The organism is Streptomyces sp. NPDC053673 (genome assembly GCF_055585225.1).
In genome coordinates this window covers 1-55,831 of sequence record NZ_JBVJKN010000041.1, presented here as the reverse complement: position 1 = coordinate 55,831, position 55,831 = coordinate 1, and the positions used below count along the sequence as shown (strand labels likewise).

At 71.5% G+C, this 55,831-nt stretch carries 44 protein-coding genes and 4 pseudogenes; 35 read left to right on the top strand and 13 right to left on the bottom strand.

Annotated features, from left to right (window positions below; genetic code table 11):
- Positions 1-421: 421 nt before the first annotated feature.
- From ACZ6ZQ_RS34215 to ACZ6ZQ_RS34205, 3 genes are all read left to right on the top strand, one after another.
- Complete coding sequence (locus tag ACZ6ZQ_RS34215; protein ID WP_469772405.1) at positions 422-1,927, top strand: serine/threonine-protein kinase; 1,506 nt, start codon at positions 422-424, stop codon at positions 1,925-1,927.
- 109 nt (positions 1,928-2,036) lie between these two features.
- The gene (locus ACZ6ZQ_RS34210; RefSeq protein ID WP_469772404.1) at positions 2,037-3,350 is read left to right on the top strand and encodes an AAA family ATPase; all 1,314 of its coding nucleotides are present in this window, start codon (positions 2,037-2,039) and stop codon (positions 3,348-3,350) included.
- 137 nt (positions 3,351-3,487) lie between these two features.
- Positions 3,488-4,732: a vWA domain-containing protein gene (locus ACZ6ZQ_RS34205; protein WP_469772411.1), complete on the top strand. Its 1,245-nt coding sequence runs from the start codon at positions 3,488-3,490 to the stop codon at positions 4,730-4,732.
- A gap of 581 nt (positions 4,733-5,313) precedes the next feature.
- On the opposite strand, the gene aceB is transcribed toward ACZ6ZQ_RS34205, so the two are convergent.
- Complete coding sequence (gene aceB, locus ACZ6ZQ_RS34200; protein WP_469772403.1) at positions 5,314-6,945, bottom strand: malate synthase A; 1,632 nt, start codon at positions 6,943-6,945, stop codon at positions 5,314-5,316.
- A 235-nt stretch (positions 6,946-7,180) separates the two neighbouring features.
- A complete protein-coding gene (locus ACZ6ZQ_RS34195) occupies positions 7,181-7,792 on the bottom strand; it encodes a nucleotidyltransferase family protein (RefSeq protein WP_469772402.1) in 612 nt (203 codons plus the stop codon).
- A gap of 103 nt (positions 7,793-7,895) precedes the next feature.
- Here ACZ6ZQ_RS34195 and ACZ6ZQ_RS34190 point away from each other — a divergent pair, with 103 nt between their 5' ends.
- From ACZ6ZQ_RS34190 to ACZ6ZQ_RS34180, 3 genes are all read left to right on the top strand, one after another.
- A complete protein-coding gene (locus tag ACZ6ZQ_RS34190; RefSeq protein ID WP_469772401.1) occupies positions 7,896-9,719 on the top strand; it encodes a serine/threonine-protein kinase in 1,824 nt (607 codons plus the stop codon).
- Positions 9,720-10,039: 320 nt separating this feature from the next.
- Positions 10,040-10,378, top strand: coding sequence for a DUF5955 family protein (locus ACZ6ZQ_RS34185; protein WP_469772400.1), 339 nt, complete (start codon positions 10,040-10,042; stop codon positions 10,376-10,378).
- 56 nt (positions 10,379-10,434) lie between these two features.
- A complete protein-coding gene (locus ACZ6ZQ_RS34180; RefSeq protein WP_469772399.1) occupies positions 10,435-11,148 on the top strand; it encodes a class I SAM-dependent DNA methyltransferase in 714 nt (237 codons plus the stop codon).
- Positions 11,149-11,325: 177 nt separating this feature from the next.
- Here ACZ6ZQ_RS34180 and ACZ6ZQ_RS34175 read toward each other — a convergent pair whose 3' ends face one another.
- Together ACZ6ZQ_RS34175 and ACZ6ZQ_RS34170 are read right to left on the bottom strand one after the other, a co-directional pair.
- Entirely contained in the window at positions 11,326-11,952 is a 627-nt protein-coding gene (locus ACZ6ZQ_RS34175; protein WP_469772398.1) for a response regulator, read from the bottom strand.
- A complete protein-coding gene (locus ACZ6ZQ_RS34170; RefSeq protein ID WP_469772397.1) occupies positions 11,949-13,232 on the bottom strand; it encodes a sensor histidine kinase in 1,284 nt (427 codons plus the stop codon). Before ACZ6ZQ_RS34170 ends, ACZ6ZQ_RS34175 begins: the two co-directional genes overlap by 4 nt.
- Positions 13,233-13,753: 521 nt before the next feature.
- On the opposite strand from ACZ6ZQ_RS34170, the gene ACZ6ZQ_RS34165 reads away from it, so the two are divergent.
- From ACZ6ZQ_RS34165 to ACZ6ZQ_RS34155, 3 genes are all read left to right on the top strand, one after another.
- Complete coding sequence (locus tag ACZ6ZQ_RS34165) at positions 13,754-15,985, top strand: beta-N-acetylglucosaminidase domain-containing protein (RefSeq protein WP_469772396.1); 2,232 nt, start codon at positions 13,754-13,756, stop codon at positions 15,983-15,985.
- Positions 15,986-16,075: 90 nt separating this feature from the next.
- Positions 16,076-17,155, top strand: coding sequence for an ABC transporter permease (locus ACZ6ZQ_RS34160; RefSeq protein ID WP_469772395.1), 1,080 nt, complete (start codon positions 16,076-16,078; stop codon positions 17,153-17,155).
- Positions 17,152-17,838, top strand: a complete 687-nt coding sequence (locus ACZ6ZQ_RS34155) for an ABC transporter ATP-binding protein (protein ID WP_469772394.1) — start codon at positions 17,152-17,154, stop codon at positions 17,836-17,838. Before ACZ6ZQ_RS34160 ends, ACZ6ZQ_RS34155 begins: the two co-directional genes overlap by 4 nt.
- Before the next feature lie 130 nt (positions 17,839-17,968).
- Here ACZ6ZQ_RS34155 and ACZ6ZQ_RS34150 read toward each other — a convergent pair whose 3' ends face one another.
- Positions 17,969-18,775, bottom strand: a complete 807-nt coding sequence (locus tag ACZ6ZQ_RS34150) for an IclR family transcriptional regulator (RefSeq protein WP_469772393.1) — start codon at positions 18,773-18,775, stop codon at positions 17,969-17,971.
- A 306-nt stretch (positions 18,776-19,081) separates the two neighbouring features.
- Between ACZ6ZQ_RS34150 and allB the strand changes: the two genes are divergently transcribed.
- The 4 genes and pseudogenes from allB to ACZ6ZQ_RS34130 form a co-directional block, all read left to right on the top strand.
- On the top strand, positions 19,082-20,425 hold the full coding sequence (allB, locus tag ACZ6ZQ_RS34145; RefSeq protein WP_469772392.1) for an allantoinase AllB: 1,344 nt from the start codon (positions 19,082-19,084) through the stop codon (positions 20,423-20,425).
- A gap of 4 nt (positions 20,426-20,429) precedes the next feature.
- Positions 20,430-21,560 carry an allantoicase gene (alc, locus tag ACZ6ZQ_RS34140; protein WP_469772391.1) on the top strand — a complete coding sequence of 377 codons (1,131 nt, stop codon included), beginning with the start codon at positions 20,430-20,432 and terminating at the stop codon, positions 21,558-21,560.
- A gap of 112 nt (positions 21,561-21,672) precedes the next feature.
- A pseudogene (locus tag ACZ6ZQ_RS34135) lies at positions 21,673-21,858 on the top strand (EamA family transporter); the annotation flags it as partial.
- Positions 21,834-22,286 (top strand): annotated as a pseudogene (locus ACZ6ZQ_RS34130) (transposase); the annotation flags it as partial. The pseudogenes ACZ6ZQ_RS34135 and ACZ6ZQ_RS34130, both read left to right, overlap by 25 nt.
- A 160-nt stretch (positions 22,287-22,446) precedes the next feature.
- On the opposite strand, the gene ACZ6ZQ_RS34125 reads toward ACZ6ZQ_RS34130, so the two are convergent.
- Together ACZ6ZQ_RS34125 and ACZ6ZQ_RS34120 are read right to left on the bottom strand one after the other, a co-directional pair.
- Positions 22,447-24,000 (bottom strand): glycerol-3-phosphate dehydrogenase/oxidase, encoded by a 1,554-nt coding sequence (locus ACZ6ZQ_RS34125; protein ID WP_469772390.1) that lies wholly within the window; start codon positions 23,998-24,000, stop codon positions 22,447-22,449.
- Entirely contained in the window at positions 23,997-24,596 is a 600-nt protein-coding gene (locus tag ACZ6ZQ_RS34120; protein WP_469772389.1) for a TetR/AcrR family transcriptional regulator, read from the bottom strand. Before ACZ6ZQ_RS34120 ends, ACZ6ZQ_RS34125 begins: the two co-directional genes overlap by 4 nt.
- A gap of 72 nt (positions 24,597-24,668) precedes the next feature.
- On the opposite strand from ACZ6ZQ_RS34120, the gene ACZ6ZQ_RS34115 reads away from it, so the two are divergent.
- Both ACZ6ZQ_RS34115 and ACZ6ZQ_RS34110 read left to right on the top strand, forming a co-directional pair.
- The gene (locus ACZ6ZQ_RS34115; RefSeq protein ID WP_469772388.1) at positions 24,669-26,264 is read left to right on the top strand and encodes an FAD-binding oxidoreductase; all 1,596 of its coding nucleotides are present in this window, start codon (positions 24,669-24,671) and stop codon (positions 26,262-26,264) included.
- Positions 26,265-26,295: 31 nt separating this feature from the next.
- The gene (locus ACZ6ZQ_RS34110; RefSeq protein ID WP_469772387.1) at positions 26,296-27,177 is read left to right on the top strand and encodes a diacylglycerol/lipid kinase family protein; all 882 of its coding nucleotides are present in this window, start codon (positions 26,296-26,298) and stop codon (positions 27,175-27,177) included.
- A gap of 136 nt (positions 27,178-27,313) precedes the next feature.
- Here ACZ6ZQ_RS34110 and ACZ6ZQ_RS34105 read toward each other — a convergent pair whose 3' ends face one another.
- On the bottom strand, positions 27,314-28,552 hold the full coding sequence (locus ACZ6ZQ_RS34105; protein ID WP_469772386.1) for a saccharopine dehydrogenase family protein: 1,239 nt from the start codon (positions 28,550-28,552) through the stop codon (positions 27,314-27,316).
- 152 nt (positions 28,553-28,704) lie between these two features.
- Here ACZ6ZQ_RS34105 and ACZ6ZQ_RS34100 point away from each other — a divergent pair.
- Positions 28,705-29,400 (top strand): annotated as a pseudogene (locus tag ACZ6ZQ_RS34100) (TetR/AcrR family transcriptional regulator); the annotation flags it as partial.
- Between the two features lie 173 nt (positions 29,401-29,573).
- On the opposite strand, the gene ACZ6ZQ_RS34095 reads toward ACZ6ZQ_RS34100, so the two are convergent.
- On the bottom strand, positions 29,574-29,807 hold the full coding sequence (locus ACZ6ZQ_RS34095) for a hypothetical protein (protein ID WP_469772385.1): 234 nt from the start codon (positions 29,805-29,807) through the stop codon (positions 29,574-29,576).
- 145 nt (positions 29,808-29,952) lie between these two features.
- On the opposite strand from ACZ6ZQ_RS34095, the pseudogene ACZ6ZQ_RS34090 reads away from it, so the two are divergent.
- Positions 29,953-31,131, top strand: a pseudogene (locus ACZ6ZQ_RS34090) (sensor histidine kinase); the annotation flags it as partial.
- Between the two features lie 87 nt (positions 31,132-31,218).
- On the opposite strand, the gene ACZ6ZQ_RS34085 reads toward ACZ6ZQ_RS34090, so the two are convergent.
- Positions 31,219-32,223, bottom strand: coding sequence for a Gfo/Idh/MocA family protein (locus ACZ6ZQ_RS34085; protein WP_469772384.1), 1,005 nt, complete (start codon positions 32,221-32,223; stop codon positions 31,219-31,221).
- 155 nt (positions 32,224-32,378) lie between these two features.
- Between ACZ6ZQ_RS34085 and ACZ6ZQ_RS34080 the strand changes: the two genes are divergently transcribed.
- The 5 genes from ACZ6ZQ_RS34080 to ACZ6ZQ_RS34060 all read left to right on the top strand — a co-directional run bounded on the left by ACZ6ZQ_RS34080 (position 32,379) and on the right by ACZ6ZQ_RS34060 (position 37,330).
- Positions 32,379-33,098, top strand: a complete 720-nt coding sequence (locus ACZ6ZQ_RS34080; protein ID WP_453659362.1) for a GntR family transcriptional regulator — start codon at positions 32,379-32,381, stop codon at positions 33,096-33,098.
- A 206-nt stretch (positions 33,099-33,304) separates the two neighbouring features.
- Complete coding sequence (locus ACZ6ZQ_RS34075) at positions 33,305-34,297, top strand: sugar ABC transporter substrate-binding protein (RefSeq protein ID WP_469772383.1); 993 nt, start codon at positions 33,305-33,307, stop codon at positions 34,295-34,297.
- 131 nt (positions 34,298-34,428) lie between these two features.
- A complete protein-coding gene (locus ACZ6ZQ_RS34070) occupies positions 34,429-35,442 on the top strand; it encodes a sugar ABC transporter substrate-binding protein (protein ID WP_469772382.1) in 1,014 nt (337 codons plus the stop codon).
- Positions 35,439-36,497, top strand: a complete 1,059-nt coding sequence (locus ACZ6ZQ_RS34065; RefSeq protein ID WP_469772381.1) for an ABC transporter permease — start codon at positions 35,439-35,441, stop codon at positions 36,495-36,497. The genes ACZ6ZQ_RS34070 and ACZ6ZQ_RS34065 overlap by 4 nt, the downstream gene beginning before the upstream one ends.
- Positions 36,498-36,517: 20 nt before the next feature.
- Entirely contained in the window at positions 36,518-37,330 is an 813-nt protein-coding gene (locus ACZ6ZQ_RS34060) for an ATP-binding cassette domain-containing protein (RefSeq protein WP_469772410.1), read from the top strand.
- Between the two features lie 123 nt (positions 37,331-37,453).
- Here ACZ6ZQ_RS34060 and ACZ6ZQ_RS34055 read toward each other — a convergent pair whose 3' ends face one another.
- Positions 37,454-38,398: a YhjD/YihY/BrkB family envelope integrity protein gene (locus ACZ6ZQ_RS34055; protein ID WP_469772380.1), complete on the bottom strand. Its 945-nt coding sequence runs from the start codon at positions 38,396-38,398 to the stop codon at positions 37,454-37,456.
- 160 nt (positions 38,399-38,558) lie between these two features.
- Between ACZ6ZQ_RS34055 and ACZ6ZQ_RS34050 the strand changes: the two genes are divergently transcribed.
- The 10 genes from ACZ6ZQ_RS34050 (at position 38,559) to ACZ6ZQ_RS34005 (ending at position 49,669) form a co-directional block, all read left to right on the top strand.
- Positions 38,559-39,248, top strand: a complete 690-nt coding sequence (locus ACZ6ZQ_RS34050; RefSeq protein WP_469772379.1) for a GAP family protein — start codon at positions 38,559-38,561, stop codon at positions 39,246-39,248.
- A gap of 178 nt (positions 39,249-39,426) precedes the next feature.
- A complete protein-coding gene (locus ACZ6ZQ_RS34045) occupies positions 39,427-39,885 on the top strand; it encodes a DUF6325 family protein (RefSeq protein ID WP_469772378.1) in 459 nt (152 codons plus the stop codon).
- Between the two features lie 32 nt (positions 39,886-39,917).
- Complete coding sequence (locus ACZ6ZQ_RS34040; RefSeq protein ID WP_469772377.1) at positions 39,918-40,211, top strand: SHOCT domain-containing protein; 294 nt, start codon at positions 39,918-39,920, stop codon at positions 40,209-40,211.
- 13 nt (positions 40,212-40,224) lie between these two features.
- On the top strand, positions 40,225-41,640 hold the full coding sequence (locus ACZ6ZQ_RS34035; protein WP_469772376.1) for a chloride channel protein: 1,416 nt from the start codon (positions 40,225-40,227) through the stop codon (positions 41,638-41,640).
- A gap of 8 nt (positions 41,641-41,648) precedes the next feature.
- Positions 41,649-42,563, top strand: a complete 915-nt coding sequence (locus ACZ6ZQ_RS34030) for a cyclase family protein (RefSeq protein ID WP_469772409.1) — start codon at positions 41,649-41,651, stop codon at positions 42,561-42,563.
- A 147-nt stretch (positions 42,564-42,710) separates the two neighbouring features.
- Entirely contained in the window at positions 42,711-44,306 is a 1,596-nt protein-coding gene (locus ACZ6ZQ_RS34025; protein WP_469772375.1) for a GMC oxidoreductase, read from the top strand.
- 186 nt (positions 44,307-44,492) lie between these two features.
- A complete protein-coding gene (locus tag ACZ6ZQ_RS34020; protein WP_469772408.1) occupies positions 44,493-45,287 on the top strand; it encodes an SDR family oxidoreductase in 795 nt (264 codons plus the stop codon).
- Positions 45,288-45,327: 40 nt separating this feature from the next.
- Positions 45,328-46,830: a cytochrome ubiquinol oxidase subunit I gene (locus ACZ6ZQ_RS34015; protein ID WP_469772374.1), complete on the top strand. Its 1,503-nt coding sequence runs from the start codon at positions 45,328-45,330 to the stop codon at positions 46,828-46,830.
- Positions 46,827-47,879, top strand: coding sequence for a cytochrome d ubiquinol oxidase subunit II (locus ACZ6ZQ_RS34010; protein ID WP_469772373.1), 1,053 nt, complete (start codon positions 46,827-46,829; stop codon positions 47,877-47,879). The genes ACZ6ZQ_RS34015 and ACZ6ZQ_RS34010 overlap by 4 nt, the downstream gene beginning before the upstream one ends.
- Before the next feature lie 14 nt (positions 47,880-47,893).
- Positions 47,894-49,669, top strand: coding sequence for a cation:proton antiporter (locus tag ACZ6ZQ_RS34005; protein WP_469772407.1), 1,776 nt, complete (start codon positions 47,894-47,896; stop codon positions 49,667-49,669).
- 25 nt (positions 49,670-49,694) lie between these two features.
- On the opposite strand, the gene ACZ6ZQ_RS34000 is transcribed toward ACZ6ZQ_RS34005, so the two are convergent.
- A complete protein-coding gene (locus ACZ6ZQ_RS34000; RefSeq protein WP_469772372.1) occupies positions 49,695-51,581 on the bottom strand; it encodes a glycoside hydrolase family 15 protein in 1,887 nt (628 codons plus the stop codon).
- 205 nt (positions 51,582-51,786) lie between these two features.
- Here ACZ6ZQ_RS34000 and ACZ6ZQ_RS33995 point away from each other — a divergent pair, with 205 nt between their 5' ends.
- The 3 genes from ACZ6ZQ_RS33995 to ACZ6ZQ_RS33985 all read left to right on the top strand — a co-directional run bounded on the left by ACZ6ZQ_RS33995 (position 51,787) and on the right by ACZ6ZQ_RS33985 (position 54,916).
- Entirely contained in the window at positions 51,787-53,034 is a 1,248-nt protein-coding gene (locus ACZ6ZQ_RS33995; protein ID WP_469772371.1) for a DUF2254 domain-containing protein, read from the top strand.
- Positions 53,035-53,165: 131 nt separating this feature from the next.
- Entirely contained in the window at positions 53,166-54,344 is a 1,179-nt protein-coding gene (locus tag ACZ6ZQ_RS33990) for an ROK family glucokinase (RefSeq protein ID WP_469772370.1), read from the top strand.
- Positions 54,345-54,406: 62 nt separating this feature from the next.
- A complete protein-coding gene (locus ACZ6ZQ_RS33985) occupies positions 54,407-54,916 on the top strand; it encodes a hypothetical protein (protein WP_469772406.1) in 510 nt (169 codons plus the stop codon).
- A gap of 483 nt (positions 54,917-55,399) precedes the next feature.
- Here the strand turns inward: ACZ6ZQ_RS33985 and ACZ6ZQ_RS33980 are convergent.
- A partial coding sequence (locus ACZ6ZQ_RS33980; protein WP_469772369.1) for an ABC transporter permease occupies positions 55,400-55,831 on the bottom strand: 432 nt, incomplete at its 5' end.

Sequence of the window (55,831 nt, the reverse complement as noted above, 5' to 3'; positions counted from 1 at the left end):
CCCCACGCTGCGTTGTCGGAGTCATCCACGTACGTCCAGTACGAGGATGATCTCCCCCAGAGCTGCGCCTGGGAGGTGCCCCCACCGCCTTGCGATCGCACGCACCGGACGCCGCGAGCCCCGCCCTACGGGCGGACGGCGCTAGTTCTAAAACACGGCCTAGACGGTTTCGTTCGCGGCCGGCGGGGTCGTCACTGCTTCATGCATCCGGCGATTCCTGACGCCGGAGCTGCGCCGCGCCATCGGATGCCGCGGCGATCGCGCACAGCCACCGCCACAGGGGATTCCGCCTGCGCAACCCTCACTCTGGGGCAGCCCTGAAAGAGAATGACAGATCGTCATCGGGGTGGGCTACGATGCTGGAGATGAAGAACTTCTCCTCGTACGGATTGGGGGAATCGTTCGCACAGGGTGAGTGCTGATGGCACATCACTTCGCGAACGAGATTCCGACCCGCTTGTTCATGTGGCAGCGCGTGCGCGAGTATGCCGTGCCACCGTCCATGATCGAGACCGCGACCGCACGCCGTGCGGTCGGTGACTGGGCGGGGGCCTGCGCCGCCGCTCGGATCGACGTCGAACTCGATCTGCGCGCCGTGCGCGACCGCCACGGCACCGACCTCGGCACTCGCCTCCGTGCAGATCTGCGCCGGCTGGCGCCGGATCTGCTCCGCTATCACATGCCACGGATCGCCCCTGACGGGTGGCTCCGGCCCGGCCTCACCCTCTCTCTGGCCCATTACCGGGCTTCCGGCGCCACGCCACTGCAGCTGGTGGTGCGGACACCGCCGGCCTGGGCGGACGCCGGCCAGCGGATGTCCCTGGCCCTGTGGGAAGGGCCGGGGGACGGCGCCCCCGGGCACCACCCGCACCCGCATCCCGACCGGCGTTTCCGGCTCGACCTGCACCGGCATCTCTGGGACTCCGGGCAGAGCGGCGAACTGGCGGTGCGGTGCGGTGCGGGCGGGGCACCGTCCATGGCGGCGCCCGGCCGACCCCACGCACACAGCCGGCCAGTCCTGCCAATCCTGCCGGATCGGCCCGATCAGCCCACCGTCCACGATTCCCCGTGGGCGGAGACACGGTGGGCCGCCGAGGCCGAGCTGCTGCTGCGGGCCGAGGGGCGTCCACGCGGGGCCTTCACCGTGCGGCTCGGTACACGGCGTCGCGCCGTGCTCGAACTCGTCGCCCCCGACGACAGCCACGCCCCGACGTTCCGGCCGCTGCGGGAGGCGCTGCCGCCGCAGGAGGTTGCGGCGCTTCCGGTGCTACCGGAGGCGGCGGCCCGGGTCCTTCCCGATCTGGAGTTGCTGCGGGCCGGGCTGGTCACGGCCGACCGGCTGCATCCGCTCGTCGCCGCAGCACTGGCGGCGGCGTCCGGCTCGGCACCGGTGGCCGGCCCCGCCCCCGAGCCCGGCGATCCCCACCGGGTGGAGTGCCGGGGCGAGGTCCACCGGATCGCGCTGCGGGACGGGGCGCTGACAGCGATCGATCACGACCCGGCCCAACTGCGCCGGGAGGAGCTGCTGGTGGCGCTCGGCGGGCCGGCGCTGCCCTGCCTGCGGGCGATCGACGCGGTGCACCGCAACCCGGAGGCACTGCCTGCGGTCCGGGAGAGGCTCGGCCACGGAGACGTCGCCGGGGCACTGGCCGTGGTCGTGGGGCTGCTCGGTCCCGGCGCGGTCCTGCGCGACGGGCCGCTCCGGGAGGAACTGGAGTCGGCCGCGGCCCGCAGCATCGACCACGGGCTCTTCCGCTCGGGGCTGGTCGCCGTACACCCCGGCGCCGGTGCGGCAGGGGGCGGGAACGCCTCGGGCGTGGGGCACGCGGAAGCGGGCCACCGTCCCCGGCTCGACCGCCGTACGCCTCACGACATGCGCCTCAAGCGCAGCAGCCGGGTCCGGCCCCGCACCGGCCTGGCCTGCTGACCCGCTGCCTCGCCGAAGTCCCTTTCCTGCGCTGCGCATTCCGCGCCGCGCGCCCCACGACATCCGGGACGGGCCGACCCGTTCCCCTATCCAACCCCAGGTGATGCCCATGACCTCCCGCACCCTCCTGCCCGCCCCCGCCCCCGCCCCGGCCTCCGGCACGCCCGCACCCATCGAGGCCGGCGCATCCGGAACCGGCACCCACCTCGCCCTGGCCGACGACCTCCTGACCCTCCTGCGGACGACCACCACCGAGCCGCGCCCCGACGAGCAACTCGAAGCGCTCACCCTGGCCGTCGCGGCCGACCTGCCCGTACTGCTCTGGGGCGAGCCGGGCATCGGCAAGACCGCGGCCCTGACACAGCTCGCCACCTCCCTGGACCTGCCGCTGACGACCGTGATCGCCAGCGTCCACGAGCCGTCCGACTTCTCCGGGCTGCCCATCGTGGGCGACGACCCGGCGGTGCAGGGGGTGCCGATGGCACCGCCGCAATGGGCCGTGGAGCTCGTACGTCGCGGGCGAGGGCTGCTCTTTCTGGACGAGCTCTCCACCGCCACCCCGGCCGTCCAGGCCGCACTGCTCCGGGTCGTCCTGGAACGGCGGGTCGGCACGCTGCGACTCCCGCCGGGGGTAAGGATCGTGGCCGCTGCCAATCCGCGCGCGTCGGCGGCGGACGGGTGGGAGCTGAGCCCGCCGCTGGCCAACCGGTTCGTGCACCTGTACTGGGTGCACGACCGGGAGGTGGTGGTGCGCGGGCTGGGCGGGGTCTGGCCCCGGGCCGAGCTGCCCCGGCTGGTGCCGGAGCGGCTGCCGGAAGCGGTGGCTTTCGCCCGGCGCGCGGTCTGCGGCTTCCTGGAAGCCCGGCCGACGCTGATCCACCGGCTGCCGAGCACCGAGACGCGGCGCGGCGGTGCCTGGCCCTCGCCCCGGAGCTGGGAGGCCGCATTGACCCTGCTGGCCTTCGGCACGGCGGCCGGCGTCTCCCCGGAGGTGCTGGCGCTGCTGGTACGGGGCGCGGTGGGGGACGGGCCGGGGCTCGAACTCCTTGCCCATCTGGACCGGATGGACCTGCCGGACCCCGAGTCGCTGCTGGCCGATCCGCCCTGCGCCGAACTGCCCGTGCGGGGCGATCTGCGGCAGGCGGCGCTTGAGGCGGTCGTGGCCGCCGTCGGGGCGCGGCCGGAGCGACAGCGGTGGGAGGCGGCCTGGGCGGTGCTGGTCCGGGCCCTGGAGACCGGCGCCGCGGATCTGCTGGTCGCCCCGGCGACGACGCTGGCCGCGCTGCGGCGCGACGACTGGGAGGTTCCGGAGGCGATGGAGCGGCTGGCCGCGGTGGTCGGGCTCGCCCGGCGGGCTGACCGGTCCGTGGGGCGGGTCGCGGCAGCGGCCGGCGCAGGGCGTGCGAAGCGGGCGAGCCGATGACGGGGGCCGCGAAGCGCCCGGGGCCGCGCCCGGGGCCGCGGCCGTTGCCGCGCCCGATGTCGCCACTCGCGGCGCCGCGCCCGGTGGGAGCCACCGTGCCGAGGTCGCCGGTCGGCCCGCCCGGACTCCCGCTGGACATGGAGAAGTTGCTGGCCGCCCGGCTGCACGCGGTGAAGGTACGCCCCTACCTGGCCGCCGCGCTCTTCGCGCTGCACGTGGTGGAGGACCGGTCGGTGCCGACGATGGCGGTGGACGCGCACTGGCGCTGCTACGTCTCCCCCGGCTTCGTGGCGCGCACTCCGGTGGAGGAGCTGGCGGGCGTCTGGGTGCACGAGGTCTCCCACCTGCTCCGGGACCACCACGGGCGGGGCGAGCGGTATGCGCGGGAGCACGAGGAGCACGGGCCGGGCGAGCGAAGCGACATGGGGGTCCCCCCGGGCGAAGGCAGGGGGAGGCTGCGGCGGAACATCGCCGCCGACTTCGAGATCAACGACGACATCTACGGTGACGGTCTGCCCCTGCCTGCCGGGGCGGTGCTGCCGTCGCTGCTGCAGCTGCCCGGCGGGCTGCTGATGGAGGAGTATCTGCGGACGGCGTCGATGTCCGGGCTCACCGCGGAACTGGCCTGGCTGGACTGCGGCAGTGGTGCCGACGGGCAGGACCGGCCGTGGGAGCTGGGGCCCGAGGGAGCTCACGGGCTGAGCAGGCAGCAACGGGACGCGGTCCGCTTCAGGGTCGCGGAGGGGATCAAGGGCCGACCGGGCGACGCGCCGGAGGGGTGGCGCCGCTGGGCGGACGAGGCGTTCCATCCGCCGCATCCGTGGCGGCAGTTGCTGGGGGCGGCGGTCCGCTCGGCGGCAAGTGCGCCGGGGGTGGGCGAGGACCATAGCTACCGGCGCCCGTCCCGGCGCTCGGCCGGTGTCCCCGGGGTGCTGCTGCCGAGCCTGCGCCGTACGCCGCCCCGGGTCTGTGTCGTGATCGACACCTCCGGGTCGGTGAGCGACGCCGAGCTGGGCAGCGCGCTGCTGGAGGTGGCGGCGATCTCGCGGGCGGTGGGCGGGCGGCGCGACCTGGTCTCGGTGATCTCCTGCGACGCGGCGGCCGGGGTCGCCGTCCCGCTCTGCCGCGCCGAGAACATCGAACTGATAGGCGGTGGGGGAACGGATCTGCGCTCCGGTTTCGCCCGGGCGCTCCGCTCCCGGCCACGCCCGGACGTGATCGTCGCCCTGACGGACGGTCAGACACCGTGGCCCTCCGCGCAGCCGCCCTGCCGCACCGTCGTCGGTCTCTTCCCCCGTCCCGCCCGCGCCGTGAGCGAGGAGAACCCCGACTACGCCCCGGACACCCCGCCGCCCTGGGCGCGTGTCGTCACCATCAGCTGAGACAGCACGGTGACGCGGCAGCCGCAACGCCCGCCGTACCTCCGTCCACGCCGTGACTGCACCGAGTCGTGCGGGAACCAGGAAGAGCACGCTCCCGACCGACCGGTGGCGGGCCGGCCCACCGCCGGCCCGCCCGCATCCGCGACGCCGGCCGGCGTCAGATGCCCATCGAGGCCATCTCGATGGGGACCGGTAGTTCGCCGCGGCCGTGACGACACAGGCGCGGTACGTACGGTTCTTCTTCACCGCGAGGAAGTAGTCACGGACCTGCTTCCAGTACTGGCGCAGATAGCCGGGACCCGGGAAGAAGGCAGGCGGGCGGGGGACCAGGGCGAAAGCCTTCGAGCATGCGAGGATCTCGCCCGTCGCCCGGGACAGTACGGCCTCGGCGTCGCTGTTCATGTTGGCGGCGCACTGGCAAGGGCATCCGCGACTGCCTGGAGGCAGGCATCGCGGAGCTCTACCGGCAGCAGAGGCTGGAAAGCGGTCCGGGCCCAGTGAGCGCGGTGCGCCGAGTCTGCACGCCGCCCCCTGGTGCTGTGCCGTACCAGGGGGCGGCGGCAGTGCAACGGAACGACGGGTCAGCCGACCAGTTGTTCGTACGCCGGAAGCGTCAGGAAGTCGGCGTAGTCCGCGTCCAGGGAGACGTGCAGCAGCAGGTCGTGGGCCTGCTGCCACTTGCCCGCCGTGAAGGCCTCGTCGCCCAGTTCGGCGCGGATCGCGGCCAGCTCCTGCGCCGCGATCTCGCGGGCCAGCTCCGGGGTCGCGGTCACGGTCTTTCCGTCGTGCTCGAACTCCACGCCCGCGTTGATCCACTGCCAGATCTGGGAGCGGGAGATCTCGGCGGTGGCGGCGTCCTCCATCAGGTTGAAGATGGCGACGGCGCCGAGGCCGCGGAGCCAGGCCTCGATGTAGCGGATGCCGACCTGGACGGCGTTGCGCAGGCCCTCGTAGGTGGGCCTGGCGTCCAGGGAGTCGATCGCGATGAGGTCGCCCGGTGCGACGGAGACGTCCTCGCGGAGGCGGTCCTTCTGGTTGGGCTTGTCGCCGAGGACGGCGTCGAAGGAGGCCAGGGCGATCGGGACCAGGTCGGGGTGGGCGACCCAGGAGCCGTCGAAGCCGTCGGCCGCCTCGCGGTCCTTGTCCGCCTTGACCTTTTCGAAGGCCACGCGATTGACCTCGGGGTCCTTGCGCGAGGGGATGAAGGCCGCCATGCCGCCGATCGCGTGGGCGCCCCGCTTGTGGCAGGTACGGACGAGGAGCTCGGTGTACGCGCGCATGAAGGGCGCGGTCATCGTCACCGCGTTGCGGTCCGGGAGGACGAACTTGGCGCCGCCGTCGCGGAAGTTCTTGACGATGGAGAACAGGTAGTCCCAGCGGCCGGCGTTCAGCCCGGCGGCGTGGTCGCGGAGCTCGTAGAGGATCTCCTCCATCTCGTACGCGGCCGTGATCGTCTCGATCAGGACGGTGGCGCGGACGGTGCCCTGGGGGATGCCGACGTAGTCCTGGGCGAAGACGAAGACGTCGTTCCAGAGGCGCGCCTCCAGATGCGACTCCGTCTTCGGGAGGTAGAAGTACGGGCCCTTGCCGAGGTCGATCAGGCGCTTCGCGTTGTGGAAGAAGTACAGACCGAAGTCGACCAGCGCACCCGGGACCGGGCGGCCCTCGAAGCGCAGGTGGCGCTCCTCCAGGTGCCAGCCGCGGGGGCGCATCACGACGGTGGCGAGTTCCCCGGCCGGCCGCAGGGCGTACGACTTGCCCGAGCGGGCATCGGTGAAGTCGATGCGGCGCTCGTAGGCGTCGATCAGGTTGAGCTGGCCGAGGACGACGTTCTCCCAGGTGGGTGCGGAGGCATCCTCGAAGTCGGCGAGCCAGACCTTCGCGCCCGAGTTCAGGGCGTTGATGGTCATCTTGCGGTCGGTCGGGCCGGTGATCTCGACGCGGCGGTCGCCCAGCGCGGCCGGGGCCGGGGCGACCTTCCAGCTTTCGTCCTCGCGGATCTGTGCGGTCTCCGGGAGGAAGTCGAGGCTGCTGGTGCGGGCGATCTCGGCACGGCGCTCGGCGCGGCGGGCGAGGAGCTCGTCACGCCGGGGCGTGAACCGCCGGTGCAGCTCGGCCACGAAGGCGAGGGCCGCGTCGGTGAGGACCTCCTCCTGCCGGGGCAGCGGCTCGGCTTCGACGATGGCCAGCGGCGACGGCGCTGGTGCGGACATGAGCTGTCACTTCCTTCAGCGAGCTTCACGGGCAGTGCCTGGCGGCCGCGGGGTCATGAATGTGGCACTCAGTGCCAGAGCTCCGGGATACGGTCGTCGGCGCCGTCCGGGGTGTTGGGCGCTTCTGATCTGTGGATAGTAGTTATCGCATAGTGGAACTTCAATGGTTTGTTGATGTCGAGATTCTCTGGGTCGACACATCGTGGCGCTCGGTGCCACACCGCTCACTGGGTGCTCAATCAAGGTGCGCCAGATCTTCCGGTGTGTCGATGTCGTACGGCTCCGCCACGTCACCGCACTCGACCAGTGTGATCTCCTTCTCGTGCTCCGTGAGGTAGTCCCGGGCCCCGCGGTCGCCCGACGCACGCGCCGCGACCGCCTCCCACCGGCTGACGCCGAACAGGACCGGATGACCGCGCCTGCCGTCGTACGCGGCCGAGACGAGCGCCGAGGGGGAGTCGCAGGCGGCCACCACCCGGGCGACGGCCGCCGCGCCGATCCCGGGCTGGTCCACCAGTGAGACGAGCACCGCTTCCCGGTCCCCGCCCGCGGTGATCAGGGACGCGAGACCGGTACGGAGCGAGGAGCCCATGCCCTCCTCCCAGTCCGGGTTGACGGACACGACGCAGCCCGCCAGCTCGGCCCGCCGCAGCACCTCGTCCGCCGCCGCACCCAGCACGACGTGCACGGACCGGCAGCCGCCCGCCCGCAGAACGCGCACCGCGTTCTCCACCAGGGGCCGGCCGCGGTGCTCCAGCAACGCCTTGGGGCGGCCGCCGAGCCGACGGCCCCCGCCCGCTGCCAGAACCAGCCCTGCGACCTGCGGATTGTCTGAAGTGTGAGCCATGCACCTTGCATACCTCATCGGGCGGCGGGATGGCGGGAGGGCGCCGCGACTTGGATAAGGTGCCGTTCCGATACCGCAGTTCACCAACGGGGGCCCTGAAAACATGAGCAGTCGTCAGCCGGAACGGGACAGCGTCTTCCAGCCGTTGGAGAACGACGATCCGCGAACCGTCGCGGGGTACCGGCTCGCCGCCCGGCTCGGCGCCGGCGGCATGGGCAAGGTGTATCTGTCGTACACGCCGGGCGGGCGGCCCGTCGCCATCAAGGTGATCCGGCCCGACTTCAGCCAGGACCCCGAGTTCCGGCGGCGGTTCGCGCAGGAGGTGCAGTCCGCGCAGCGCGTGCAGGGGCTGTACACCGCACCGGTCATCGACGCCGACACGGACGGCGCGCAGCCATGGCTCGCAACCGCGTACGTGCCCGGTCCGTCGGTCGCCGACGCCGTGCTCGCCCACGGGGCACTGCCGGTGGAGGCGGTGCTCCTGCTCGTCGCCGGTATCGCCGAGGCCCTGCACGTGATCCATGGCGCGGGCATCGTCCACCGCGACCTCAAGCCGTCGAACGTGCTGCTCGCCGCCGACGGCCCGCGCGTCATCGACTTCGGCATCGCGCGCGCCGCCGACGCCACCTCGCTCACGGGCAGCGGCGTGACCATCGGTACGCCGTCGTTCATGGCCCCGGAACAGGCCGCGGGACGGCAGATCACCCCGGCGACCGACATCTTCGCCCTCGGCCAGGTCGCGGCGTACGCGGCGACGGGGACGCCGGCGTTCGGCGAGGGCACGTCGCACGGCGTGCTCTACCGCATCGTGCACGAGGAACCCGACCTCAGCGGCGTACCGGAGCGGCTGCGGGAACTGGTGACGCGCTGCCTCGCCAAGGATCCCGAGGCCAGGCCGTCGATCGCCGAGATCATCACCATCTGCCAGGCGGCGAACGGGGAGACCGTGCTGCGGCGCCCGGAGGACTGGCTGCCGGGCGCAGTGGCGGCGGACATCACCGTACGGGCCGCCGCACCGGCTCCCGCGTCGGTGACGGGAGGCGCTCCTCCGGCCCCCGCAGCCCCTCCGGCCACTCCGGCCACTCCGGCCCCTCCGGCCGGGTACTCGCCCACGACACCGGTCGCCCCGGCCACGCCGCCCCCCGGCTTCGGGCCCGCCCCGGCGCCGGCGACGCACCGGACTCCGCCACCCGGCCGCCCGGCTGCGGCGCCCGGGTATCAGGCTCCCGCCCCGGCGTACCAGGCTCCGGCAGCGTACGCACCGACACAGCCCGGCTACGGCCCCCTACCGCCGCCGCCGTACGGCCGGGGCCCCTACCCCGGTCCGCAGGGTCCCGCGCCCGCGGGCCGCACCGGCAGGCGCGTCGCTCTCGCCGTCGCCGGCGGGCTGGTCCTCGCGGTCGCGGCCGGGTGCGCGGCGTACATCGCGGCGTCTGGCGGCGGCAGCAAGGGCAATCAGTCGCAGGGGGAGCGGGGGGACAGCACCGCCAAGGGTGGGGCCACGCGGTCGGCCGAGCCGTCGGGCGGTGCGCGAACGCCCAAGGCCGACCCGCCCGTCGAGTACAACGGCATCGACCTGACCGGCGGATACGAGCTGTCCCTGGCGGACGACCCCGTCACGCCGCGCGAGTCCGACGGCGACGTGGAGTACGCCAGCGTCGGCCTGTCGTCGGACAACGGCGCGCAGATGGTCCTGCTCCAGGGCGGGCAGCAGGGCTCGCTGGAGACCTGCAGGACCGAGACGCGCTTCACCACCTACATCCAGCGGCAGCAGATCTCCTCGGGCGCCCAGATCTGCGTGCGGACGACCTCGGGCAACCTCGGGCTCCTCACCGTGAAGGGCTTCAGCCCCGAATCGGACCCCAGCACCTACATCAAGCTCGACCTGACGATCTGGCGCAAGGCGCTGGAAGTCGACACGTCCTGATGGTCCGCAGCCGGTCGGTGCGCAACAGGTTGCTCCGCGGCCGGTTGCTCCGCGGCCGGTCGACCGGTCCGGCAATCGCCCGGTCCGCGCAGGCTGGTCCTGCAGCCGGTCCGGTCGGCTGCTCGGTCGGCCGTTCGGCCGACAGTTCGACTCGCGAGCCGGTGCAAGGAGCCGACAGGCGACACGTCGAGCTGAATTTCGTACCGCGGAGTGGCGAAGCGCCTACGGAATGGCGTTAACTTGCCCGCGACCCCAGGCGTTTGACCATCGTCCGGCGGTTCTTGCACCGGGCAGCACAACGATGTGCCAGGGGGAGAGATTTGTTGCGGAGCGTGGGGCAGACGCGGGTGACAGGGAGCGACGAGGACCCTAGAGTCACGGAGCTGCGCGCTGCCGTCTCCCGGCTGCGACGCGAACTGGCCGGCCATCCGGCCGACTTCGCCGACCGCGGGATCGCCGAGGAGGAACTGGCGGCGATCGACGCGATGGCGGTCAGTGGGGTGCCGGAGATCCGGCGGCTGCGCCGCTCGCTCCTGCTGATCGCCGGGTCGATCGGGTCGGTGAGCGCGCTCGCCGGCGGACTGACGAACGTGCGGAACGCGGTGGAGCTGTTCGGCGAGGCGAAGGGGCCCGACGCACGGATCCGACCACCTGGCTGAGCAGGCTCATCGGCATTCTGCTCGGCGCCGTCGGTGACTGACTACCCTGGGAGGTGATGTTCACCTCCCAGGGCCCCACGTTCCGCGAGCTCGCCGTACAGGCGCTGTCGTCGGTCGAGCACGGTTACGACCTGCTCGCGCCGAAGTTCGACCAGACCCCGTTCCGGACGCCGGAGCGGATTCTCGACGAGGTCGTGGGCGCGCTCCGGCCGCTCGGGCCGTTCCGTACCGGGCTCGACATCTGCTGCGGCACGGGCGCGGGCACCGGCGTCCTGAGGCGGCTGTGCGGGGAACGGGTCGTCGGAGTCGACTTCAGCGCGGGCATGCTCGGCGTGGCCAGGTCCGCCGAGCCCGCCGCCGACTGGGTACGGGCCGACGTCCGTGCCCTGCCGTTCCGGCCGGCCTTCGACCTGGCCGTGAGCTTCGGGGCGTTCGGTCACTTCCTGCCGAAGGAGCGGCCCACGCTGTTCGCACAGGTGCACTCGGCGCTGCGACCGGGCGGCCTGTTCGCCTTTCCGGTGGGTGCGCCGCCCCGCTTCGGCTCGCCGGCGTACTGGGCGATGCTCGGCTTCGACACGTCGATGCGCGTGCGCAATGTGCTGTGGCGGCCCCGCTTCGTCATGTACTACCGCACCTTTCCGCTCCCCGACGTCCTCGTCGAGCTGCAACGGGCCGGATTCGAGGTGGAGTTGGTGGCACTGGACGGACTGGGGAAGAGGCGGGACGGCAGCCCGCGCTGCGGGATGGTGCTGGCGCGCCGCCGCGCCTGACCCGCGGCGCCCGGTCCGACGTGTGGCCCGGGCCTGACCCGCGGCGCCCGGTGCGACGTACGGCCTTGGGCCTGACCCGCGGCGCCCGGTGCGACGTGTGGCCCGGGCCTGACCCGCGGCGCGGCTGCGACGTGTGGCGCGGCTTCGACGCGTCGTGCCGGGGGGCGACGCGTGCGGTCAGCGGCGGATCAGCCGGCGGGCCGTCGCCGCGGCCACCGCGGCCGTACGGGAGTCGACGCCCAACTTGGCGTAGACGTGGACCAGATGGGACTTGACCGTCGCCTGGCTGAGGAACAGCCGCTTGCTGATCTGCTGGTTGGACAGGCCCTCGCTCACCAGCTGCAGCACCTCCAGCTCGCGCTTCGTCAGCGCCTGTGCGGGCGTACGCATCCGGTCCATCAGACGGTGCGCGACTGCCGGGGCCAGCGCCGACCGGCCGGCCGCCGCCGTCCGTACGGCCGCGGCCAGCTCCTCCGGCGGGGCGTCTTTCAGCAGATAGCCGCTCGCCCCGGCCTCGACCGCCGCGAGGATGTCGACGTCCGAGTCGTACGTGGTGAGGACGAGGACGCGGGGTCCGCCCTGCCGCGCCGTGATCGCGGCGGTGGCCTGCGAACCGTGCATCCCGGTGCCGAACTGAAGGTCCATCAGGACGACGTCGATGTCGCCGGCGGCGGCCCTCTCGGCGGCCTGCTCGGCCGTGGCGGCCTCCGCGACGACGGTGAAGCCGGGCTCGGTGTCCAGGACGGCCCTGAGCCCGGCCCGTACCACGGGATGGTCGTCGGCGAGCAGCAGGCGGATCGTCATGAGGGAACTCCGGGCGAGAGCGGCAGAGTGACGGCGACGGCGGTGCCCTGGCCCGGCGCGGACTCGACGGTGAACGTGCCGTTCAGTGACTCCGCGCGCGAGCGCATCGCGGGCAGCCCGAAGCCGCCCTCGGACGGTTCCGACGACTCGGACGGCTCGGACGGGCCCGACGGCTCGGACGGCGTGGGCGACCCGGATGACTGCGACGACCTCGACGGCCTCGACGACTTCGACGACTTCGACGACCGGGGCGACGTGGGGTCGAACCCCCGCCCGTCGTCCACGACATCCAGCGTGACCGACGATTCCATGAAGGTCAGGGTGATCTCGGCGCGCTCGGCCGCCGCGTGGCGGACCGTGTTCGCGAGGGCCGACTGGGCGATCCGCAGCAGGGCCACCTCGTACGGGGTGGGTAGCGGGGCGGGAGTGCCACTGACCGAGAACCGGACACGCGGACCCGGTCCGGGCCGGGTGAGCCGGTCCAGCGCGGCGGCCAGCGTGCCGTGCTCCAGGTCCGGCGGCGTCAGGGCCCGGACGAAACGACGGGCCTCGGCGAGGTTGTCCTGGGCGGCCTGGCGCGCCTGCCCGATGTGCTCCGCCGCGGGGGAGTCCGCGGGCAGTGCCCGCTCGGCCGCCCGCAGCAGCAACTGGATGGAGGACAGCCCCTGCGCGAGCGTGTCGTGGATCTCGCGAGCGAGCCGCTCCCGCTCGGCAAGCGTGCCCGTGTGCCGCTCGGCCGCCGCCAGCTCGGCGCGGGTCGAGACCAGCTCCTCGATGAGCCGGCGCCTGCGCTCGCTCTCCCGGTACAGCGCCCGGTAGCCGAGTACGGTCGCCACGGCGACGGCCGCACCCAGAAGCGGTCCGATGAACGCACCCGGACTGAGCGGTTCGCCGTGCCGCACGTACGACAGGATCGCCGCGCCCGCCGTCGCGGCGACAGCCGGCAGGGACCAGCGCACGGGCAGCAGATGAAGCTGGAGGAAGTACAACGGGAACGCCGTCCACAGGCCGTCCGGCGTGAACCCGAGCAGTGCCAGCCAGGCCGTGCACAGGGCGGCCAGCCAGAGCGCCGCCGCGGTACGTGATTCGCGCACGCCGCGAAGGGCGGAGCCCGCCGCGTACACCACCGCGGTCACCGCCGCCGCCGTGACGACGGCCGCGGCGTCGGATTTGTGGTCGGCGACGGCCCGTACCGCGGCGAGCGTCAGCAGCCCCGCCATCAGCAGATGCAGACAGAGACGGAGGGCGCGCAGGGCGGGGGTGAGCGGGCGGGGATCCATGGCCGCTCCAGAGTAGGCCGGGCGTTCCGCGCTCCGACGGCCCGGTCCCACGTTCGCGCAGGCGCGGCACTCGGAGGGGACCCGGGCGGTGGGTCACCGAGGACGGCCGAGTTCGAGCCGCCGAAGGCGCGAAGGGTCGGCGATGCCCTCGTACGCTGCCTTCTCACCCTCGCCCTCGCCCTCGCCCTCGACCGACGGTGACGGTGAGAGTGAGAGCAAGAAGCAGCCGGCGGGCATCCGGGCATCCGGATGTCCCAGGTATCCCGGGCATCCGGGCGTCCGGTAGGCGACGGCTCGCAGATGGCTGCGTCTGCCGCTCGGGGCCGCGCCCGGCCGGGCCCCGGCAGGCCGCGCCTGGCCCCGCCCGAAGTGCGCCCGCCGCTGCCCTTTTGGTGACCGGATGTGCAGGATCCGAGGGAATGCCGGCACGGCCATTGACAACGATGTCTGGTGCATGGTCCAGTCCTCTGGCATCCCAGTACTCGCACTGCCGTCGGGCGGCGGGAGGAGGCCTTGCGGCGATGACGTTCGCCTCGATCTCCCTGTACGCGAAACCCACTTGGCGCATGCGCGCGGCCCACGCGGTCGCGCTGGCCCTGGCAATGCTGGTGCCCGCGGGGACGGGACGGGCCGTCGCCGCGGAAAGCGACGCGGAATGCCCCGCGGACGCCGGCGCGGAGCCCGCCGCGGTATCCGCCGGAGCCCCGGACCCGGCGCGGCCCGCGCCTGCGCCCGCGCCCACGCCGCGGTCCGTGAAGAGGCTCCCGGGGACCGTACGCATTCCCGCCGCCGTCACCCTGGTCGCCGGGGCCGCGACCGACGGGCCCGCGCTCACCGTCGTGCGGGATGTGCTCCGGAGCGCGGGAGTCCGGACGATCCGCCAGATCGACGACCGCACCGACCCTGGGCCGGGCCTCGCAGTCGTCGTCGGCGGTGCCAAGGAGAACGCCGCCACCCCAGCGGCGCTCGACGCGCTCGGGGTCCAGGGTGCGGAGACGATGGCGGCCGAGGGCTATGTCATGGCGGCCCGGCACTACCGCATCGTCCTCGCGGGTGCGGACGCGGCCGGGACCTACTACGCGGCGCAGACCCTCCGGGAGCTTCTGCGCGCGAACCGCGCCGCGACGCTCGACGGTGTCGAGATCCGGGACTGGCCCGGGATGCGGCGGCGAGGCATCGTCGAGGGCTTCCACGGCCCGTCCTGGTCGCACGAACAGCGCCTCGCCGGCCTCGACTGGATGGGCCGGCACAAGATGAACCTGTACGTCTACACGCCGAAGGACGACCCGTACCTGCGCGCCGCGTGGCGCAAGCCCTACCCGGCGGACGAACTGGCCCGGCTGCGCGCGCTCGTGGAGCACGCACAGGCCCAGCACGTCGAGTTCGGGTACGTGCTCTCTCCCGGCCTCTCCGTCTGCTGCTCCGACCCCGCCGAGTCCCGCGCGCTCACCACCAAGTTCGCGTCGCTCTGGGACGTCGGCGTACGCACCTTCGTCGTGGCGTTCGACGACATCGACCACTGGGAGCGGAACTGCGGCGCGGACCGTGCGGCCTTCGGTACCGGACCCGCCGGGTCCGCCGCCGCGCAGGCGCATCTCGTCAACGCGGTCCAGCGCGAGTTCATCACCACTCACTCAGGCTCCGCGCCGCTGGAGATCGTGCCGAGCGAGTACCGGGGCACCGCCGGAACCGAGTACACGGAACGCCTCGCACGCGACCTCGACCCCTCGGTCGTCGTCCGGTGGACCGGGGTGGAAGTGATCGCGCCGCACATCACCCGAGCCGAGGTCGCCGCCGCCCGCAAGGTCTTCGGCCACCCCGTGCTGCTCCGGGACAACTACCCGGTCAACGACTACGTCCCCGGGCGGCTGCTGCTCGGCCCGTACGCGGGCCGCGAGCCCTCACTCGCCGCACCGGGCCGTCCCGGGGCGGCCGTCGGGCTCATCGCCAACCCCATGCCTCAGGTCCGCGCGTCCCTGCTGTCGCTGTTCACCGTCGCCGACTACGCCTGGAACGACACCGCGTACGACCCCGAGCGCTCCTGGGCGGCCGCGATCAGCGAACTGGCCGGCCACGACCCGCGTACCGCGTGCGCACTGCGCGCCTTCGCCGGACTCAGCCACTCGTCGCGGATCGACCCGCGGCCCGCGCCCGAACTGTCCGCCCGGATCGATGCCTTCTGGCGGGACTGGACTGCTGGACGGAATGCCGGACGGAATGCCGGACGGAGTGCTGGACGGAGTGCCGGAGGGACTGCTGGACGGAGCGCCGGACGGACCGTCGGACGGACCGTCGGACCGAACGTCGGACGGAACGACCCCGTCGCCCGCCTGCACCGTGCGCTCAGCGAGATCGAGAACGCGCCCGCCGTACTGCGCGCCCGCCTCGACGACCCGGTCCTCCTCTCCGAGACGAAGCCCTGGCTGGACGCCACCGAGGCCTGGGGCCGGGCGGCCCGCACCGCGCTGGACATGCTCACCGCCCAGCGTGCCGGGCGCGGCGCCGACGCCTGGGCCGCACGCCAGACGCTGCCCTCCCTGGTCACCAAGGCATCCTCGTACACCTGGACAGGGCTCGACTGCGACCGTTCCCATCCGGTCGAACTCGACCCGGTTCTCGGTGAGTTCGTCGAGCGCGCGATCGCCGAGAACAACCGCCGGCTCGTCGAGGACCGGGACACCCCGCACCAACGGATGCGGGGGACTGCCAGGGCCACCGGATTCGGCCACTCGGTCCACGAGTTCGAGACGTGACATGTCATACGTCGGTCAACCGAAAGTTTGATACAGCGGCCATCCGCGGTGCGATGCCCGGGCACGGCCGCCGCCCGCACGCTGGTGACCATGTTCGTGGCATGGAGAGATCTGAGATTCGCCAAAGGGCGGTTCACCCTGATGGGCAGCGTGATCGTGCTGATCACGCTGCTCGTCGGGTTGTTGTCCGGGCTGACGGCCGGGCTCGCCCGGGAGAACGTATCGGCGGTCACCGGACTGCCCGCCGATCACCTCGCCTTCGACGCCCCGCCCTCCGGCCGGTCGGTGTCCTTCACCGACTCGACCGTGACGGAGGGCGCGTGGCGGGCGTGGGCGAGCCGGCCGGGTGTCACCTCCGCCCAGCCCGTCGGCATCCGTACGCTCAACGCGAGCGCGGGGGACCGAACGGCGGCCGTCTCGGTGTTCGGGGTCGAGCCGGACGGCGGCATCGCGCCGGCGAGGCTCGCTCCCGGCCGGGCCGTGCTCTCCGTACGGGCCGCGGAGGAACTCGGCGCGTCCGTGGGCGACTCCGTACGCATCGGGCCGCGGAACGCGACCGTCGCGGCCGTCGCAGGTGATGCCTCGCACAGCCACACCCCCGTCGTCTGGACGGCGCTGGACGACTGGCAGGAGCTCGGCCGCACCGGCACGACCCCGCGGCAGCAGGCCACCGTCATCGCGCTGCGCACGGACAGCGGCGCGGACCTCGCGGCCGGGGACGAGGCCGCGGGCACCGAGACCCGGACGGTCGCCGACGCCGTCACCGCCATCGGGTCCTACCAGGCCGAGAACGGCTCGCTGCAGCTCATGCGCGGCTTCCTCTTCGCCATCTCCGCGCTGGTCGTCGGAGCGTTCTTCACCGTCTGGACCATCCAGCGCAGCGCCGACATCGCCGTACTGAAGGCACTCGGCGCCGCCACCGCGTATCTGCTGCGGGACGCCCTCGGGCAGGCCGTGCTCATGCTGGGCGCCGGCACGCTGCTGGGGACCGCGCTTGCGGCCGGGACCGGCGCGCTGGTCGGCGGCAAGGACGTGCCGTTCGTGCTGGAGCCGTCGACCGTGCTGCTGCCGGCGGCCGTGATGATCGTGCTCGGTGTGCTCGGCGCCGCGCTGTCCGTCCGGCGGATCACCGCCGTCGACCCCCTCACCGCGCTGGGGAGCGCCCGATGACACTGCTGCTCGACGATGTCACCCTCACCTACCCGGACGGCGAGGGGCGGCTGACCGCGCTCGACGCCGTCTCGCTCCAGGTCCCCGCGGGGTCGCTCACGGCGGTCGTCGGACCGTCCGGCTCGGGCAAGTCCAGCCTCCTCGCGGTCGCGGCGACGCTGGTCACGCCCGATGCCGGGCGGGTCGTCGTGGCCGGTGAGGACACGGGCGTGCTGAGCCGTGCGGAGAAGGCCGCCCTGCGCCGTGAACACATCGGCATCGTCTTCCAGCAACCGCATCTGCTGCCCTCGCTGACGGCCGTGGAACAGCTGCAGGCGATGGCCCACCTCTCGGGCCGGCAGCCACGGCAGGCGCGCGAACGGGCCCGGGGGCTGCTGGCGGCGGTCGGCCTCGGCGGACAGGCGGACCGTCGCCCGCACCAGCTCTCCGGCGGTCAGCGCCAGCGCGTCAACATCGCCCGCGCGCTGATGAACGACCCCGGCGTGCTCCTCGTCGACGAGCCGACCAGCGCCCTCGACCACGAGCGGGGCGCGGCGGTCCTCGACCTGCTGGTCTCGCTGACCCGGGAGCGGGGCACGGCGACGGTCCTGGTCACGCACGACCGAGCGCATCTGGACCGGGCGGACCGGGTCGTGACCATGCTCGACGGCGCGTTGCCCTTGTCCCACAACGCAGGGGGCTGACGGCGCGCTGCCCCTGCCCCACCTGCAGGGGGCTGAGGGGGGTACCCGTACCTCCTCGTTCAGGTCTTCTCGTTCAGGTCTTCTCGTTGAGGTCTGCTCGCTCAGGTCTGCTCGCTCAGGTCTGCGGCTCTCAGGCTTGCGGCGCCGACGTGTTCGCCAGGGCCTCGGAGAGTTCCTTCGCCACCGTCTGCAGGATCGGGACGATCTTCTCCGTCGCCGAGTCCGTGACCCGGCCCGCAGGGCCAGAGATGGAGATCGCCGCGGCGGTGGGCGAGTTGGGCACCGAGACCGCGAGGCAGCGGACGCCGATCTCCTGCTCGTTGTCGTCCACCGCGTACCCGGCGCGGCGGACCTGCTCCAGGGCGTCGAGGAAGCCGTCGGGGGTGGTGATCGTCTTCTCGGTGGCGGCCGGCATACCGGTGCGGGCGAGCAGGGCCCGCACCTCCTCCGGCGGGGTGTGAGCGAGGAGCGCCTTGCCCACACCTGTCGAGTGCGGCAGGACCCGGCGGCCGACCTCGGTGAACATCCGCATCGAGTGCTTCGAGGGCACCTGCGCGACGTAGACGATCTCGTCGCCGTCGAGCAGCGCCATGTTCGCCGTCTCGCCGGTCTCCTCGACCAGTCGGGCGAGGTACGGGCGGGCCCACGTACCGAGCAGTCGGGAGGCGGACTCGCCGAGGCGGATCAGCCGGGGGCCCAGGGCGTAGCGGCGGTTCGGCTGCTGGCGGACGTAGCCGCAGGCGACCAGGGTCCGCATGAGGCGGTGGATGGTGGGCAGCGGAAGTCCGCTGCTCGTGGAGAGTTCGCTCAGCCCGACCTCGCCCCCGGCATCGGCCATCCGCTCGAGCAGATCGAAGGCGCGCTCGAGGGACTGAACACCACCGCTGTTCGCGGCGGGCTTGGCGGCGTCGGTGGTGCTGGCGCTGTACGTCGGCACGTCAACGGTCCTTTCAGGCGGCGGGCAAGGTAGCAGCCTACCGGGCGGTTGCGTGGGGCACACCGCTCACGTCAAGGCGTCTTTGCCGGTCAGGGCGTGTTTGTCCGCGTGTTGGCGGTCACCTCCGATGATCCCGCGTCCCTACCGCTGTGCATAGCTACGTTCTGTTCGGCGAAATCTCTGTTCCACTTTGTGGAAAAGCCTAAGCCGGCCGGGTCGCCCGGGCGGGTCTTGACGGACCAGGGTCGGGGGTGAAGACTCCTTCAACAGTTCGTTGAATTTCGCTGTACGGAAGTGAGGGGCAGGGTGTCCGGTACGGACGTGAACCTGGTACTGCGCTCGACTCGCGTCATCACCCCCGAGGGGACGTGCGCCGCGACCGTCGCCGTCGCCGGCGGGAAGATCGCGGGGGTGCTGCCGTACGACGCCGAGGTGCCGGCCGGTGCCCGGCTCGAGGACTTCGGGGACGACGTCCTCCTCCCCGGCCTCGTCGACACCCATGTCCATGTGAACGACCCCGGCCGCACCGAGTGGGAGGGCTTCTGGACCGCCACCCGCGCGGCCGCGGCGGGCGGCATCACCACACTCCTCGACATGCCCCTCAACTCCCTCCCGCCCACGACCACGGTCGGCAACCTGCGCACCAAGCAGGATGTGGCCAGGCCCAAGGCGCACATCGACACCGGCTTCTGGGGCGGGGCGATCCCGGACAACGTCAAGGACCTGCGTCCGCTGTACGACGCGGGCGTCTTCGGCTTCAAGTGCTTCCTGTCGCCGTCGGGCGTCGAGGAGTTCCCCGAGCTCGACCAGGAGCAGCTCGCCCGCTCCATGGCCGAGATCGCGGGCTTCGGCGGACTGCTGATCGTGCACGCCGAGGACCCGCACCACCTGGCCGCCGCCCCGCAGCGCAAGGGCCCGAAGTACGCCGACTTCCTCGCCTCCCGGCCCCGCGACGCCGAGAACACGGCGATCGCGAACCTGATCGCGCACGCCAAGCGGCTGAACGCGCGCGTACACGTCCTGCACCTGTCCTCCAGCGACGCGCTGCCGCTGATCGCCGCGGCCAAGGCCGAGGGCGTGCGGATCACCGTCGAGTCCTGCCCGCACTTCCTCACCCTCACCGCAGAGGAGGTCCCGGACGGCGCCACCGAGTTCAAGTGCTGCCCGCCGATCCGTGAGGCGGCGAACCAGGACGCCCTGTGGCAAGGCCTCGCCGACGGGACGATCGACTGCGTCGTCTCCGACCACTCGCCCTGCACCACCGACCTCAAGACCCCCGACTTCGCCTCCGCCTGGGGCGGCATCTCCTCGCTCCAACTGGGCCTGCCGGCCATCTGGACCGAGGCCCGCCAGCGCGGCCGCACCCTGGAGGACGTCGTCCGCTGGATGTCGTCCGCCCCGGCGAAGCTCGCGGGCCTCACCCAGAAGGGGGCCATCGAGGCCGGCCGTGACGCCGACTTCGCGGTCCTCGCCCCCGACGAGACCTTCACCGTCGACCCGGCCGAGCTCCACCACCGCAACCAGGTCACGGCCTACGCCGGAAAAACCCTGCACGGCGTCGTGAAGTCGACATGGCTGCGCGGTACGCGGATCGTGGAGAACGGCACCCTCGCCGAGCCGACCGGCCGGCTGCTCGAAAGGAACAACTGACACCGTGGCGATACCGTCCTTCACTGGTAACGCGAACCCGTACGGGGGCGGCGACCCCTACGCCGACTACCGCACCGCCGACTTCCCGTTCACCAGCTACGCCAATCTCGCCGACCGTCAGCTGGGCGCGGGCGTCATCGCCGCCAACGACGAGTTCTTCGCCCAGCGCGAGAACCTCCTCGTCCCCGAGGCCGCCGCGTTCGACCCCGAGCACTTCGGCCACAAGGGCAAGATCATGGACGGCTGGGAGACCCGCCGCCGCCGCGGTGTCTCCGCCGAGCAGCCCTGGCCGACCGCCGAGGACCACGACTGGGCGCTCGTACGCCTGGGCGCACCCGGCGTGATCCGCGGCATCGTCGTCGACACCGCCCACTTCCGCGGCAACATGCCGCAGGCCGTCTCCATCGAGGGCACCTCCGTGGAGGGCGCCCCGACACCGCAGGAGCTCCTCTCCGGCGACGTGAAGTGGACGACCCTGGTCCCGCGCACCCCCGTCGGAGGCCACGCGGCGAACGGCTTCGAGGTCACGGTCGAGCAGCGCTTCACACATCTGCGGGTCAACCAGCACCCCGACGGCGGCATCGCCCGGCTGCGTGTGTACGGCGAGGTCGTTCCCGACCCGGCGTGGCTCGCCACGCTGGGCACCTTCGACGTGGTCGCGCTGGAGAACGGCGGCTCGGTCGAAGACGCCTCCAACCGCTTCTACTCGCCGCCCACCAACACCATCAACCCGGGCCGCTCCCGCAAGATGGACGACGGCTGGGAGACCGCCCGCCGCCGCGACCAGGGCAACGACTGGATCCGCTACCAGTTGGTCGCCCAGTCCGAGATCCGCGCCGTCGAGATCGACACCGCCTACCTCAAGGGCAACTCGGCGGGCTGGGCATCGCTGTCCGTCAAGGACGGCGAGGACGGCGCGGCAGATGAAGACGCAGCGTGGACCGAGTTCCTGCCGCGCACCCGTCTGCAGCCCGACACCAACCACCGCTTCGTGCTCGACGCCCCGGCGGTCGGCACCCACGTCCGGATCGACATCTTCCCGGACGGCGGCTTCTCCCGGCTGCGCCTGTACGGCTCGCTGACCGAACAGGGCACGCGCGCCCTGGTGGCCCGCCACCAGGAGCTGGGCGGCTGACCGCCCCTCATGACCGGGCAGCCACGACACCTGCCCTTCGCGGGGCGCACCGGAACGACAGCACCGGTGCGCCCCGCGCGCATGCCCGGGCCGCGTGGCCGCCGTCGACCGAGCCAGGCTGCTCTTCCTCTCCGTCTTCTGCACACTGTTCGCGTTCTTCGTCCAGATGCGGGCGGTCCGCCGCACCTCCGCGTCCCGGGACAGCCTGCTGCTGGGCACCGAACCGCTGTGGGCCGCGGCAGCGGGCATCGCCATCGGTCACGAACACCTGGGCGCCAGGGCTCCCGCGCGCCGATGACCTCCCGCTTCCTGGCCGTGCGGGTGCGGCCGGCCGGAGTGCGCTCGCGTCGCCTCGCGCAGGCAGCCGCAGTGGCCGAGCACGGCCAATGGGACGGTGCGCTGCCCGCGGTGTGGCTGCTGGCCGAGTGGCCCGACGGGGAGGACACACCGACCCGGTTCTGGCTGTCCGACCTGCCCGAGGACACCCCCATCGCCGAACTCGTCCGCCTGGCCAAGATCCGCTGGCGCATCGAGCACGACTACCGCGAACTCAAGCACGGCCTTGGCCTGGACCACTTCGAAGGCCGCTCCTGGCCGGGCTGGCACCACCACGTCACCCTGGTCACCGCCGCCCACGCCTTCCTCACCGAGCAGCGACTGTCCCCAAAAGCCGACACACCGGACTCACCCTCTACCAGATCCTCGACGCCCTCCAAGACCTGCTGAACTGCTGGACCGGCACCTGCACCACCTGCCACCGCCCCCTGCCCCAACCCCGAACCAGACGCCAGCCAACAAGATCCACCCCGACCTAACGGAGTCCTACTAGTGCTCGCGGGGACCGGGTGGGGGCGCAGGGCGGGGGACACCGCCACCGGCTGATCCGTCAGGAGCCGTGCGCCAGGGCCTCGCGGGCCGCGGCGGCCGCCGCCCCGCGGTCGTGCGGGACGAGACCGATACGGGTGCGCCGGTCGAGGACGTCCGACTCGTCGAGGGCTCCCTCGTGACGTACGGCCCACAGCAGTTCCGCGCCCGTGACCGGGTGGCCGGGGACGACGGGACGGGCCAGGGCCGGGTCGGCGAGACCGAGCGCGTGGACGGCCGGGGCCTCGGCGCCGTAGCGGCGGACCAGACGCCGAGGCGCGTCCAGCGTCGCGAGCGCGCTCGGCCGGGCGGCGCCGACCAGCGGGATCGCCGCCGTCCTGCACCGGCCGGCGGCCAGGCCGCGCGCGCTGACGGCGGCGTCGACGGCGTCCTGCGCCATCCGGCGGTAGGTGGTCAGCTTCCCGCCGACGATGGTGACGACCCCGTCGGGCGAGGTCAGCACGGCGTGCTTGCGGGAGATGTCCGCGGTGCGGCCGGAGCCCGCCGCGCCGGAGGTGTCCAGTAGCGGCCGCAGTCCGGCGAACGCCCCCACGACGTCGTCCCGGCTCACCGAGACGTCGAGCGCGGAGCCCAGGACGTCGAGGAGGAAGCCGATGTCCGTCTCGGGCACCTCGGGGACGTCCGGCACCGGACCCTCGACCGGCTCGTCGGTCAGTCCCACGTACACCCGGCCGTCGCCCTGCGGCAGGACCAGGACGAACCGGTTGGTCTCCCCGGGGATGGGAATGTGCATGCCCGCCGAGAGACCCCCGAGGGCCTCGGAGCGCAGGACGAGGTGCGTGCCCCGGGACGGCCGGAGCCTGATGTCGTCCACCAGCCCGCCCGCCCAGACACCGGTGGCGTTGACGACGGCACGCGCCCGGATGTCCAGCTCCTCGCCGGTGAGTTCGTCGCGGACCCGGGCACCCGAGCCGCTGAGGGAGAGGGCGCGGACGCGGGTGAGGATCCGCGCGCCGTGCGCGCCGGCGGTGCGGGCCACGGCGGTGACGAGACGGGCGTCGTCGGTGAGCTGGCCGTCCCAGGACAGCAGCCCGCCGCGCAGCCCGGTCGGCCGCAGCGCGGGCGCCATGTGCCGGGTCTCCACCGCCGACAGGGCGCGGGGTGCGGGCAGTGTGGCGCGCGATGTGCGGGCGGAGACCCGCAGCAGGTCTCCGGCCCGGAAGCCCGCCCAGGCCAGCGCGGCCTGGGAGCGGGAGACCAGCGGGGTGAGCGGCAGGACGAAGGGCTGGGCGCGCACCAGGTGCGGAGCGGTGCGCTCCATGAGCACACCGCGCTCTACGGCACTCTCGTGGGCGACGTCCAGCTGCCCGGTGGCGAGGTAGCGCAGGCCGCCGTGGATGAGCTTGGAGCTCCACCGGGACGTGCCGAACGCGAGGTCGTGGGCGTCGATCGCGGCCACGGTGAGACCGCGTGAGGCGGCATCGAGGGCGGCTCCGGCGCCGGTCGCGCCGAGACCGACGACAAGCACGTCGACCCCGCTGCCGTCGGCGAGTTCGGCGAGCTCCTGAGCGCGGCGTGCCGCGTTGAGCGAAGAGGCGGGACTCGGGCTGCTCATGGCGTAAGGGTCCTCTCCAGAAGGGTCCGCAGCTCTTCGAGGAAGGCCGCGTCGGTGAGCTCGGGATCGTCCGGTTCGGTCATAGTGCGCAGCGAGAGCGTGAAGGACTGCACGACCAGCAGCAGGGCGCGGGCCTGGCGGTCGGGGTGCGCCGCACGGACGGAACCGTCGGCGTGCCCCTCTTTCAGGGCGCCGGTGATGAGCCCCAGCAGGGCGTCCTGACTGGCGCCCCGGCGGTCGAGCACATAGGGCAGCAGCAACTCGGGGTCGACGTCGAGGATCTTGTGGAAGAGCGGGTGGGCGCGGAAGGCCGCGACTCCGTCGACCAGTCCGTCGACCAGCCGCGCCCGGGTGGGGGCGCCGGGCACGACGGCGGGCATGGTGCCGACGGCGAGAGCGATCCACTCCCTGGTCATCAGGTCGCCGACCAGGCTCCGTACGTCCGGCCAGCGGCGATACAACGTCATACGTGACACACCGGCCCGCCGGGCCACATCGGTCAGCGTGGTCCGGCGTACGCCGACGGCCAGAACGCAGTCACGTGCTGCGTCGAGCACGGAATCCGAGTCCGCATGGTTGTGACGAATGGGCGTCATCTGTCACAGTGTAATGCCAGTGCAGGCCGCGCGGCACAACGCCCCGCGAACCGACGGTGAGGAACAGACCAAGTGGACATGTTGTGGAGCGGCTGGGGCGACCCGGCCAAGGCGGCCCCGCTGCCCGACACGGTGATCGGCCTGCTGCGCGACCTGCTCGGCGTCACACCGCTCGAGACCGGTCCGGCCGAGCTCGGCGACATCGCCGTCCCCGACGCCGCGCTGACCGACGCGGCCCGCCAGGCGCTGACCGAACGCGTCGGCGACCGCGTGCACGTACGCACCGACGCGGAGACGCGGATCCGGCACACCCGCGGCAAGTCCACCCCCGACCTGCTGCGCATCCGCGCCGGCGAGGTCGACGACATACCGGCCGCCGTCGTGCTCCCGGGCAGCCACGACGAGGTGCTCGCCGTCCTCCGGGTCTGTGTCGAACACGGCCTGGCCGCCGTGCCGTTCGGCGGCGGCACCTCCGTCGTCGGCGGCCTGGCCCCGGAGGGGAAGCGGAGCTTCATCGCGCTGGACCTGCGCCGCCTCGACAGCCTGCTGACCCTCGACGAGGTCTCCCGCACCGCCACGATCCAGCCCGGGCTGCGCGCCCCGCACTGCGAGGCGCTGCTCAACGAACAGGGCTTCACGCTAGGCCACTTCCCGCAGTCCTACGAATGGGCCTCGATCGGCGGCTTCGCCGCGGCCCGCTCCAGCGGCCAGGCCTCCGCCGGCTACGGCCGCTTCGACGAGATGGTGCTGGGCCTCACCGTCGCCACCCCCGAGGGCACCCTGGAGCTGGGCCGCGCGCCCCGCTCGGCGGCCGGCCCGGACCTGCGCCAGCTGGTCCTCGGCTCCGAGGGCGCGCTGGGTGTGATCACCTCGGTGACCGTCCGGATCCGCCCGCTCCCCGGGACCCGGATCTACGAGGGCTGGCGCTTCTCCTCCTTCGAGGCGGGCGCGGCGGCACTGCGCACACTCGCCCAGGACGGCCCGCGGCCGACCGTGCTGCGTCTGTCGGACGAGACCGAGACGTTCATCGGCCTGGCCCAGCCCGACAAGATCGGCAGCTCGGACGCCCCCCAGGCCGCCGGGTGCATGGCGATCGCCGGGTACGAGGGCACCGCCGAGGACACCGCGGACCGGCGCGCCCGCGCCCGCGAGGTGCTCCTCGCCTGCGGCGGCGAGTTCGTCGGCGAGGAGCCGGGCGACCGCTGGGCGCACGGCCGCTACAACGCCCCGTATCTGCGCGACGCGCTCCTCGACGCCGGCGCCTTCGCCGAGACCCTGGAGACCGCCGGGTTCTGGTCCGCACTGCCGGGCCTGTACGACGCGGTACGCCAGGCGCTCACCACGACCCTGACCGACGCGGGTACACCGCCACTGGTGATGTGTCACATATCCCATGTGTACGAGAACGGCGCGTCGCTGTACTTCACCGTCGTCTCGGCGCAGGGGGACGACCCGGTCGCCCACTGGGCGCCCGCGAAGCGGGCCGCCAATGACGCGATCCTGGCGGCGGGCGGCACCATCAGCCATCATCACGGCGTCGGGACCGACCACCGCGACTGGTTCACCCAGGAGATCGGCCCGGTCGGCGTCCGAATCCTGCAGGCCGTCAAGGCCGAGCTCGACCCGGCCGGGATCCTCAACCCCGGCGTGCTCATCCCCGTCCGCTGAAACCGGCCCCCTGCCTTCCGGAGGCGCATCCATGCGACAGTTCACCGCCGTCGTCAACCCCACCGCGGGCGGGTCCAGCGGTACGGCGGCCCTGCTCCCGCTGGCCCGGCTCCTGCGGGAGGCCGGGGCTCAGCTCGACACCCAGTACAGCCGCAGCCTGGAGCACGCCCAGGAGGTGGCGCGGCAGGCCGGCGAACAAGGGCACGTGGTGCTCGCCGTCGGCGGCGACGGGATAGCCGGCTGTGTCGGCGGGGCTCTCAGCGGCACGGACACCGTGTTCGGTCTCGTCCCGGCGGGGCGGGGCAACGACTTCGCCCGTGCGCTGGGGCTCCCCACCGACGCTCCGGCCCTGGCGGAGCTGCTGCTCCACGGCTCGCCCCGGGCGGTCGACACCATCGGGGTCGAATCGGCCGTCCACGCCGGCACGTCCGTGCTGGGCAGCGTGTACGCCGGTGTCGACGCCGTGGCCAACCGGTACGCCAACACCTCCCGGCTGCTGCGGGGCGCGGCGTCGTACTACTCCGGTGGTCTGCGGGCCGTCGTGACCTGGCGGCCCGTGAACTACCGCATCACGGTGGACGGGGAGCTGCACGAGCGCCGCGGTTACACCGTGGTGGCGGCCAACTCCGGCTTCTACGGCTTCGGCCGCAAGATCGCCCCCGGCGCCCGGCTCGACGACGGACTGCTGGACGTCGTCGTGATCCGGCACGCTCCCAAGCGGCTGTTCTTCGCGATGATGAACGAGCTGAAGACCGGTGAGCATCTGAAGCGCCCCGAAGTGGAGATCCTCCGGGGCAAGGAGGTCCGCATCGAGGCCGACCGGGACGTCCCGTACGGGGCGGACGGCGAGGTCGACGCCACGCTTCCCGTGACGGCGAGGGTGCAGCCGGGTGCGCTCAACGTGCTGTGTTGACAGTGATCTGTGACAGTTCACAGCTCACAGTTCAGAGTTCACGGCGGGCTGACGGCTGACGGCTGACCGGGGACGACCGACAGCCGTCAGCCGGGACATGCGGTGGCCCGCGCTCCGCGGGCCACCGCTCGGCTCCCTACTGCTCGCGCATCCCCCAGGGAGAGCCGTACTCCTGCAGCAGGGCGAGGAAGGCACGCGCGTCGAAGGCCTCCGGTCCCAGGATGCCCGTCCCCGACCACGCCCCGGTCGCGACGAGTTCGAGTGCGACGACCGGGTTGACGGCCGTCTGCCAGACCACGGCCTGGCTGCCGTACTCCTTCATGGACCACTCGTTGTCGACGACGTGGTACAGGTAGACCTCGCGCGGCCGGCCGTCCTTGACCCCCTTGACCCAGGTGCCCGCGCAGGTCTTGCCGCGCATCCGGTCGCCCAGCGTGGCCGGGTCGGGCAAGCAGGCCGCGACGACGTCACGGGGCGAGACCCGCACCGGTCCTTCCGGGCCCGGCACCGTGACCGGGTCGGTCCTGTCCAGGCCCACCTGGTGCAGGACCTGCAGTGTGTTGATGAAGTCCGTACCGAGGCCGTACTTGAAGGTGACCCGACCGGCCTCGACCCAGCGCGGAATCAGCAGCACCTCCTCGTGCTCGACGTTGACGCACTCGACCGGCCCGATGCCCTCAGGGAAGTCGAACACCTCGGGTTCGCTGAACGGCGCGGTCGTGAACCAGCCACGGCCGGCCTCGAAGACCACCGGCGGGTTGAGGCACTCCTCGATCGTGGTCCAGATGCTGAACGAGGGCGCGAAGTCATAGCCCTCCACGGCGAGGTTGGCGCCGTCCCGGATGCCGATCTCCTCGATGGTGTCGAAGAGTTCGTCGGCCGCGTAGCGGGCGAAGACGTCGGAGAGCCCCGGCTCCACACCCATTCCGACGAGGGCGAGCCGGCCCGACTTCTCCCAGTCGTCCGCGAGGGAGAACTGCTCGTCCCCGAGCTTCACCCCGCACTCCTCGTACGGGCGGTCCGCGTGCGGGCGGGACAGGGACATCGCCATGTCCAGGTAGTGGGCACCGGCGGCGAGCGCGGCACGGAACAACGGCATGACGAAACGGGGGTCCGTCGCATTGAGCAGGACGTCGCAGCGCTCCCGCGCGAGGAGTTCGCTGACCGCCGCCTCGTCCGAGGCGTCGATGCGGGCGGCGGCGAACCGGCCCTCCGCCTCCGGCCCCGGAGTGACCGCGGCACCGGCCGCGACGGCGGCCTCGGCACGGGCCTGGTCGTAGTCCGCGACGACCATCCGTTCGAAGAATCCACGGCGTGCGGCGATCCGGGTGACTGCTGTCCCCACTCCACCGGCACCCACCAGCAAGATGCGCATGACCAGGTCCTTCCCTGTTCCCCAGGACTCTCCCGGGCCCCCGATGAAACTCACCGGCCGTTGATATCGTCAATGGCGTTGGCATAAGCGCGGGACGCGTGCGGCCGATGGGGTGGCCGACCGAGCGGCCGGCGGCGAGAAGGAGCAGGCTGATGCCCAAGAAGGTGGTCCCGGAGCCCGAACGGCGGCGGCGTCGCCCCACGAAGACGGGCGTGGTCCTTTCGGAGCAGCTGATCGTGACGACCGCGCTGCGGATGCTGCGCGAGCACGGCGCCGCCGGGCTGACCGCACGACGGATCGGGGCGGCGCTCGGAGCCGATCCCAGTACGCTCTACCGCTACTTCCGCGGCATGGACGAGCTGACGCTGGCGGTCGGCGACGAGCTGATCGGCCGCGCGCTCAAAGGCTGGTCCGCCTCGGCGGACTGGCGGGCGGACCTCCGTGAACTGGGCCGGCGCATTCACGCCGCCTATCTGGCGCATCCGCAGGCGGCCGTGCTGACGGCGAGCCGGGTCTCCGGAAGGACCCATGAGATCGCGTCGGACGAGATCATCCTGGGGGTGCTGCACCGGGCGGGCTTTCCCACCCAGGCGGCGGTACGCATCTACCACTGCTTCATCGACCAGACACTGGCTTTCGCGGCGCTGGACGCGGCCGCCCTCGCGCTGCCCGAGGCGGCCCGCCGGGCGGACGAGACCGTATGGCAGGCCACCTACGCGCGGTTGCCGGCGGACACACACCCCCACATCGCACCGGCCGCACCGCACCTGATCGCGGAGATGAACATCAGCGCCTATCCGGCGGCGCTCGACATGCTCCTCGACAGTGCCGCGGCGCAGCTGGCGGCGATGACCGGCTCCGCGCGCCCGGCGGGTGCCGGTACCCGGGCCGGTGCCGCTTCTCGTGCCGCGCGCCCGGCCAGTGCTGGTACCCGTACGAGTGACGGCACCGGTACCCCTCCCGCGCGCCCGGCGGGTGCCGGTACCCGGGCCGGTGCCGGGGACACCGGAGCGTGACGCCCTCAGCCGCTGTGGTCGCTGTGGTCGCTGCGGTCCGCGATCATCAGGATCGCGAAGCCGAGCACCGCGAGCACGATGTGCGCGTAGAGCTCCTTCCCCTCCAGGAAACCGATCGGCTCGATGATCCACTTCGTGAAGCCCATCAAGGCGAACCATCCGCCGCTCGGCTCACGCAGGACTCCGCATACGCCGACGACGATCAGCGCCATACCGATGTACTCCAGGATCTTCTTCATGCCGTGATCGTCGCCCGGTGCCGTGAGGCACCGCGTCCGCCGTCGGCGTGCGCCGTCGCTCCGAAAGTCTGAGAGCGTGCGACTTTGGTAGCTTCCCGTCGCGGGACGGCCCCGGGCCGCCCCCCACCTGCGTAGGTTTGTCGATGTGACGCGTACGGAATACCCCTGGCTGCTGCCGTCGGCCATGGCCGGCCCACTGGACCAGGAGCTTCCGGGCGACCGGGGCAGGGAACGGCCGCGGCGGACGGTGCGCGACTGGATCGTGGACACCGTCGCGTTCCTCTTCGCCGCTCTCATCGGAGTGCTCGCGGTCGAGGCGAGCGAACAGGCCGCCAACACCGACGCCGTCGTCCTCGCCGACCAGCTGATCGGCGCGGCGGCCTGCTGTGCGGTGTGGCTGCGCAGGCGCTGGCCCGTCGGGCTCGCCGCCACGCTGATCGTGACCGCCCTGCCGGTGCCGGTCGCGGGCGGCGCCATGCTGGTGAGCCTGTTCAGCCTCGCCGTGCACCGGCCGTTCAAACCGGTCGCCGCACTCGGCTCGCTCGCGCTGCTCTCGGGCATCGGGCAGCCGTTTCTGCGGCCCGATCCGGCGACGTCCACCCTGGCCGGCATCATCGCCGGGGTCCTCCTGGTGCTGACGGCCCTCGGCTGGGGCATGCTCGTACGCTCACGCCGTCAACTCGTGGTCGCCCTGCAGGAACGCGCCCACCGGGCCGAGACCGAGGCGGAACTGCGCGCACAGCAGGCCCAGCGGCTCGCCCGCGAGGCCATCGCCCGGGAGATGCACGACGTGCTCGCCCACCGGCTGACGCTGCTCAGCGTGCACGCGGGCGCGCTGGAGTTCCGGCCCGACGCACCCCCCGCCGAGGTCGCCCGCGCCGCCGGAGTCATCCGCGACAGCGCCCACGAGGCCCTCCAGGACCTGCGCGAGATCATCGGCGTACTGCGCGCCCCCGGCGAGGGCGACGAGAGCCACCGGCCGCAGCCCACCCTCGCCACGCTCGACGCGCTGGTCGCCGAGTCCCGGCAGGCCGGCATGCGCGTCACCCTCGACAACGGCATCGACGCACCGGCCACGGTCCCCGCCGCCACCGGCCGCACCGTCTACCGCATCGCCCAGGAAGGCCTCACCAACGCCCGCAAACACGCCCCCGGCGCCGAGGTCACCGTCACCGTGCACGGCGGACCCGGCCAGGGGCTCACCGTCACCGTCAGCAACCCGGCCCCGGACGGCCCGGTCCATCAGGTGCCCGGATCCGGCCAGGGCCTGATCGGGCTGACCGAACGCGCCACGCTCGCGGGCGGGCGGCTGGAGCACGGGAAGGCACTGCGGGCCGACTTCGGCCTGACCGGGCTGGGATCGTCCGGCGGATCAGGCTGGGATCGTCCGCCGGACGGGTCCTCGGCCGCCTCAGCCGCCCGCGATCTCTTCCATCCGTACCGGGCGCCGCTCCCGCCGCGACAGTTCGCAGGCCTCCGCGACGCGCAGCGCCTCCAGGGCCTCGCGGCCGTCGCAGGGGTTGGCCAGTTCGCCGGCGGCCACCTGGATGAACGCGTCCAGCTCGGCCTCGTACGCCGGGGCGAACCGCTCCAGGAAGCCCGGCCAGGGCTTGTCGGCGGCGGGTGCGCCCTGGGGCTCGGTGGAGGTGATCGGCGTACGGTCGTCGAGGCCGACGGCTACCGTGTCGGACTCGCCGCACAGCTCCATGCGGACGTCGTAGCCGGCGCCGTTGCAGCGGGTGGCGGTGGCGGAGGCCAGGGTTCCGTCGTCGAGGGTCAGCACCGCCGCCGCGGTGTCGACGTCGCCCGCCTCGCGGAACATCGCGGGCCCGGCGTCGGAGCCGGTGGCGTACACCTCCACGACCTCCCGGCCCGTGATCCAGCGCAGGATGTCGAAGTCATGGACCAGACAGTCGCGGTACAGGCCGCCGGACAGCGGCAGATACGCGGCGGGCGGCGGGGCCGGGTCGGAGGTGATGGCCCGGACGGTGTGCAGCCGGCCCAGCCGCCCCGAGCGCACCAGCTCACGAGCCGCCCCGTACCCGGCGTCGAAGCGGCGCATGAAGCCGAGCTGGAGCACGGTGCCCGCGCTCTCCACCTCGCGCAGCGCGCCGAGCGTCCCGGGCAGGTCCAGCGCGATCGGCTTCTCGCAGAAGGCGGGCAGCCCGGCGCGGGCGGCCCGGCCGATCAGATCGGCGTGGGCGGCGGTGGCGGAGGCGATGACGACGGCGTCGACGCCCCAGGTGAAGACCTCGTCGACGGAGGGGGCGGCGGTGGCGTCGATGCGGTCCGCGACCTCGCGCGCCCGCTGGGCGTCCGTGTCGGCGACCACCAGGGAGCCGACTTCCCGATGACGGCTGAGGACGCCCGCGTGGAAGGCGCCGATACGTCCGGTTCCGATGAGTCCGATGCGCATGGCCCCAAGGTGGAGTCCGCCCCGTGGCCCTGTCAAGCATTTGTCCTGACAATCGAACGACACAACTTCCCGTCAACAGGCCCTGCGGCTACGCTCGCAGCGTGCCCAAGCAGCCCAGAGACACGCCGGACGCCGCCGTGTCGCTTCCGCTCAGCGTGGACCGCACCAGTCCGGTCCCGCTGTACTTCCAGCTCTCCCAGCAGCTGGAGGCCGCCATCGAGCACGGAACACTCACCCCCGGCAGTCTGCTCGGCAACGAGATCGAGCTGGCGGGGCGGCTCGGCCTGTCCCGGCCCACCGTGCGCCAGGCCATCCAGTCGCTGGTCGACAAGGGGCTGCTGGTGCGTCGCCGCGGAGTGGGCACCCAGGTCGTGCACAGCCAGGTCAAACGACCGCTGGAGCTGAGCAGCCTCTACGACGACCTCGAGGCGGCGGGCCAGCGGCCGGCCACCCGCGTGCTGCAGAACACCATCGAGGCCGCGACCGCCGAGGTCGCGGCCGCCCTCGGGGTGCCGGAGGGCAGTGATGTGCACATGGTCGAACGGCTGCGCTCCGCGCACGGCGAGCCGATGGCGCGCCTGCGCAACCATCTGCCGACCGGGCTGCTGCCGCTGGACACCGAACAGCTGGAGTCCACCGGCCTCTACCGGATGATGCGCGCCGCGGGCATCACCCTGCACAGCGCCCGGCAGTCGGTCGGGGCGCGTGCCGCCACCGGGGACGAGGCCGCCCTGCTCGGCGAGGAGGCGGGCGCCCCGCTGCTCACCATGGAGCGCACCACCTTCGACGACACCGGGCGGGCCGTCGAGTTCGGCTCGCACGTCTACCGGGCCTCGCGGTACGCCTTCGAGTTCCAGCTGCTCGTACGGCCGTGACCTTCCAGCTGCTCGTACGGCCCGGCCCTGACGGGGAACGAAGTCGTACGGCCCGGCCCTGACGGGGAACGAAAGGGAACGGGTTTGAGCCAGCGCGGCGCAAGTTTGGCGTAAGAATGTTCGGACAATGTATTGACTGGTCGGCGTCGCCTCCGTAGAACGGACCCAGCCGCAATCGGGCGGCCGGGAGAGAAGGCGGATCCACCATGCGCACACCCCGCACGGCAGCAGTTCTGCTCGCCGCACTCGCACTTGCCGCGGCCGGATGCAGCGGCTCCGGCGGCAAGGGCGCCGAGGAGAAGCCGCAGGACACCGGCGGCGGGAAGGCCGCCACGACCAAGCGGCTGAAGATCGCCATGGTGACCCACTCCGGCGAGGGCGACACGTTCTGGGACATCGTCCAGCGGGGCGCCAAGGACGCGGCGGCGAAGGACAACGTGGAGTTCCTCTACGCCGCGAACAAGGAGGGCAAGGAGCAGGCCCAGCTCGTCCAGACGTACATCGACCAGAAGGTCGACGGCATCGTCGTCACCCTCGCCAAGCCGGAAGCCGTCAGAGACGTCGTCAAGAAGGCCGTCGCGGCCGGGATACCCGTCGTCACCATCAACTCGGGCGGCCAGTTCTCCGAGGCGGTCGGCGCGCTCAGCCACATCGGACAGGACGAGTCCGTGGCCGGCGAGGCCGTCGGCGAGGAGCTCACCAGGCGCGGAAAGAAGAAGGCGGTCTGCGTCATCCACGAGCAGGGCAACGTCTCGCTCGAGGACCGCTGCGCCGGAGTGAAGAAGACCTTCAAGGGCACCGTCGAGAACCTCAACGTCGACGGCACCAACATGCCCGCCTCCACCTCCTCCATCGAGGCGAAGCTGCAGAGCGGCAAGGACATCGACGCGATCGTCACGCTCGGCGCGCCGTTCGCCGCCGCCTCCGTCCAGGCCAAGCAGGGCGCCGCCTCGCAGGCGGAGATCGACACCTTCGACCTCAACGCCGAGGTCGTCAAGCGCCTCAAGGCCAAGGAGATCGGCTTCGCCGTCGACCAGCAGCCCTACCTCCAGGGCTATCTCGCCATCGACGAACTGTGGCTGAACAAGACGAACGGCAATGTCATCGGCGGCGGCAAGCCGGTGCTCACCGGGCCCGCGCTGGTGACCGAGAAGGACGTCCCCGCCCTGGAGAAGCTCACGGCCGACGGCACGCGATGACGTACACCGTGACCTGTGCCATGTCACACCCGCCCGCCACCGCGGCGATCCACCCGCCCACCGTCCCGGCGAATGTGCTCAGGGATACTTGCGCCGGAGTACACCAGGCACAGCAAGAGGGGCACGGCGTCGTGGCAAGGGTTCGGACAGGGGTACGTGCGATCGGCGCGTTGCTGGCGGCGGTGCTCGGTGCCTCCCTGGCGGGGTGCAGCGCAACCGGCGGCAAGCGCGCCGAGGACGCCAGGAAGGCGGCCGAGGCCCAGGGCCGCGCCGCGGTCGGCACGCCCCGCTGGACCTTCGCCATGGTCGCCCACTCGGGAGACGGCGACACGTTCTGGGACATCGTCCAGCGCGGCGCCGAGCAGGCCTCCGTGAAGGACAACATCAACTTCCTGTACGCCCACAGCGACGAGGCACAGCAGCAGGCCCAGCTCGTCGACTCGTACATCGACAAGAAGGTGGACGGGCTGATCGTCACGCTCGCCAAGCCGGACGCGATGAAGGACGTCGTCGCCAAGGCCACCCGGGCCGGAATCCCGGTGATCACCGTGAACTCCGGCTCCGAGCAGTCCAAGGCGTACGGCGCCCTGGCCCATATCGGCCAGGACGAGACGATCGCGGGCGAGGCCGTCGGTGACGAGCTCGACAAGCGCGGCAGGAAGAAGGCCCTGTGTGTGCTGCACGAGCAGGGCAACGTCGGCCATGAGCAGCGCTGCGCCGGCGTGAAGAAGACCTTCGACGGGGATCTGCAGAACCTGTACGTCGACGGCACCAACATGCCCGACGTCCAGGCGTCCATCGAGGCCAAGCTGCAGACCGACCGGTCCGTCGACGCCGTGGTCACCCTCGGCGCGCCCTTCGCGGACGCCGCCGTCCAGGCCAGGCTGACCGCGGAGAGCAAGGCCGAGATCGACACCTTCGATCTGAACGCCAAGGTCGCCACCGCGCTCCAGGCCGGGCGGCTCGGCTTCGCCGTCGACCAGCAGCCCTACCTCCAGGGCTACGAGGCCGTGGATCTGCTGTGGCTCCACCGCTACAACGCCGATGTGCTCGGCGGCGGACGGCCCGTCCTCACCGGACCGCAGATCATCACCCAGAAGGACGCCGCCGAACTGCAGGACTACACGGAGCGGGGGACCCGATGACCGCGACCGCACCACCCGCACAGGACAAGACCGGTGCCGCCGACGAGAGGCTGCTGCGCACCTCGCCGCTGAAGAAGCTGCTCGGGCGCCCCGAACTGGGCTCCGTCGTCGGCGCGGCCGCCGTCTTCGTCTTCTTCTCGATCGTCGCCGACAGCTTCCTGCAGCCCTCCAGCATGAGCACCGTGCTGTACGCGGCGTCCACGATCGGCATCATGGCCGTCCCGGTCGCCCTGCTGATGATCGGCGGCGAGTTCGACCTCTCCGCCGGTGTGCTGGTGACCAGCTCCGCGCTGATCTCCTCGATGTTCAGCTATCAGATGACGGCGAACGTCTGGGTCGGCGTCCTCGTGTCGCTGCTGGTCACTCTCGCGATCGGCGCCTTCAACGGCGTCATGCTGACGCGCACGAAACTGCCGAGCTTCATCATCACGCTCGGTACGTTCCTGATGCTGACCGGGCTGAACCTCGGCTTCACCAAACTCATCAGCGGCACGGTGTCGACGAAGACCATCGCCGACATGGAGGGCTTCTCGTCCGCCAAGAACCTGTTCGCCTCGCAGCTCACCATCGGCGGCGTGGATCTCAAGGTCACCATCCTGTGGTGGATCGGACTGGTCGCGATCGCCACCTGGATCCTGCTGCGCACCCGCTTCGGCAACTGGATCTTCGCGGTGGGCGGCGGCGCCGGCGCGGCCCGCGCGGTCGGTGTCCCGGTGACGAAGACCAAGATCGGCCTGTACATGGGCGTGGCGTTCTGTGCCTGGATCTCCGGCCAGCATCTGCTGTTCTCGTTCGATGTCGTCCAGTCCGGCGAGGGCGTCGGCAACGAGCTGATCTACATCATCGCGGCCGTCATCGGCGGCTGCCTGATCACCGGCGGCTACGGCTCGGCGATCGGCTCCGCGGTCGGTGCCTTCATCTTCGGCATGACCAGCAAGGGCATCGTGTACGCGGAGTGGAACCCGGACTGGTTCAAGTTCTTCCTCGGAGCGATGCTCCTCCTGGCCACCCTGCTGAACGCATGGGTCCGCAAGCGCGCGGAGGCGAGTTCGTGAGCGAACAGAACGGAGGCGCGATGACGGACAAGGCGGCCCTCGTCGAGCTCGACAACGTCAGTAAGTACTACGGAAACATCCGTGCGCTCGAAGGCGTCTCCCTCGAGGTCCACGCGGGCGAGATCAGCTGTGTCCTCGGGGACAACGGTGCCGGAAAGTCCACCCTCATCAAGATCATCGCAGGGCTGCACCAGCACGACGCGGGCACCTTGTCGATCGAGGGCGAGAAGACCACCCTCACCTCTCCGCGCGAAGCCCTCGACCGGGGCATCGCCACGGTCTACCAGGACCTCGCCGTGGTGCCCCTGATGCCCGTCTGGCGGAACTTCTTCCTCGGCTCCGAGCCGACGAAGGGCAGCGGTCCCTTCAAGCGCCTCGATGTCGGGCTCATGCGCGAGACCACCCGCTCCGAGCTGCTGCGCATGGGCATCGACCTGCGCGACGTCGACCAGCCCATCGGCACCCTGTCCGGCGGCGAACGCCAGTGCGTGGCGATCGCCCGGGCCGTCTACTTCGGAGCCAAGGTGCTGGTCCTCGACGAGCCCACGGCGGCCCTCGGCGTCAAGCAGTCCGGCGTCGTGCTCAAGTACGTTGCGGCCGCGCGGGACGCCGGTCTCGGCGTGGTCCTGATCACCCATAACCCGCACCACGCCTATCTCGTCGGCGACCGGTTCGTCCTGCTCAAGCGAGGCACGATGTCCGGCAGCCACACCAAGGAGGGGATCACCCTCGACGAGCTCACCCGGCAGATGGCGGGCGGCAGTGAACTCGATGACCTGCGCCACGAACTGCAGCGCGCCCCTGCGCCCCGGCACCTCGGCGGCCACGGCTAGGGTCCTGTCCCGGGGATCCTGCCGGGCCCTGGGTCCGGCTTCCGTATCGGGCCGGATCAGGGGCTGGAGCAGGGGCAGAGGCAGGGGCCGGATCAGGGGCTGGGGCTGGGGGCAGGGGCTGGATCAGGCCGGACCAGCCTGATCAGGGGCCCGGGCCCTTCCCGGCGACAGGGCCTGCGGCCACGCCGCAGGGGTGCCGAGCCGGTGGGCCAGCCACGGTTCCCTCGCCAGTACGGCCCCCACCGTGATGCCGACGGCGATCGCCACGCAGAGCACGATCAGCCAGGACAGGACGGTGAACACCGATCCCACGGGTCCGTACTCGGCAAGGCTCCGGTTGAGCGCGCGCGGCATGTAGTACCTGCTGCTCATCGACAGCACGGTCACGGCGGCGCCGGTGATCAGGGCGCCGGGCAGCAGCGGAAGCCAGCGGATGTGCCCGCCGAGCAGCAGGTGCTGGGTCCACCACCACAGCAGGGTCTGGGACAGCACCGTGACCGGAACAGCCAGCCAGAGGCCCAGACCGAAACCGTCACGCACCGGAGCCTGCACGATCAGGACGGTCAGCCAGACACCGATCCACGCCAGCCAGCGCCATGGCGCGATCTTGACGCCGGACCGCGGGAACTGCCAGGCACGCTTGCACAGCCGCTGCATCGCCCGGCTGCACGCGGTGGCGGACAGCAGCACCATCAGCGCGCCGATCACGCCGGTCGCCTCGCGCAGGTTCCCGTTGGTGCCCCGGTACACCTGCTGCAACTGCTGCTCGGACGCGCCGGTGAGCCCGAAGACCGCCTTCGCGGAACTGATCAGCTGGTTCCGAACCCCCTGAGGGGCGAAGGAACCGACGACGAACAGCAGCGGGACGGCGGTCAGAAAGCACTGCGCGGCCAGCCGGGTCGCGGAGTCGAAGATGTTCACCGAGATCATACGGGCCGTCAGATGGGTCACGACGGGGAAGCGTTCCTCGGTGCGCGCTGTCAGCGACCGTGCGTGAGTCCGCTGCGCGGCGAACTGTGCCGTCCACCATGACGTGCGGAGGAAGGCAGCCCGGTGCCGCGTCGTCATGCTGTTGCTCCTTCCCTGGGTCCAGGTTGTGGGACGCGGACCGCGTCGGCATCTCGGCGATCAGCGGCGGGATGCCCTCCCGCAGGGGCGGTGTTCTGTTTGCGGGGCCCTGTCACCAGTGGCGACGATGGAGGGGTGAGACGCCGACGACGGGAGCGCCATGGTCCTTGACCTGCTCCTCATCGGCCTGGGCATCACCCTGGACCCGTTGCCCATCATGGCGCTCGTCCTGGTGCTGACGTCGCGCAAGGGGATCTGGAAAGGCCTGGTCTTCATCCTGGCCTGGCTGGCCTGCCTCGTCACGGTGATCGCCCTGGTCCTGCTGCTGACCGGCGGGACCCCTCCGGCGCCGAGGTCGCCGCCGTCCACGGCCGGTCTCGCGGTCAGGCTGGCCATCGGTGTCGGCCTGGTCCTCTACGGTGCCCACAGGCGGCGACGGCACGGTGCGCCGCCCCACAAGCACCGCGCCGGACAACACCCCGACAAGCAACCTGACGAGCAGTCCTCGGCCATGTCCGAACGGCTGGACCAGGCATCCATGTGGTCCGTGGCGGGTCTCGGGGTCTTCTTGCAGCCGTGGGGCCTGGTTGCCGCCGCCGCCACCGTCGTCCTCGAGGCCGATCTGTCCCATCTCGAGTCGTACCTGGCCCTGCTCGGGTTCACCGTACTCGCCACTGCCAGCCTGCTGGCGGCCGAGTTGTACATGGTGTTCGCACCCAAGGCGGCGGGGGTGAGACTGAAGGCCCTGCGCGACTGGCTGGAGCGGCACGAGGAGCCCGCGATTGTCTTCGGCTGTCTGCTGCTGGGGCTGTGGCTCACCGCCAACAGCCTGTACCAGCTGACCAGTTGAATGCCGCGCTCTGCACGGGGCGCGCTCGCGCCGTACCCGCCGGGCAGGCCACCGCACCGAAATGCGAAGCATCCGGCCGAGTGCTGGAATGGCATACAGGGACTCGCGCGCCCGGGACCGGGCCGCACCGTGGCCACCGAGCCGCCCCGTACCGCTGATGCGCTTGCAAGGAGTGGCCATGAGCGAGGACTTCGAAGACATGGGACCCGTCGACTATCTGGTCCTGGAGTTTCCCGGCAACCGCATGACGGGCGAGGCCTTTCCCCTGCTCGTCGACCTGGTCGACCGCCGTGTCATCCGCATTCTCGACCTTACGTTCGTCCGCAAGGACACCGACGGTTCCGTCACGGTCCTGGAGCTGTCCGAGGTGGAGGGTGAGCTGGACCTGACCGTTTTCGAGGGTGTGTCCTCGGGGCTGCTCGGCGAGGACGACATCGAGGAGGCCGGGGCCGCCATCGAACCCGGCAACTCCGCCGCGGTCCTGATCTACGAGAACCTGTGGGCCGCCCCGGTGGCCCGGGCCCTGCGGCGCGGTGGTGCGCAGATGGTGGCGGGAGGGCGGATTCCCGTCCAGGCGCTGCTCGCCTCGCTGGACGCGGTCGAGGGGGTGCCGGACGAGGGCTCTCCGGCGGCCTGAACTCTCAACGGGACTCTCAGAGGGAGACGAAGATGCCTGGACTCATCCGCGGCGTCGCCCGCACCGCCGTCGTCGCCGGAACCGCCACAGCGGTGTCCGGCCGCGTGAGGCGCCGGCAGGAGGGCCGGTGGGCGCAGCAGGACTACGAGCAGCAACAGCAGCAGGCAGCGGCTCCGAGCCCCCCGCAGGCCGCGCCACCGCCGATGCCGCCCGACGACGAAATGGGCAACAAGATCGACAAGCTCAAGGAGCTCGGTGAACTGAAGGCTCAGGGGATTCTCACCGAAGAGGAGTTCGCGGCCGAGAAGCGGAAGGTTCTCGGCTGAGGACCACCCCCCGATGACACAGCCACAGCCACAGCCCCACCCGGAGCCCCAGCCGCGAGCCGCCGCCTCGTCCGAAGTCGCAGCTCAGCCGGAGGAGGCGGACCGGCTGCGTGAGCTGCTGCGCAGCCGCGCCTATCGCAGGGCGCTCGTGCTCAGCGCCCTCATCGGCATCCCGGTTTCGCTCGTCGCGTTCTGGTTCCTCGTCGCGCTGCACCAGTTCGAGCACCTGATGTGGGCGCACCTGCCGGAAGCACTGGGGCTGGGCACCCCGCCCTGGTGGTGGCCGCTGGTGCTGCTGCCGGTCGCCGGCCTCGTCGTCAGCCTGGTCGTCACCCGTCTGTCCGGCGCGGGCGGCCATGTCCCCGCGAACGGGCTGCATTCCGGCGGCGCCACGGCGAAGGCACTGCCCGGAGTGATCATCGCGGCGCTCGCGAGCCTGCCGCTGGGCGCGACACTGGGCCCGGAAGCACCCCTGATCGCTCTCGGTGGAGGCCTCGCCCTGCTGTTCCGCGACCTCGCGCGGTCACCCGCGACCCCGCAGAGCACGGCGCTCCTGGGCGCGGCCGGCGCCGCGTCGGCCATCTCGGCGATCTTCGGCAACCCGCTGATCGGCGCGGTGCTGCTGATGGAGGTGGCCGGGGTGGGCGGCCCGCAGCTGTTCGCGGTCATGCTGCCCGCCCTGCTCTCCAGCGGGGTGGGCTCCCTGGTGTTCGTCGGCTTCGACCGCTGGACCGGGCTCGAGACCGGCGGCCTCGGCCTGAAACTGCCCGGGCCGTTCCCGCACCTGGACACCGGAGACGTGGTGTGGACCCTGCTGATGGCCGTCGCCGTCGCCGTTCTCGTGCACGTGGTCTTCTCGGGCGGACGGCTGGCGGCCGCCGCCGTGGTGAGACGCCCCCACACGGCGACGGTGCTCTGCGCACTCGGTGCCGGAGCCTGCGCGGCCCTGTACACGGTGATCACCGGCCGCTCACCCGTGGACGTCGCCTCCTCGGGCCAGGCCACCATGGTTCAGCTGGCTGCCGATCCGCAGACCTGGGGCGTCGGGGCGCTGATCGCGGTCCTGGCCTTCAAGAGCGCCGCCTACTCCCTCTGTCTGGGCAGTCTGCGCGGTGGCCCCATTTTCCCTGCCCTGTTCCTCGGCGCGGCGACGGGCGTCCTGCTGGCGCCCCTTCCGGGCCTGGGTGTCATTCCGGGCATGGCCGGTGGCATGGCGGCGGCAGCGGCGGCCGCACTCCGGCTGCCCGTCAGCACCGTGGTGCTGGTGGTGCTGCTGCTCGGCAGCATCGCCATGACCCCCGTGGTGATCCTCGCGGCCGTGGTCGCCTTCGTCACCGTCCAACTGCTGCCGCCCGGCCCCGGCATCCCCGCGGCGCGGGAGCCGGAGCAGCCGGCCAGGTCCGTAGCGCCGGGAACCCGCGCCCCATGAGTGCCCCCATGACGCCGGAGGCGTTCCGGGCCCTGTACGCGCGGCTGCGGGCGGAGGCACAGCACGGCCCGGACGACCGGCTCGGCGCGCTGAACCACCTCACCCCGGAACGGGTGGTGGCCGCGGCCGCCGAGGTGAGATCCGGGCGTACGGTGTCCCTCGCCGCACCCGTGGAGACCCGGCCCGGCCCGGACAATCCGGACCCCGCGGCCCACCGGATGACCGGCCCCGACCCGCGCGACATCGACGCGGCCGGGCTGTCCTTCGCCCGTGACCGATTCGCCATGAACGTGCACGGGGACGCGGACAGCCATCTCGACGCACTGTGCCATGTCATGTATGACGGCGAGCTCTACAACGGTGTACCGGCGAGCAGCGTGACTCCCGACGGCGCCACGGCTCTGTCCGTCGACGTCGTCCGGGACGGCATCGTGGGCCGCGGGGTGCTCCTGGACATCCCCCGGCTGCGAGGCGTGCCCTGGCTGGAGCCCGGCGACCATGTCACGGCGGACGACCTGGTCGCGGCCGAGAGCGGTCAGGGCGTGCACGTCGGTGCGGGGGATCTGCTCCTCGTCCGCGTGGGCCACCGGCGCCGGCGCCGGGAGACCGGGCCCTGGAAGGCAGCGGAGGCACGGGCCGGTCTGCATCCGGAGGCGGTGGAGTTCCTGGCCGAACGACGTGTCGCGGTGCTGGGTGGCGACGGCAACAACGACACGGCCCCGAGCGGGGTGGAAGGAGTCGCTTTCCCCGTCCATGTGCTGACCATTCATGCGATGGGGCTGCACCTCATGGACTATCTGCAGTTCGAGGAGCTGGCCCCGGCCTGCGAACAGGAGGGCCGCTGGAGTTTCCTCTGTGTGGTCGCGCCGCTGCGGCTCCCGGCGGCCACAGGGTCCCCGGTGAACCCGATCGCCGTGCTGTGACGGTGCCGCGCAGCGCGGGCCGTAATGCGCAGGCCGTACAGCGCAGGCCGTAATGCGTAAACGGCGGCCCGGTCGCAGCGCCCCAGTTCCACCGATATGTTCGGTTATGTTCGGTCTGTAGGCCAGAACCGCGAGGATGTGGCTGTGATGAGCGATTCCCCCCACTACGACGTCATCATCATCGGCACCGGCGCGGGCGGGGGTACGCTCGCCCACCGCATCGCCCCGTCGGGCAGACGCGTACTCCTCCTCGAACGCGGCGACTACCTGCCCCGCGAGCGGGACAACTGGGACTCCACGGCCGTCTTCGTCAAGGGCAAGTACCGCGCCCCCGAGTTCTGGTTCGACAAGCACGGCAACAGCTTCCCGCCCGAGGTCAACTACTACGTCGGCGGCAACACCAAGTTCTACGGCGCCGCCCTGTTCCGGCTGCGCCCGCAGGACTTCGGCGAGCTGCGCCACCACGGCGGCATGTCCCCCGCCTGGCCGATCCGCTACGACGACCTGGAGCCCTACTACACCCAGGCCGAGCGCCTCTATCTCGTACACGGCCGGCACGGGGAGGATCCCGCCGCGGGCCCGGCGAGCGAGCAGTACGCGTACCCGCCGGTCGAACACGAGCCGCGCATCCAGCAGTTGAGCGACGACCTCGAAAAGCGCGGGCTGCACCCCTTCCATCTGCCCATCGGGGTCAATCTGCAGCAGGACGACCGGGGCCGGGCAATCCACTCCAGCGCCTGCATCCGCTGCAACCGGGTCGACGGATTCCCCTGCCTGGTGCGCGGCAAGTCCGACGCACAGGTGATCTGTGTCGAACCGGCACTGGAGCACCCCAACGTCGAGATGATCACCAACGCCCATGTGGTCCGCCTGGAGACCGACCCCACCGGACGCAGTGTCAGCAGCGTCGTCGCCCAGCTCGACGGCAGCCACGGCGACGGATCGCAGGCTCGCTTCTCCGCCGATGTCGTCGTCGTCGCGTGCGGCGCCGTCAACTCCGCGGTCCTGCTGCTGGCATCGGCCAACGACCGGCATCCGAACGGACTGGCCAACAGCTCGGACGTCGTCGGCCGGCACTACATGCGGCACAACAACCTGGCGCTGATGGCCGTGTCCAAGGAGCCCAACGACACCCAGTTCCAGAAGACCCTCGCGCTGCACGACTGGTACTTCGGAGCCGACGACTGGGACTTTCCGCTCGGCGGCATCCAGATGCTCGGCAAGTCGGACGCCGAGCAGATCCACGGCGAGGCCCCGCGCTGGGCCGGGGCCGTGACACCGAACATGCCCTTCGAGGTGCTCGCCCACCACGCCGTCGACTTCTGGCTGTGCGGAGAGGACCTTCCCGCCCGCGAGAACCGGGTCACCCTGGACAAGGACGGCGGCGTCCATCTGGCCCTCGACGAGAAGAACAACATCGAGGGCCTGAACCGGCTGCGGCACAAGCTGCAGAGCATGCTGGGCCACCTGGGCATGCACGAGCACCATCTGCTGTCGCACAGCATCTACCTGCACAAGGGCATGCCCATCGGCGCGACCGCCCACCAGGCCGGCACCGTGCGTTTCGGCGACGACCCGCGCAGCTCGGCCCTCGACGTCAACTGCAAGGCCCATGACCTCGACAACCTCTACGTCGTCGACACGAGCTTCTTCCCGAGCATCGGGGCGGTCAACCCGTCCTTGACCGCCATCGCCAACGCCCTGCGCGTCGGGGACCACATCGTGGAACGTCTGCGCGGCTGATCCGACCGGGGGAACATCGGTCACCCAACGGCCCAACGCGCGTGGGCCGGGCCGTCCTCCTCCGCCTGCGGGTGGTTCCGTGGCGCGCGGGCCCGATCGCTGCCGTGGCGGCCCCGGGGCCCCGGCACGTATCCAGGAGGCATCGTGAACACCCACGCCGGTGCGGCACAGCCCGCGATCCCACCGCTGCTGAAGGGACAGAAAGCGCTGGTGACCGGAGCCAACTCCGGTATCGGCAAGGCGACGGCGATCGGCCTGGGCCGGGCGGGTGCCGATGTGGTCGTGAACTATGTGGCCGGCAAGGAAGCCGCCGAGCAGGTCGTCGAGGAGATCCGGGCTCTCGGGGTGCGCGCCGCCGCCTACGAGGCGGATGTGTCGCAGGAGGACCAGGTCGTCGGCATGGTCGACCGGATGGTCAAGGAGTTCGGGACGATCGACATCATGGTGGCCAACGCGGGTCTCCAGCGCGACGCCCCGGTCACCGAGATGACGCTCGCCCAGTGGCAGAAGGTGCTGGACGTCAACCTCACCGGCCAGTTCCTCTGCGCCCGGGAGGCGACCAAGGAGTTCCTGCGGCGCGGTGTCGTCCCCGAGGTGTCACGCTCCGCCGGGAAGATCATCTGCATGAGTTCGGTCCACCAGCTCATCCCCTGGGCAGGCCACGTCAACTACGCCTCCTCCAAGGGCGGCGTGCAGATGATGATGGAGACGCTGGCCCAGGAACTCGCCCCGAAGAAGATCAGGGTGAACGCGATCGGGCCGGGTGCCATCAAGACCCCGATCAACACCAGCGCCTGGGACACCCCCGAAGCCGAGAAGGACCTGCTGCGGCTCATTCCCTACGCCCGCGTCGGAGAGCCCGAGGACATCGCCCGAGCCGCCGTCGCCCTTGCCTCGGACCTCATGGACTACGTGGTCGGCGTCACCCTCTTCGTGGACGGAGGCATGACGCTCTTCCCCGGATTCGCCACGGGCGGATGACGCGCGCCTGTTCCGCACGGCCCGACCACCGAAGGCACGTATGCATTCCGTCCAGCTCCTCGCGGACGCCCACCTGCTGGCGTCGGACGCACCCGCCCAACTGCTCCCGGCCAGGGAGCTCATGGCCTTCACCCTGGCTTCCCACATCATCCTGGTGCCGATGGGGGTGGCGCTTCCGCTGATCACCCTGATCATGCATTACCGGGGGCTGCGCGCGAACGACCCCGTCGCGCTACTGCTCGCCCGCCGCTGGTCGGCGGTCATGGCGGTCCAGTTCGCCGTCGGCATCGTGACCGGCACGGTTCTCACCTTCGAGTTCGGGCTGCTCTGGCCGGGCCTCATGGGCACGTGGGGCGACGTCTTCGGCATCGGATTCGGAGTCGAGGGCTGGGCGTTCTTCCTCGAATCGGTCCTCATCGCCATCTATCTCTACGGCTGGCGCCGGTTGAAGCCGAGGACTCACTTCCTCCTCGGGCTGCCGCTGCCGGCGACGGCGCTGCTCGGGGCGTTCGGCATCCTCGCGGCCAACTCGTGGATGAACACCCCTCAGGGCTTCACGCTCGACGCCGACGGCAAACCCGTCGACGTCGACATCTGGAAAGCGATCTTCACCCCGATGTTCGGGCCGGAGTACTGGCACTTCGTCGGGGCCATGCTGGTGACGGCCGGGTACGTCGTCGCGGGCGTCTACGCGGTCGGCTGGCTCAGGGGCCGCAGGGACCACTACCACCGGCTCGGGTTCACCGTCCCCTTCACGCTCGCGGCGGTGGTCAGCCCGATCCAGTTCGTGCTCGGCGACTCGATCGCCCGCTCCGTCTTCCACAAGCAGCCCGTGAAGTTCGCCGCGATGGAGATCGTCTGGGAGACCGACACCCATGTACCGGAGTACCTGTTCGGCCGGCTCCACCCGGACGGAACCATTTCCGGTGGTATCAAGATCCCCCAACTCGACTCCATCCTCGCCGGGTTCAGCCCCAGGACCAAGGTGATCGGGCTGACCTCCGTCCCCGCGTCCGACCGGCCCAACGCCACCCAGGCCACCATCGTCCACTGGGCCTTCGACCTGATGGCCGTGATCGGCTCGCTGCTGGTGCTGCTCGCCCTCTGGTACGCCTGGTACCGGCTGAGGGGGCGCCGGATGCCCGCCAGCCGCTGGTTCTACCGCAGTGCGGCATGCGCCGGTGTCGCCTCGGTCGTCGCCGTCGAATGCGGCTGGATCACGACCGAGGTGGGGCGGCAACCCTGGATCGTGTACCAGAACATGCGGGTTGCCGAAGCGGTGACGGCCACCCGGTCCACCAGCCTGTGGATCATGTTCGGTCTGGTGATCGTCGTGTACGTCCTCCTCTTCGGGGCGTTCCTGACCGTGCTGCTCAAGATGCGGACCCGCTGGCGTCTCGCCGACGCCGAGCGGGCCAAGGGGCACCCGGTGGAGGAGCCGGAGACCGGCACCCCGTACGGTCCGCGCTCCAAGCCCCCGGACAGCGGTGCTCTCGCCGCCGAGGGCACGGGTCCCGCACCGGGCGAGGACGGCCGGTCATGACCATTGCGGGCCTCATCGCCTTCGTCCTGCTGCTCGCGGTCGCCGCCTACGCCTGCGCCGGTGGCACGGACTACGGAGCCGGCTTCTGGGATCTGTTCGCCGGGGGCGCGGAGCGCGGAAAGCGGCCCCGGTGGCTGATCGACCACGCCATGGCACCCGTCTGGGAGGTCAACAACGTCTGGCTGATCTTCATCTTCGTCGTCATGTGGACCGGGTTCCCGGTGCTGTTCCAGACGCTCTTCTCAGCAATGTGGCTGCCGCTGGCGCTCGCCGCCGTCGGCATGGTCCTGCGCGGCGCCGGGTTCGCGCTGCGCAAACCCACACGGCGGCTGGCCCGACGGCGGGTCTACGGAGCGGTGTTCGCCATCGCCTCGCTCCTGACCCCGTTCTTCCTCGGCGCGGCCGTCGGCGGCATCGCATCCGGTCGCGTTGCACCCGGCACCGAGGCATCGGCGGATGCCTGGTCCAACCCGACGTCCGTCTTCTTCGGGCTGCTGACCGTCGTCGCGACCGCGTTCCTCGGCGCGGTGTTCCTCTCCGCCGACGCCGAACGCTTCGACACACCCGACCTCGTCGGCTACTTCCGCCGCCGCGCACTCGGCAGTCTCGTCGTCGTGGTCGTGCTCGGTTTGGCCGCGTTCGCCGTCACCCGTGGCGACGCGCCTCATGTCTGGCACGGACTCACCCATGGCGCGGGCCTTGCCTTCGTGATCGTGTCCGCCGTGTGCGCCCTCGGCACGGGATGGCTGCTGCTGCAGGGAAGCGGGCGGTGGTCGCGTTACACCGCGGTCGGCACGGTGGCCGCGGCCGTGTTCGCCTGGGGGTTCGCCCAGCGCCCCTATCTGATCCCGACGTCCCTGACCGTTCAGGACGGAGCCGGCGATCCGACAACGCTGAAGTGGCTGGCCTTTGTCACGCTCGTCGCGGTGATTCTCGTCTTCCCGACCGTGTTCTTCCTCTACTGGCTCGACACCCACGGCGAGTTGGAGTCGCTCACCGACTCCGACCTGCGGCAGGGCGGGACGGGCAGCCGGGCCGACGGCGACTGACGGGACGGACCGTGCTGAGCACCGACGAGTTCCTCCTGGGCATCGCACTGACCGTGCTGCTCGCCGTCGGCTCGCAGATCCTGGCGAGCCGACTGCGCATCCCCGCCCTGATCGTGCTCCTGCCGGCCGGCTTCACCGCGGGCGCCCTGACCGACGTCGTCCACCCGGACGAGCTCATCGGGCCGCACTTCTCGTCCGTGGTCTCCCTCTCCGTGGCGGTGATCCTCTACGACGCGGGCCTCGACCTCGATCTGCGTCATCTCAGGGGCGGTACCCGTTCGGTGGTCCTCCGACTGCTGCTGTTGGGGGTGCTGATCACCTCGGGGGCGGTCATGGCCGCCGGCCCCGCGCTGTTCGGCGTGCCGCTCGCCGCGGCCATGATGCTCGGCGTGATCCTCGTCGTATCGGGACCGACGGTCGTGGGTCCGCTGCTCGACCACGTCCGGCCCTCCGAGCAGGTGCGGCGCATCCTGGTCTGGGAGGGATCGCTGATCGACCCGGTGGGCGGCATCCTCGGGGCGCTCGTCTTCCACTCGATCCTGGCCGGCGGCTTCCAGGTGGGTCACGGTTTCCGGTTCGGCGAGTTCATGCTCAGCTCGGTCATCGGCCTTGCGGGCGGTGTGGCGGGGGCCGCGCTCCTGTGGTTCGCCCTGCGCGTCCTCGGGCTCGGCGAAACACTCGGCACGCTGGCCCAACTGGCCACGATCATCGTGGTGTCGGCGTGCTGCGACGCCCTGCGCGACGACACGGGTCTCATCGCGGCCGTCGTCGCCGGAATGGCGGTCGCCAACCTCCCCGGCCTTGAACTGCCTGCCCGGCGGCCCTTCTTCGAGGCCCTGGTCCAGCTGATCATCGGAATCCTGTTCGTCTCCATCTCGGCCGGTGTCCCTCCGTCGTCCGTGACTCCCGTCCTCCTGCCCACCGCCGGGCTCATCGCCCTGCTCGTCCTGGCGGTACGGCCGCTCATCGCCTGGCTCTCCACCCACAGGGCGGGACTGTCCGGAGGGGAGCGGGCGTTCATCGGCTGGATGGCTCCACGCGGCATCGTGGCCGCCGCCACCGCCTCGACCTTCTCCGCCGACCTGGCCGACAAGGGGCTGGCCGGCGCGTCCGAGATCCTTCCGGTCACGTTCCTGGTCATCGTCGGAACGGTCCTGCTGTACGGGCTGACCGCGGGGCCGGTCGCCGGGCGGCTCGGGGTCGTCCGGTCGGCGCGCACCAGGCCGCTTCTGGTGGGCGGTGAGCCCTGGGTCATCGACCTCGGCCGCTGCCTGCGCTCCGCCGGGCTCGACGTGCTGATGTGGGCGGGGTCCGACGAACAGCGCGAGCACATCAGGCGAGCCGGCATCGAACCGGCCCCGGGCGAACTCCTGGCGACCGCCGCCGACCCCGGGGCGCGGCTCGAAGGGGTCACCGCGCTCCTGCTGCTCACCGACGACGACGACTTCAACGCCCTGGTCTCGGTCGTGGTGCGCGACAGCGTCGACGGCCCGGTGTACCGGGTCGGTCCCCCCGAGGACAGCCCCGGTGCCGTCGCCACCCGCACCGGCCGGGACGTCCTCTTCGGGCGGGACCTCGTCCGGCACACCCTGGCCGCCCGCTACGAGCAGGGTGCGCGCTTCGTGCTCGGGGCGCCGGGCGACGCCCCGCCGCCGGGGCACGACCTGCTGTTCGTGGTACGGGGCGACGGGCGCCTCGAACCCGTCACCGAGGCCGGGGCACCCGTCCCGGGTACGGGTGACAGGGCCGTACTCCTCGGTCCCGGGACGACCGGGACACGTGAGCCGTGAACCGACGGGAGGAACCGACGGGAGCTCACGCCGCGTCGGCCGGCGGAGCGGGCGAGGTCCTTCCGCGTGCCCGGTTCAGGGCCGCGTCCAGGGTGAGGGCCGTGTCGATGAAGGCGAGATGGGTGAAGGCCTGCGGGAAGTTGCCGAGCTGGCGTCCAGTCAGGTCGATCTCCTCGGAGTACAGGCCCAGATGATTGGCGTACGTCAGCATCTTCTCCAGCACGAGCCGCGACTGGTCCAGCCTGCCCGCCCGCGCGAGCGCGTCGACGTAGATGAACGTGCACAGGGAGAAGGTGCCTTCGGAGCCGCGCAGACCGTCGGGTGAGGCCTCCGGGTTGTAGCGGTAGACCAGACTGTCGGACACCAGCTCCCGGTCCATCGCGTTCAGTGTCGACGTCCACATCGGATCGCTCGGGGTGATGAAGCCCACGGTGGACATCCGCAGCAGCGACGAGTCGAGCACCTCACTGCCGTAGTGCTGTACGAACGCCTTCCGCACGGGGTCCCAGCCGCGGTCGTACACCTGTTGGTAGATCCTGTCCCGCTCACCGCTCCAGCGTGCGAGCGCGGCCGGCCGGCCGCTCGCGGCGGCCAGCCGCAGCGCCCGGTCGAAGGCGACCCAGGACATCACCCGGCCGTAGGTGAAGTCCTGGCGCCCGCCGCGGGTCTCCCACAGGCCCTCCTCCGGCTGGTCCCAGTTGTCACAGAGCCAGTCGACGATGGTGTGCAGTGACTTCCACCCCCGGTAGCCCAGCTGAAGACCGCGTTCGTGGGCGAAGTAGATGCTGTCCATCGCCTCGCCGTAGATGTCGAGCTGGAGCTGGTCGGCCGCGCCGTTGCCGATGCGTACGGGGCTGGAACCCTGATAGCCCTCCCAGTGGCCGAGGGTCTCCTCGACCAGATCGGAGGATCCGTCGACGCGGTACATGATGTTGAGCGGCCCGGTGCCGTCGCCGGCGCTGCCCGCCGTCTCCTGGACCCGGTCGTGCAGCCAGACCATGAACGCGGTCGCCTCTTCGGTGAATCCGAGCCCCAGCAGGGCGTAGACGGAGAAGGAGGCATCGCGGATCCAGGTGAACCGGTAGTCCCAGTTCCGCTCGCCGCCCAGCTGCTCGGGCAGTCCGGTGGTCGGCGCCGCCACGAGCGCGCCGCTCGGCGCGTACGTCATCAGCTTCAGCGTGATGGCCGAGCGCTCCACCGCCTCCCGCCAGCGGCCGGAGTAGCGGGACTGGGCGAGCCAGTCGCGCCAGTACCGGACCGTGTCCTCGAAGAGCTCCACGAACTCGGCGTGCCCGATCTCCCGCGGCGGGCCGTCGGCGAAGGACTCGATGACGATTCCCCGCTCCTGACCGGCTTCCAGGGTCAGCTTGACATGCACGTCGCGGTCGCTGCTGACGTCGGTGACCAGCCGTACGTCCTCGGGCTCGCGGATGGCGTGGAGGGTCAGCTCCATGCCGTCCGCGACGAACACCGCCCCGTTCTCGGTGACATGCAGTTCGTGCGGGGCGCGGCCGTAGTCGAACCGGGGAACGATGTCGACGTCGAAGGTGATGCTGCCGCGGACGCACCGCAGCAGTCGGACCAGGCGATGGCGTTTCGTCGCCGTCCTGCCCGTCACCGGCATGAAGTCGACGACCTCCCCGGCTCCGGACTCGGTCATGAAGCGGGTGACGAGGACCGCCGTGTCGGGCATGTACAACTGCTTGCTGGTGTACGTCTTGTCCGCCGGGGCGACTCTGAAGTACCCGCCCTTGCTGCGGTCCAGCAGTGCACCGAAGATGCTCGGCGAATCGAACCGTGGACAGCAGAACCAGTCGATGGTGCCGTGGGTGGTCACGAGCGCTGCGGTCTGCAGATCACCGATGAGACCGTGGTCCTCGATGAGGGGGTAGTCGAGCGGGTAATCGTTCATAGCGAACCCCTTTCGCCCTGGCCGGGCGGCCCGTGCCACTCCATCAGCTTAGACAGTCAATGCATTTCAGGCTCTTCGGGAGTTTCTGGATGATTCGTGCACATCGGGAAGCGGCCCTACGGTGGAGGGGAGAGCACCAGCGGACAACCCGGGGGCGCGAGCGATGATGTCCTGGGCGACGGTCTTCCGGCTGAGGCAGTACGCCATGGCAAGTCTGTGGATCGTTCCGCTGCTCGGCATCGTTCTCGGCTTCCTCCTCGCGGACGCCACGGTGTGGCTCGACGCCAGAGTGAAGGTGCCGCTGGAGTGGGAGTACTCCGCGTCGACCGCGAGCAGCGTGCTCAGTTCGATCGTCGGCGCGATGGTCGCTCTCCTCGGCTTCGTCGTGACCATCGGCGTCCTCGTCGTCCAGCAGGCCACCGGAACGCTGTCACCGCGCTACATGCGTCTGTGGTACCGGGACCGGCTGCAGAAGGCGGTGCTCGCCACCTTCGCGGGAACGTTCGCCTTCGCCTTCTCGCTGCTGCGCCGTATCGAGACCGACTTCGTGCCCGATCTCGGTGTCACCCTGGCGGGAGCGGGCGTCGCCGCGAGTCTGCTGCTCCTCCTGATCTATCTCAACCGGTTCATCCACAACCTCAGGCCCGTGGCCATCGCCGACCTGGTGTCACGGGCGGGACAACGGCTGATCGCCCGGGGGGAGACCCTGGCCGCCGGCGGAACGATCCGGGCCGGGGCCCCGCCCGGGCCACTGCCCGGCGGCCCCGTGACCCAGGTCCGCAGCGAGCAGGGCGGGACGATCCAGGGCTTGAACGCGGGGCGGCTGAGAGCCGTCGCCGAGCGGAGCGACTGCGTGATCGTGCTCACCCAGCGGGTGGGCGACTCCGTACCCCCCGGCGCCACACTGATGGAGGTCCACGGCGCGTCGCCGCCGGACCCCCGGCAGCTGACCGGGCTCGTCGCCCTGGGCATCGAACGGACCATCGAACAGGACCCCGCCTTCGCCCTGCGCATCCTCGTCGATGTCGCGATCAGAGCGCTCTCGCCGGCCGTGAACGACCCCACGACCGCCGTCCAGGTGCTGAACCACATCGAGGCGCTCCTGCACAGCCTCGGCGCGGCGTCGCTGCGCCGCCGCTACACCCTCTACGACAGCCGCGGTCTGCCCCGGCTGGTGGTCGCCGGCCGGGCCTGGGAGGACTTCCTCCAGCTCGCCCTCACCGAGATCCGCCAGTACGGCGCGACCTCCATGCAGGTCTGCCGACGGCTCCGGGCCCTGCTGAACCGCCTCCTCGACAACTTGCCCGAGCCGCATATGGCCGCCGTGCGCACGGAGCTGAAGCTCCTGGACGAATCGGTGGAGCGGTCCTTCACCGACCCCGCCCTGCGGGCGACGGCGCTGACCCCCGACCCTCAGGGCATCGGGGGCGGGTCCGGCACCGCCCCGGCGTGAGGGTGGCCCCTCGGGACGCCCGCCCCGCGGCCGCGCAGGCCCGCGGGGCTGCCCGGATGGCACAATCGGGCACGGCGGGCGCCGTCCGCCTCCGGTGATCCGGACCGCCCTCCACATCCCGCAGGGACGCCTTGAGCACGTACCGCGAATTCGCCCACCGAGGCTCCGCCCGCGCCACCGTACTGCGGACCGTCGGCACCCGTGAGCGGCGCTCGCACCTCACCGCCCCCCGCGTGCCGACCGTGGGCATCGACATCGGCGGTACGAAGGTGATGGCCGGTGTCGTCGACGCCGACGGCGTCATCCTGGAGAAGGTCCGTACCGAGACCCCCGACAAGTCCAAGAGCCCCAAGGTCGTCGAGGACACCATCGTCGAGCTGGTCCTGGACCTCTCCGACCGGCACGATGTGCACGCCGTGGGCATCGGCGCGGCCGGCTGGGTCGACGCCGACCGCTCCAAGGTCCTCTTCGCGCCGCATCTGGCCTGGCGCAACGAACCGCTGCGCGACTCGCTGCAGAACCGTCTCGCCGTCCCCGTCATGGTCGACAACGACGCCAACACCGCCGCCTGGGCCGAGTGGCGCTTCGGCGCGGGCCGCGGCGAGGACCATCTGGTCATGATCACGCTCGGTACCGGTATCGGCGGCGCGATCCTGGAGGACGGGCAGGTCAAGCGCGGCAAGTACGGCGTCGCCGGTGAATTCGGCCATATGCAGGTCGTGCCGGGCGGGCACCGATGCCCTTGCGGCAACCGCGGCTGCTGGGAGCAGTACAGCTCCGGGAACGCCCTGGTCCGCGAGGCCCGCGAGCTGGCCGCCGCCGACTCGCCGGTCGCGTACAACATCATCGATCGGGTCAAGGGCAACATCCCGGACATCACCGGCCCGCTGATCACCGAGCTGGCCCGTGAGGGCGACGCCATGTGCGTCGAGCTGCTCCAGGACATCGGCCAGTGGCTCGGCGTCGGCATCGCCAATCTGGCGGCCGCCCTCGATCCGTCCTGCTTCGTCATCGGCGGCGGGGTCAGTGCCGCCGACGATCTGCTGATCGGCCCCGCCCGGGACGCCTTCCGCCGCCATCTCACCGGCCGCGGCTACCGGCCGGAGGCCCGTATCGCGAAGGCGCAGCTCGGCCCCGAGGCCGGTATGGTCGGCGCGGCCGACCTCGCCCGGCTCGTCGCCCGGCGGTTCCGGCGCGCCAACCGGCGCCGGGTCGAGCGCTACGAGAGATACGAGCGCTACGCCCAGGCCCTCCGTAACCCCGGAGGCGCCGGCAACACCACCCGCACCACCCCTCAGGACCCCTTGTGACCGTGCCCCGACAGCCCCCGCCCGTGGACGAGCCCGTACGTCCGCCCGAGGACCGGCGCCATATGATCCGCCGGCGCTGGCTCACCGCGACCGTCATCGTGCTGCTCATCGGCGTCCCGGCCGGCTACCTGGTGATCTCCGCGGAGCAGAGCCGCGACAGCGGCCGGGACAAGGAGGCGGAGTCCTCGGCCACCGGACTGCGCGACAGCTGGCCCTCCAAGATGAAGCGCCGTGTCTTCGAGGTGCCGATCCCCACGAAGTCCACCGAGGTCGCGTACTACGAGACCAGCAACTGGAAGTCCAGCCGGCTGTACGTCAAGTTCCGTACCACGGCCGCCGGGCTCGACACCTTCCTCACGAGCGTCGGTACCAGCCGCGCCCATCTGAAGACCGGCGAGGTCAGCATCGGCGAACGCGACGCCGAGACGGTCGGCTGGGTCTTCGGACCCGAGGCGGACTGGGCCGCCACCAGGCACAAGCAGCCCGATCCCCGACCTTCCCAGGACATCACCGCCGATCTGACCGATCCGTCCTCGCCCATGGTGTTTGTCGTCTCGACCGCGACACCCTGATCCGGAACACATGCCTCCGCTCGCTACTGTGGAACGGGTGAGTGAGACGCAGACGCAGATGCCCCCGAAGACCCTGCAGTACCGGATCGACGGTCCGGACGACGCACCCGTCCTCATCCTCGGGCCCTCGCTCGGCACCACCTGGCACATGTCGTAGAAACCGTCCACGGGCGTCCAATTGGTCCAGGGTGAGCGCGTAAGTCCAGGTCAGGGCCTTGTGGCGTGAGAGCGTCTACGGGGTTGGTGACCCGCCCGTGATCGCTTGTGATCGCTCGTGACAGGTGAGGACCCCCGTTGCGTGGCGTGCGGCGGGCCTGCCCGTCAGCGCACCGTAGGCCCGTGCAGGTGGGGGCCCTTCCCCTCCGCACGCGGCAGAACCGGCTCCGCTGCGGGGCGATGCCTTCGCGTAGCCGGTGCCATGCGCCGGGTCTGCCGGTGTGCGGACGGATCGGCGCGCATCCGGCACCGATCGCGATCCGTCTTTCAGCGGGCGACCAGCAGCCCGCGGCTGCGCAGGACCCGTCGCTCCAGCGGGCTGAAGATCAGCAGGTCGATGGCGATACCGACGATCAGGATGAGGAGGATCGCGAGGAACACTCCGGCCATGTCGATGTTGTTGCGGGCGTTCTCGAGCAGCTGGCCGAGGCCGAGGCCCAGTTCGGGCGAGGAGGCGATGATCTCGGCGGCCATGAGGGAGCGCCACGAGAAGGCCCAGCCCTGCTTCAGGCCGGCCAGATAGCCGGGCAGCGCGGCCGGCATGACGATGTGCCAGGTGCCCCTCAGTCCGGTGGCGCCCATGGTGCGCCCGGCCCGCAGGAACAGCGGAGGGACCTGGTCGACACCGGAGACGAGTCCGTTGGCGATCGAGGGGACCGCGCCGAGCAGGATGACCGCGTACATCATCGAGTCGTTCAG

Coding starts and splice junctions, on each gene's coding strand:
- ACZ6ZQ_RS34210 (WP_469772404.1), top strand. CDS start 2,037: ATGACCTCCCGCACCCTCCTGCCCGCCCCCGCCCCCGCCCCGGCCTCC.
- ACZ6ZQ_RS34165 (WP_469772396.1), top strand. CDS start 13,754: ATGACGTTCGCCTCGATCTCCCTGTACGCGAAACCCACTTGGCGCATG.
- ACZ6ZQ_RS34030 (WP_469772409.1), top strand. CDS start 41,649: ATGACGCCGGAGGCGTTCCGGGCCCTGTACGCGCGGCTGCGGGCGGAG.
- ACZ6ZQ_RS34170 (WP_469772397.1), bottom strand. CDS start 13,232: ATGGATCCCCGCCCGCTCACCCCCGCCCTGCGCGCCCTCCGTCTCTGT.
- ACZ6ZQ_RS34065 (WP_469772381.1), top strand. CDS start 35,439: ATGACCGCGACCGCACCACCCGCACAGGACAAGACCGGTGCCGCCGAC.
- ACZ6ZQ_RS34055 (WP_469772380.1), bottom strand. CDS start 38,398: ATGACGACGCGGCACCGGGCTGCCTTCCTCCGCACGTCATGGTGGACG.
- ACZ6ZQ_RS33995 (WP_469772371.1), top strand. CDS start 51,787: ATGGCAAGTCTGTGGATCGTTCCGCTGCTCGGCATCGTTCTCGGCTTC.
- ACZ6ZQ_RS34050 (WP_469772379.1), top strand. CDS start 38,559: ATGGTCCTTGACCTGCTCCTCATCGGCCTGGGCATCACCCTGGACCCG.
- ACZ6ZQ_RS34025 (WP_469772375.1), top strand. CDS start 42,711: ATGAGCGATTCCCCCCACTACGACGTCATCATCATCGGCACCGGCGCG.
- ACZ6ZQ_RS34195 (WP_469772402.1), bottom strand. CDS start 7,792: ATGGCTCACACTTCAGACAATCCGCAGGTCGCAGGGCTGGTTCTGGCA.
- ACZ6ZQ_RS34085 (WP_469772384.1), bottom strand. CDS start 32,223: ATGCGCATCGGACTCATCGGAACCGGACGTATCGGCGCCTTCCACGCG.
- ACZ6ZQ_RS34000 (WP_469772372.1), bottom strand. CDS start 51,581: ATGAACGATTACCCGCTCGACTACCCCCTCATCGAGGACCACGGTCTC.
- ACZ6ZQ_RS34160 (WP_469772395.1), top strand. CDS start 16,076: ATGTTCGTGGCATGGAGAGATCTGAGATTCGCCAAAGGGCGGTTCACC.
- ACZ6ZQ_RS34015 (WP_469772374.1), top strand. CDS start 45,328: ATGCATTCCGTCCAGCTCCTCGCGGACGCCCACCTGCTGGCGTCGGAC.
- ACZ6ZQ_RS34045 (WP_469772378.1), top strand. CDS start 39,427: ATGAGCGAGGACTTCGAAGACATGGGACCCGTCGACTATCTGGTCCTG.
- ACZ6ZQ_RS34215 (WP_469772405.1), top strand. CDS start 422: ATGGCACATCACTTCGCGAACGAGATTCCGACCCGCTTGTTCATGTGG.
- ACZ6ZQ_RS34060 (WP_469772410.1), top strand. CDS start 36,518: ATGACGGACAAGGCGGCCCTCGTCGAGCTCGACAACGTCAGTAAGTAC.
- ACZ6ZQ_RS34095 (WP_469772385.1), bottom strand. CDS start 29,807: ATGAAGAAGATCCTGGAGTACATCGGTATGGCGCTGATCGTCGTCGGC.
- ACZ6ZQ_RS34155 (WP_469772394.1), top strand. CDS start 17,152: ATGACACTGCTGCTCGACGATGTCACCCTCACCTACCCGGACGGCGAG.
- ACZ6ZQ_RS34035 (WP_469772376.1), top strand. CDS start 40,225: ATGACACAGCCACAGCCACAGCCCCACCCGGAGCCCCAGCCGCGAGCC.
- ACZ6ZQ_RS34010 (WP_469772373.1), top strand. CDS start 46,827: ATGACCATTGCGGGCCTCATCGCCTTCGTCCTGCTGCTCGCGGTCGCC.
- ACZ6ZQ_RS34105 (WP_469772386.1), bottom strand. CDS start 28,552: ATGCGCATCTTGCTGGTGGGTGCCGGTGGAGTGGGGACAGCAGTCACC.
- ACZ6ZQ_RS34190 (WP_469772401.1), top strand. CDS start 7,896: ATGAGCAGTCGTCAGCCGGAACGGGACAGCGTCTTCCAGCCGTTGGAG.
- ACZ6ZQ_RS34205 (WP_469772411.1), top strand. CDS start 3,488: ATGGAGAAGTTGCTGGCCGCCCGGCTGCACGCGGTGAAGGTACGCCCC.
- ACZ6ZQ_RS33985 (WP_469772406.1), top strand. CDS start 54,407: ATGATCCGCCGGCGCTGGCTCACCGCGACCGTCATCGTGCTGCTCATC.
- ACZ6ZQ_RS34175 (WP_469772398.1), bottom strand. CDS start 11,952: ATGACGATCCGCCTGCTGCTCGCCGACGACCATCCCGTGGTACGGGCC.
- ACZ6ZQ_RS34040 (WP_469772377.1), top strand. CDS start 39,918: ATGCCTGGACTCATCCGCGGCGTCGCCCGCACCGCCGTCGTCGCCGGA.
- ACZ6ZQ_RS34075 (WP_469772383.1), top strand. CDS start 33,305: ATGCGCACACCCCGCACGGCAGCAGTTCTGCTCGCCGCACTCGCACTT.
- ACZ6ZQ_RS34125 (WP_469772390.1), bottom strand. CDS start 24,000: ATGAGCAGCCCGAGTCCCGCCTCTTCGCTCAACGCGGCACGCCGCGCT.
- ACZ6ZQ_RS34120 (WP_469772389.1), bottom strand. CDS start 24,596: ATGACGCCCATTCGTCACAACCATGCGGACTCGGATTCCGTGCTCGAC.
- aceB (WP_469772403.1), bottom strand. CDS start 6,945: ATGTCCGCACCAGCGCCGTCGCCGCTGGCCATCGTCGAAGCCGAGCCG.
- ACZ6ZQ_RS34110 (WP_469772387.1), top strand. CDS start 26,296: ATGCGACAGTTCACCGCCGTCGTCAACCCCACCGCGGGCGGGTCCAGC.
- ACZ6ZQ_RS34180 (WP_469772399.1), top strand. CDS start 10,435: ATGTTCACCTCCCAGGGCCCCACGTTCCGCGAGCTCGCCGTACAGGCG.